General features: G+C 63.5%; 49 protein-coding genes, 1 tRNA gene, 3 pseudogenes and 1 riboswitch (1 of these 54 running past the window's edge). Of the genes and pseudogenes, 32 read left to right on the top strand and 21 right to left on the bottom strand.

Translation table 11 applies throughout. The features are described 5' to 3' along the window. The 7 genes and pseudogenes from M6689_RS15160 to M6689_RS15190 all read left to right on the top strand — a co-directional run. A pseudogene (locus M6689_RS15160) lies at positions 1–232 on the top strand (hypothetical protein); the annotation flags it as partial. 50 nt (positions 233–282) lie between these two features. After that, positions 283–807: a helix-hairpin-helix domain-containing protein gene (locus tag M6689_RS15165; RefSeq protein ID WP_298273316.1), complete on the top strand. Its 525-nt coding sequence runs from the start codon at positions 283–285 to the stop codon at positions 805–807. After that, positions 807–1493, top strand: coding sequence for a thymidylate kinase (locus M6689_RS15170; RefSeq protein ID WP_298273317.1), 687 nt, complete (start codon positions 807–809; stop codon positions 1491–1493). Before M6689_RS15165 ends, M6689_RS15170 begins: the two co-directional genes overlap by 1 nt. A 16-nt stretch (positions 1494–1509) precedes the next feature. Next, positions 1510–2190 carry a thymidylate kinase gene (locus M6689_RS15175; protein WP_298273319.1) on the top strand — a complete coding sequence of 227 codons (681 nt, stop codon included), beginning with the start codon at positions 1510–1512 and terminating at the stop codon, positions 2188–2190. Then, on the top strand, positions 2191–2577 hold the full coding sequence (locus M6689_RS15180) for a hypothetical protein (protein WP_298273320.1): 387 nt from the start codon (positions 2191–2193) through the stop codon (positions 2575–2577). Positions 2578–2580: 3 nt separating this feature from the next. Then, positions 2581–3471, top strand: coding sequence for a CHAD domain-containing protein (locus M6689_RS15185; RefSeq protein ID WP_298273321.1), 891 nt, complete (start codon positions 2581–2583; stop codon positions 3469–3471). After that, positions 3468–5012, top strand: a complete 1545-nt coding sequence (locus M6689_RS15190; protein WP_298273323.1) for a Ppx/GppA phosphatase family protein — start codon at positions 3468–3470, stop codon at positions 5010–5012. Before M6689_RS15185 ends, M6689_RS15190 begins: the two co-directional genes overlap by 4 nt. A 35-nt stretch (positions 5013–5047) precedes the next feature. On the opposite strand, the gene M6689_RS15195 is transcribed toward M6689_RS15190, so the two are convergent. The 3 genes and pseudogenes from M6689_RS15195 to M6689_RS15205 form a co-directional block, all read right to left on the bottom strand. Beyond that, entirely contained in the window at positions 5048–6100 is a 1053-nt protein-coding gene (locus M6689_RS15195) for a prolipoprotein diacylglyceryl transferase family protein (RefSeq protein WP_298273325.1), read from the bottom strand. A 42-nt stretch (positions 6101–6142) separates the two neighbouring features. Continuing rightward, a pseudogene (locus tag M6689_RS15200) lies at positions 6143–7138 on the bottom strand (phosphatidylserine decarboxylase). 4 nt (positions 7139–7142) lie between these two features. After that, positions 7143–9569 carry a hypothetical protein gene (locus M6689_RS15205; protein ID WP_298273327.1) on the bottom strand — a complete coding sequence of 809 codons (2427 nt, stop codon included), beginning with the start codon at positions 9567–9569 and terminating at the stop codon, positions 7143–7145. Between the two features lie 231 nt (positions 9570–9800). On the opposite strand from M6689_RS15205, the gene M6689_RS15210 reads away from it, so the two are divergent. From M6689_RS15210 to M6689_RS15240, 7 genes are all read left to right on the top strand, one after another. Then, positions 9801–10163 (top strand): DUF5132 domain-containing protein, encoded by a 363-nt coding sequence (locus M6689_RS15210; RefSeq protein WP_298273329.1) that lies wholly within the window; start codon positions 9801–9803, stop codon positions 10161–10163. Further along, entirely contained in the window at positions 10160–10633 is a 474-nt protein-coding gene (locus M6689_RS15215; protein WP_298273330.1) for an HMA2 domain-containing protein, read from the top strand. Before M6689_RS15210 ends, M6689_RS15215 begins: the two co-directional genes overlap by 4 nt. A 26-nt stretch (positions 10634–10659) precedes the next feature. After that, positions 10660–11472: a hypothetical protein gene (locus tag M6689_RS15220; protein ID WP_298273332.1), complete on the top strand. Its 813-nt coding sequence runs from the start codon at positions 10660–10662 to the stop codon at positions 11470–11472. 85 nt (positions 11473–11557) lie between these two features. Beyond that, positions 11558–14656, top strand: coding sequence for an HAD-IC family P-type ATPase (locus tag M6689_RS15225; RefSeq protein ID WP_298273334.1), 3099 nt, complete (start codon positions 11558–11560; stop codon positions 14654–14656). Beyond that, positions 14653–15861 (top strand): methionine adenosyltransferase, encoded by a 1209-nt coding sequence (metK, locus tag M6689_RS15230; RefSeq protein ID WP_298273336.1) that lies wholly within the window; start codon positions 14653–14655, stop codon positions 15859–15861. Before M6689_RS15225 ends, metK begins: the two co-directional genes overlap by 4 nt. 34 nt (positions 15862–15895) lie before the next feature. Further along, positions 15896–16495 (top strand): hypothetical protein, encoded by a 600-nt coding sequence (locus tag M6689_RS15235; RefSeq protein WP_298273338.1) that lies wholly within the window; start codon positions 15896–15898, stop codon positions 16493–16495. Further along, positions 16485–17111, top strand: a complete 627-nt coding sequence (locus M6689_RS15240; RefSeq protein ID WP_298273339.1) for a manganese efflux pump — start codon at positions 16485–16487, stop codon at positions 17109–17111. Before M6689_RS15235 ends, M6689_RS15240 begins: the two co-directional genes overlap by 11 nt. A gap of 19 nt (positions 17112–17130) precedes the next feature. On the opposite strand, the gene M6689_RS15245 is transcribed toward M6689_RS15240, so the two are convergent. From M6689_RS15245 to M6689_RS16340, 8 genes and pseudogenes are all read right to left on the bottom strand, one after another. Then, on the bottom strand, positions 17131–17499 hold the full coding sequence (locus M6689_RS15245; RefSeq protein ID WP_298273341.1) for an HMA2 domain-containing protein: 369 nt from the start codon (positions 17497–17499) through the stop codon (positions 17131–17133). A gap of 384 nt (positions 17500–17883) precedes the next feature. Next, positions 17884–19443 (bottom strand): GH3 auxin-responsive promoter family protein, encoded by a 1560-nt coding sequence (locus M6689_RS15250; protein ID WP_298273342.1) that lies wholly within the window; start codon positions 19441–19443, stop codon positions 17884–17886. Further along, a complete protein-coding gene (locus M6689_RS15255; protein ID WP_298273343.1) occupies positions 19440–20522 on the bottom strand; it encodes an alpha/beta hydrolase in 1083 nt (360 codons plus the stop codon). Before M6689_RS15255 ends, M6689_RS15250 begins: the two co-directional genes overlap by 4 nt. 259 nt (positions 20523–20781) lie before the next feature. Beyond that, positions 20782–20928: a hypothetical protein gene (locus tag M6689_RS15260; RefSeq protein WP_298273344.1), complete on the bottom strand. Its 147-nt coding sequence runs from the start codon at positions 20926–20928 to the stop codon at positions 20782–20784. 29 nt (positions 20929–20957) lie between these two features. Beyond that, complete coding sequence (locus M6689_RS15265; RefSeq protein WP_298273345.1) at positions 20958–21269, bottom strand: STAS domain-containing protein; 312 nt, start codon at positions 21267–21269, stop codon at positions 20958–20960. A 63-nt stretch (positions 21270–21332) separates the two neighbouring features. Next, the gene (locus M6689_RS15270) at positions 21333–22307 is read right to left on the bottom strand and encodes an ATP-binding protein (RefSeq protein ID WP_298273346.1); all 975 of its coding nucleotides are present in this window, start codon (positions 22305–22307) and stop codon (positions 21333–21335) included. Then, positions 22304–23521 (bottom strand): SpoIIE family protein phosphatase, encoded by a 1218-nt coding sequence (locus M6689_RS15275; RefSeq protein WP_298273347.1) that lies wholly within the window; start codon positions 23519–23521, stop codon positions 22304–22306. Before M6689_RS15275 ends, M6689_RS15270 begins: the two co-directional genes overlap by 4 nt. A gap of 210 nt (positions 23522–23731) precedes the next feature. Next, a pseudogene (locus tag M6689_RS16340) lies at positions 23732–24001 on the bottom strand (peptidase S8); the annotation flags it as partial. A 134-nt stretch (positions 24002–24135) separates the two neighbouring features. Between M6689_RS16340 and mutS the strand changes: the two are divergent. The 5 genes from mutS to M6689_RS15300 all read left to right on the top strand — a co-directional run bounded on the left by mutS (position 24136) and on the right by M6689_RS15300 (position 32985). Continuing rightward, the gene (gene mutS, locus M6689_RS15280) at positions 24136–26754 is read left to right on the top strand and encodes a DNA mismatch repair protein MutS (RefSeq protein ID WP_298273348.1); all 2619 of its coding nucleotides are present in this window, start codon (positions 24136–24138) and stop codon (positions 26752–26754) included. A gap of 2 nt (positions 26755–26756) precedes the next feature. After that, positions 26757–28097 carry an N-acetylmuramoyl-L-alanine amidase gene (locus tag M6689_RS15285; protein WP_298273349.1) on the top strand — a complete coding sequence of 447 codons (1341 nt, stop codon included), beginning with the start codon at positions 26757–26759 and terminating at the stop codon, positions 28095–28097. Positions 28098–28109: 12 nt separating this feature from the next. Beyond that, positions 28110–30809, top strand: a complete 2700-nt coding sequence (gene glnD / locus M6689_RS15290; protein ID WP_298273350.1) for a [protein-PII] uridylyltransferase — start codon at positions 28110–28112, stop codon at positions 30807–30809. A gap of 25 nt (positions 30810–30834) precedes the next feature. Continuing rightward, the gene (gene xerD, locus M6689_RS15295) at positions 30835–31722 is read left to right on the top strand and encodes a site-specific tyrosine recombinase XerD (RefSeq protein ID WP_298273351.1); all 888 of its coding nucleotides are present in this window, start codon (positions 30835–30837) and stop codon (positions 31720–31722) included. Positions 31723–31785: 63 nt separating this feature from the next. Continuing rightward, positions 31786–32985, top strand: coding sequence for a cofactor-independent phosphoglycerate mutase (locus M6689_RS15300; protein ID WP_298273352.1), 1200 nt, complete (start codon positions 31786–31788; stop codon positions 32983–32985). A gap of 69 nt (positions 32986–33054) precedes the next feature. Here the strand turns inward: M6689_RS15300 and M6689_RS15305 are convergent, their stop codons facing one another. Then, positions 33055–33618 (bottom strand): Slp family lipoprotein, encoded by a 564-nt coding sequence (locus M6689_RS15305; protein WP_298273354.1) that lies wholly within the window; start codon positions 33616–33618, stop codon positions 33055–33057. Between the two features lie 175 nt (positions 33619–33793). Between M6689_RS15305 and M6689_RS15310 the strand changes: the two genes are divergently transcribed. The 13 genes from M6689_RS15310 to M6689_RS15370 all read left to right on the top strand — a co-directional run bounded on the left by M6689_RS15310 (position 33794) and on the right by M6689_RS15370 (position 50590). Further along, entirely contained in the window at positions 33794–35149 is a 1356-nt protein-coding gene (locus M6689_RS15310) for a UDP-glucose/GDP-mannose dehydrogenase family protein (RefSeq protein WP_298273355.1), read from the top strand. Positions 35150–35159: 10 nt separating this feature from the next. After that, positions 35160–36095, top strand: coding sequence for a UDP-glucuronic acid decarboxylase family protein (locus M6689_RS15315; protein ID WP_298273357.1), 936 nt, complete (start codon positions 35160–35162; stop codon positions 36093–36095). Between the two features lie 16 nt (positions 36096–36111). Beyond that, positions 36112–36438: a septum formation initiator family protein gene (locus tag M6689_RS15320; protein ID WP_298273358.1), complete on the top strand. Its 327-nt coding sequence runs from the start codon at positions 36112–36114 to the stop codon at positions 36436–36438. 55 nt (positions 36439–36493) lie between these two features. After that, positions 36494–36637 carry a hypothetical protein gene (locus tag M6689_RS15325; protein WP_298273359.1) on the top strand — a complete coding sequence of 48 codons (144 nt, stop codon included), beginning with the start codon at positions 36494–36496 and terminating at the stop codon, positions 36635–36637. 17 nt (positions 36638–36654) lie between these two features. Then, complete coding sequence (gene argS / locus M6689_RS15330; RefSeq protein WP_298273361.1) at positions 36655–38340, top strand: arginine--tRNA ligase; 1686 nt, start codon at positions 36655–36657, stop codon at positions 38338–38340. Next, positions 38337–39140, top strand: a complete 804-nt coding sequence (locus M6689_RS15335) for an SPOR domain-containing protein (RefSeq protein WP_298273362.1) — start codon at positions 38337–38339, stop codon at positions 39138–39140. Before argS ends, M6689_RS15335 begins: the two co-directional genes overlap by 4 nt. Positions 39141–39201: 61 nt before the next feature. Beyond that, positions 39202–39278: transfer RNA gene (locus M6689_RS15340), tRNA-Met, on the top strand. A gap of 400 nt (positions 39279–39678) precedes the next feature. Then, complete coding sequence (locus M6689_RS15345) at positions 39679–40017, top strand: helix-turn-helix transcriptional regulator (RefSeq protein ID WP_366949754.1); 339 nt, start codon at positions 39679–39681, stop codon at positions 40015–40017. Then, positions 40007–41299: a type II toxin-antitoxin system HipA family toxin gene (locus tag M6689_RS15350; protein WP_298273365.1), complete on the top strand. Its 1293-nt coding sequence runs from the start codon at positions 40007–40009 to the stop codon at positions 41297–41299. Before M6689_RS15345 ends, M6689_RS15350 begins: the two co-directional genes overlap by 11 nt. Before the next feature lie 337 nt (positions 41300–41636). Continuing rightward, a complete protein-coding gene (locus M6689_RS15355) occupies positions 41637–42869 on the top strand; it encodes an efflux RND transporter periplasmic adaptor subunit (RefSeq protein WP_298273367.1) in 1233 nt (410 codons plus the stop codon). 6 nt (positions 42870–42875) lie between these two features. Continuing rightward, positions 42876–46004: an efflux RND transporter permease subunit gene (locus tag M6689_RS15360; protein WP_298273369.1), complete on the top strand. Its 3129-nt coding sequence runs from the start codon at positions 42876–42878 to the stop codon at positions 46002–46004. Between the two features lie 29 nt (positions 46005–46033). Beyond that, positions 46034–47449, top strand: a complete 1416-nt coding sequence (locus M6689_RS15365) for an efflux transporter outer membrane subunit (protein WP_366949755.1) — start codon at positions 46034–46036, stop codon at positions 47447–47449. Positions 47450–47569: 120 nt separating this feature from the next. Then, positions 47570–50590 (top strand): ATP-binding protein, encoded by a 3021-nt coding sequence (locus tag M6689_RS15370; protein WP_298273372.1) that lies wholly within the window; start codon positions 47570–47572, stop codon positions 50588–50590. A 13-nt stretch (positions 50591–50603) separates the two neighbouring features. Here the strand turns inward: M6689_RS15370 and M6689_RS15375 are convergent, their stop codons facing one another. From M6689_RS15375 to M6689_RS15415, 9 genes are all read right to left on the bottom strand, one after another. Next, entirely contained in the window at positions 50604–51422 is an 819-nt protein-coding gene (locus M6689_RS15375; RefSeq protein ID WP_298273373.1) for a HesA/MoeB/ThiF family protein, read from the bottom strand. A gap of 1 nt (position 51423) precedes the next feature. Beyond that, positions 51424–51648 carry a MoaD/ThiS family protein gene (locus tag M6689_RS15380; RefSeq protein ID WP_298273374.1) on the bottom strand — a complete coding sequence of 75 codons (225 nt, stop codon included), beginning with the start codon at positions 51646–51648 and terminating at the stop codon, positions 51424–51426. 4 nt (positions 51649–51652) lie between these two features. Further along, positions 51653–52258 (bottom strand): hypothetical protein, encoded by a 606-nt coding sequence (locus M6689_RS15385; protein ID WP_298273375.1) that lies wholly within the window; start codon positions 52256–52258, stop codon positions 51653–51655. An 11-nt stretch (positions 52259–52269) separates the two neighbouring features. Next, a complete protein-coding gene (locus M6689_RS15390; protein ID WP_298273376.1) occupies positions 52270–52488 on the bottom strand; it encodes a hypothetical protein in 219 nt (72 codons plus the stop codon). 108 nt (positions 52489–52596) lie between these two features. Continuing rightward, positions 52597–54333 (bottom strand): aldehyde ferredoxin oxidoreductase family protein, encoded by a 1737-nt coding sequence (locus M6689_RS15395; RefSeq protein WP_298273377.1) that lies wholly within the window; start codon positions 54331–54333, stop codon positions 52597–52599. A 38-nt stretch (positions 54334–54371) separates the two neighbouring features. Beyond that, positions 54372–54493: riboswitch (molybdenum cofactor riboswitch) on the bottom strand. 124 nt (positions 54494–54617) lie between these two features. Next, positions 54618–56048 carry a mycofactocin biosynthesis glycosyltransferase MftF gene (gene mftF / locus M6689_RS15400; protein ID WP_298273378.1) on the bottom strand — a complete coding sequence of 477 codons (1431 nt, stop codon included), beginning with the start codon at positions 56046–56048 and terminating at the stop codon, positions 54618–54620. Next, positions 56045–56926 (bottom strand): electron transfer flavoprotein subunit beta, encoded by an 882-nt coding sequence (locus M6689_RS15405; protein ID WP_298273379.1) that lies wholly within the window; start codon positions 56924–56926, stop codon positions 56045–56047. The genes mftF and M6689_RS15405 overlap by 4 nt, the downstream gene beginning before the upstream one ends. Positions 56927–57040: 114 nt before the next feature. After that, positions 57041–57319, bottom strand: a complete 279-nt coding sequence (locus tag M6689_RS15410) for a 4Fe-4S dicluster domain-containing protein (RefSeq protein WP_298273380.1) — start codon at positions 57317–57319, stop codon at positions 57041–57043. Further along, positions 57316–57671: the final stretch of an FAD-dependent oxidoreductase gene (locus M6689_RS15415; RefSeq protein ID WP_298273381.1), read on the bottom strand. It continues 943 nt past the right edge of the window; the window shows 356 of its 1299 coding nt (coding positions 944–1299); its start codon lies beyond the right edge, outside the window — the gene reads right to left on this strand; its stop codon occupies positions 57316–57318. Before M6689_RS15415 ends, M6689_RS15410 begins: the two co-directional genes overlap by 4 nt.

Below are 57671 nucleotides of genomic sequence, written 5' to 3' on the forward strand. Positions count from 1 at the left end.
CCTGACCCAGTGCGGCTCTGTTCGGAAAATTGCTCTGGTGGGCCACGAGCCCGACCTGGGGGATGTGGTGTCGTCGCTCCTTGGCCTCGACGTCCCGTTCAGGATGAAGAAGGGAGCCGTGGTCGCCCTGGAGGTGGAGCCGGCGGACCGGGGAGTTCCAGCCCGGTTCCGGTGGCTGGTCCACGGCGGAAAGAAGCCGGTCAGGACGTGGGAAGAAGCGGTCGCTGGATGAACTGGTGGAACGCAACTTTGAAGGCCGGTGGCGCCGGAGAGAGGATCCCCATGAAAAAACAGATGAAGGAGCTGCAGCGGATAAATGGGGTCGGGGATGTCCTGGCCCGGCGTTTGGTGGAGGCGGGGCTCGGGACCTTCGACAAGATCGTCGCGGCCGGTGAGGAGGGGCTCAAAAAGATCAAGGGGATTCCTCCCCGGGGCCTGCAGGGGATCCTCGACCAGGCCGCCGCGCTTGCCGACGAAGAAACGGGGGGGCGCGCGGTACGGGTGGCGAAGCTGAGGGGCGCTGTTTCGACCCTGAAGGGAGAGGTGGAGGGGATCGCTAAGAGCGTTCGGGACCGTTTCGGCGAGGAGCTCGCGGGGAAGAGCGGCAGAAAGATCGAGAAGGATATCCTCAAACTCCTCTCCTCTCTGGAGAAGGTGGAAGGGAAGCTTGAGACGCGGGTGAAGCGTGCCGGCAAGGGGCTGGCCAAGGCGGAGAAGCGGCTCGCGGGGCTGGCGGACGCGGGGCTCAAGGGTGTCGGCAAGGGGCTGAGGAAGAGCCGCAAGGCGCTGAAGCGGGTGATCTCCTGATGAAACGGGACCTCCATACGGAACTCCCCGGCAGGCTTATCGCGGTGGAAGGTCTGGACGGTTCGGGGAAATCGACCCAGATCTACCTCCTGAAGCGGTGGCTCGAGATGCGGGGGCTCAAGGTCTACTTCACCGAATGGAACTCGTCGGTCATCGTCAAGAAGGCGACGAGCAAGGGAAAGAAGCGGCAGCTCCTGACGCCGACCACCTTCAGCCTGATCCATTGTACCGATTTCGCCGACCGCTACGAACGACAGATCCTGCCGCTCCTCAAGGCGGGGTACCTCGTGCTCTGCGACCGTTACATCTACACCGCTTTCGCCCGGGATGCGGTGCGCGGCTGCTCCCGCCCATGGCTGCGAAGGCTCTACGGCTTTGCCCGGCAGCCCGACCTGGCCCTCTTCTTCAATACCCCCCTCTCCGTCGCCCTGAACCGGATCCTCTCGGGGAGGCCGCAGCTGAAGTACCACGAGGCGGGGATGGATCTCGGACTCTCCTCCGATCCCTACGAGAGCTTCCGCCTCTTCCAGGAGCGGATCTACAACGAGTATCTCGCCATGAAGGATGAATTTTCCTTTGAAACCGTTGACGGTTCGGCGCCCATCGAGGAGCAGCAGGAGAAGGTCCGGGAGATGGTCGCCGCCACCTTCGATCTTCCCCGTTTCCGGTGGAAAGCCCTGAGATAACCGAGGTCAAAAGTCCATGCAATATTATGGTGAAGGGATTCCGGGGGTTGACCTCGAGGAACTAATCGGCAGGCTGATCGTCATCGAAGGGGCCGACGGGTCGGGACGCTCGACCCAGATGGACCTGCTCCGTGACCACCTGGAGAACAAGGGGCACGCCACCCTGAACGTGGGGCTGCGCCGCTCCACCCTCGTCTCCGATGAGCTGAACGAGGCGAAGCAGGGAAACGTCCTCGGGGAGATCACCCGCAGCCTCTTCTACGCCACCGACTTCGCGGATCAGCTGGAAAACCGGATCATCCCTGCCCTGAAGGCGGGGTTCATCGTCCTCGCCGACCGCTACATCTACACCCTCATGGCGCGGGACGTGGTCCGGGGCGCCGACCCCGAGTGGGTCCGCTCCCTCTACGGCATCGCCCTGGTTCCCCACCTGGTCATCTACCTGCGCGTCAGCCCGGGTCAGCTCGTGGAGCGGAACTTCCGCAAGAACGCCACCCTCGACTACTGGGAGTCGGGGATGGATCTGGGGCTCTCCCGGGACATCTTCGACAGCTTCATGCAGTATCAGCGCCTGATCCAGAAACAGTTCAGCCGGATGCAGACCGAATACGGTTTCCACGTGGTGAACGGCAACCGCTCGGTCCGTTCGGTTGCCGGTGAAATCTCCTCGCGGGTTGAGGCGGTACTGGAGCTCTAAATGACAAGTGGCAGCAAGACGAAGCAGTCGGGGGCCAACGGCGAGGACCTGCTCCGGGAATTAGAGCAGGAACTGAAGCACCTGCGCGCCGTGGTGCGCGAGGCGGGAGAGAACTTCATCCTCCGGCGCGAGGGGGAGATCGAGACCATCATTTCCTATCTCGCGTCCCTTCCACGCAAGAGCGTGCGGGAAGAGGTGCCGGAGTGGCTCCGGGAGCTGCACCGGCTCAAGCTGAAGCCGGCCAAGGGGCGCCTCAGGGATCTGAAGGAAATCGACCGGATCATCGAGTGCCTGACGGACGGAGTCATCGACGCCCAGAAAACGCCGGGCAAAGCGACACAGCCTCCCCGCACCGCTCCCCAGCCACTGGCGGAAACCGTGGAGTAGCCCGTGGAGGTGACGGGAGAGATGCCGCTCTGGGTTGCCGCCCGGGCGCTCCTGGCGGCCCGCGGGGACGATTTTTTCCGGCGCTGGAAAAAGGTCCGGGAGACCTTCGATCCGGAGGCAATTCACGACCTTCGGGTCTCGTCGCGCCGTCTTCGGGAAGGACTCCTTCTCTTCAACCCTGTCTATCCCCCCGACACTATCGCCCGGGTCGCGAAAAGGGTCCGGATGGTCACGCGGATTTTGGGGGAGATGCGCAACACGGACGAGGCGCTTCTCTTTTTCCGGGAACTGGCCGGCGAGCCGGAAACACCCTGCCGCGAACCGCTCGATCTGCTCATCTCCCGCTTTGAAAACCTGAGGGAAAAGGAACGGCAGAAGCTTCAGGAGGGTCTCTCGGCACTGGACCCGAAGGAGATTGCCCGCCTCTTCGCCCGGACCGTCGGCGGTCCCTGTCTGTTTTCCCCGCCACCGGCCGGCATCGACCCCTTTTCCAACCTCGCCTCCTTTGCCCGGGAGCGGATGGAGGAGCGTCTGGCCGACCTCTTGGCCCTGGTAGCGGCGGCCCGGCACGAACAGAACATCGCTGCCCACCATCAACTGAGGATTGCCGTGAAACATTACCGCTACCGGCTGGAGATCTTCTCACCTCTCATCGTGAAGGGGTATGAAGAGCTGCACACTGCGGTGAAGGGGTATCAGGAGACCCTGGGAAAGATGCACGATCTGGACGTCTTCGCGGGGATCGTGCAGGAAGCGGGACTTCCTCCCGCCGCGGAGGCTTCTCTCATGGATGCCATCGCGGCGCGGCGCGGTCGCTTCTTCGCCCGCTTTTCGGAGATGCTGGAACGGACCCCCCCGGAAGCGATCGGCGCACGGGTCAGGAGCTCATGGTGAAGCAGAACAGACTGGCTGCCATCGATATCGGGACCAACTCGATCCGCTGCATCGTGGTCGAAGTGACGAAAAACGGGAAGTTCAGGGTCCTTGACGACGAAAAGGCAACGGTGCGCCTGGGGGAAGGGCTCGCGACCAGCGGAAAGATATCGCCCGAGGCGTGGGAGCGGGCCTTGGTCGCCCTCTCCCGGATGAGAAAGATCGTCGACGGCTACGGAGTCTGTGCTGTCGAGGCCGTAGCCACGAGCGCCGTCCGCGAAGCGGCCAATGGTGCGGCTTTCATCGAGGCGATCCGCGCGGAGGTGGGGATCGAGGTGGCGGTGATCAGCGGGGAAGAGGAGGCTGAGCTCGCCTCCCTGTCGGTGCGCAACCACTTCGACATGGAAGGGGTCCGCTACGCCATGGTCGACATCGGCGGCGGGAGCCTGGAGGTGGTGACGGCCCGCGGCGCCCATATCGAGGAAATCTTCTCCCTCGACCTGGGGGCGGTCTTCCTGACGGAAAAGTATCTCGCGGGCGATCCGGTGAAGGGAAGCGAGCTCCAGAAGCTGCGCCGCCATATCCGCAGCCGGCTCAAAGAGACCTTTGCCGGCGAGCCGCCGGCCGTCCAGTGCCTCGTCGGCTCCGGCTGCACCATCACCTCCCTTGCCGCCATGGTCATGGCCCTTCGCAGCGAGGAGTATGGTTCGATCCACCGCTACGAGGTCCTCCGCTCGGAGGTGGTGCACCTTCTGGCTATGCTTGCCAGAATGAGCCTGAGGGAGCGGCGGGAGCTTCCCGGCCTCAACCCGGACCGGGCGGACATCATCATCGCCGGCATCACGGTGGTGGACGAGCTGATGCGTATGTTCGACGCCAACCTGCTGCGGGTAAACGAGCGGGGGATCCGGGAGGGGCTCATCCTCAAGAGCCTCCGCAAACACGAGCTCGTGGCCGCGGAGGCGGGGAGGCGCACCTGGCGCGACGCGGTGCTCGAATTCGCCCGCTCCTGCCATGTCGAGGAGGAACACGCCCTCCATGTGGCGCAGCTCTCGCTCCAGATCTTCGACGCGGTCGATCCCCTCTACCACCTCGGCGACGGGGCGCGGAGGATGCTGGAAGCCGCCGCCATCCTCCACGATGTGGGCTATTTCATCAACTACTCCAGCCACCACAAGCATTCCTACCACCTGATCCGCCATGCCGACCTGTTCGGGTTCGCCCCCCGGGAGCGGGAGCTGATCGCCAACATTGCCCGATACCACCGCAAGGCGCTTCCGAAAAAGAAGCACGAGGCATACCTGCGACTGGCGGGGGCCGACCGGCTCCTGGTCTCGCGCCTCGGCGGCATCGTGCGCCTGGCCGACGGCCTCGACCGCAGGAGAAGCAGCGTCGTGCAGTCGGTCACCTGCACCCCCTCCGACGGTAGCTTCATCATCACCCTCCAGAGCCGGGACGAGATCTCGGTGGAACTCTTCGGCGGCAAGCTGAAGGGGGATCTCTTCGCAGACGCCTTCGGGAAGAAGCTGGTCCTCGTGGCGGAACCCGCCCCCGCCGGATAACGCCGCAGAAGCAGTGCGGACTCTCTTTCGTGGGGTCAGATCCGCTCCCGGCGGACGTGAAAGGTGAGGGTCGCACCGGTCACGGTGCTCCGGCCGGTGTAGAAAAAGATCGCCAGCCAGAGTGCCTGAAGGAAGAGAATCATCGCGGGGTCCCAAAGGGCGGCGAGGGCGACGCCCAGGTTGGTACCGCGGGAAGCCTCACCTCTCAGAAAGAACGCGCTCCCCATGGCGTACAGCACCCCAAGAATGCCCATGATCTGGTATGGTGAGACGCGCCCCTCGCCTCGGTAATCCGCCCGGAGGGTCTCGGACAGAAACCGCCAGATTTGGGTCACGGCCGTTGCCACGATGAAGGCGGCGGCACTCTCCCCCTCCAGAAAGAGCCCCGAGGCGCAGAGCCCGCAGACCGTGTAGAGGACTGCGGTTACCGCCTGGACCGGCAATACCTTGACCCCTTCCAGCCCGTGGGCATAGGCGATCTTTTTCGTTCCCCCCGAGAAAATGAAGCAGCTGCCGGCGAAAATCCGGCGCAGCAGAGACGGTGCATCCCGCAGCGGTTTGCCGTAGCAGCAACCGAAACTGATGCATGCCATGCGGCCGAGTCCCTCGCCGAAGGAGTACGCGATGGCGATGGCGGCGAGCGTCGCCAGAGGGGGGAGGTAGAACCCGAGCGCCGCCCCCGCGGTGCGGTTCACCAGCGGGATGAGCCAGGGTGCGATGATGATCCCGACAAAGACCGCCCCGCCGACCGTGAAGGTGTGGGCCTTCTTCTCCACGATCCGCGCCACGAGCCGCGAGGCGGGAACGCAGACGAGGAGGAGGGGGACGGCCAGGGTGGCGACCCCGGCCGGAGGAATCCTGATCGCCCCGAGAAGGAGCATGAGCATGGCGACGGCAGCCGCATAGGCGTTGGCGGTGAGGAGGCCGTACCAGGTAAGGTTGACGCCGCGCCACGCGTCGGGCGACGCTTTCTCCACGGGAACCGTGGCCAGGAACTGCCAGCGTTCACCGGGGAGAACGGTGAACCCCCACCAGAAGTAGAGGATAGTCCCAATGCTTGCGACTGCGAGAAAACCAAGTATGGTCATTACGAATCTCCATGGCGGTGGTTACTCATCGGGCCGCGTCCGCTAGTCGGCGGCGTGGGCGAGAAGGGAGCGGACCTTGACGTCGGTCTCCACGAGGGGGCGCTCGAACCCTCGGGTAAACCGGCTTGCGGCCGTCGGGTGCTCCATGTTGCGGAGCAGGTCTTCGGCGAACCGCACCCGTCCCTTCTGGAACATCAGGACATCGGTGCTGCTCCCCGGGCGAAAGAGGCTCTTGGGCTGCCCCTTTTCCACGAACATCCCCGGCTCCAGCGGTTGGGGCGCTTCATAGCGGTGGGCGCTGTAACACGAGGCGATTTCGCCGATCATGAGCGCCACCACTTCCACCATAGCAACGAGGCCGACGCCGGTGCCGCGGGGTACATCGGTGTCGATGATGGTCACCACCCGCTTGTTCTTCGAATAGGGGGTGGCGACCGTCACCACCGCCGCCGGGTTGCAGGAGTGATAACCGCCGTCGATCTCGTAGAAGTCCGCCACCCGTCCGGAAACGGGGAGATGGTTGTAATGGTACTAGTCGGGGGTGAGGCGGAAGACGGCGAAGTCTCCCCCGGCAAAGGCCCGGAGCCATTCCCGCCGGTTGCCGAGGAGCTCGTCGAAGCTAAAGAATTTCTCTTTCAGAAAGAGGGTCGAGGTCTCGGCGAAGGAGCCGACCAGTACCCGGGAATCGGCCGGGCAGACCACGGTGCGGTGGTCATCCGGGAGGGGACGGCATTCCCAGTAGCGGATCTTGCGCTCGAACACCTTGCGGGGGGTGTCTAGGGTCTCGGGAGGGTCGAGACACTCCGCCGGATCGATGCCGCACCGGGTGATGAAACTCCGCGCCGAGCGGAGCGGGAGGTCGAAATTGAGGTAGCCGAGGAGGCTCGACGACCACGCACTCGTCAGGAGCCGGAAAAAGATCGGCGCGTTCTCCCGGGTTCCGGCGTAGAGAAGCCTCACCATCCGGTCGCCGAGCAACTGTTCGGTGCGGACCGCGCCGCTCTCCCGGTCGATGTACTGGTGTTCGATCGTGAGCATCTGATCAGTTTCCTCCCGGAGGTGCGCCGCTTGGCCCCGCATCGGCGTGGACGGTGGCGAGAACCAGTCCGATGACCGTTCTGAGCGCTGGCGCCGTGAGCTTTTCGTCGAGGAGATCCCTTCGGATGCGCCTGACGTACTCCCCTCCGCTTTTCCCCGCCATCAGGGCATCGACGAGGAGCGCGCCGCGCTTCTCCGTCCGCAGACGGTCGAGGCGCTCCAGGTCTTCCTCCAGGAACTGGAGCGCCTCGTTCATCTGCCGGAGCCGCAGGGTCCCCCGGTAATAGGTTTCGGCCCCCCGGTTGAAGGTGTCGGGTGACGCATTGAGGGGGGAAGCGGCTCCGATTTCGGCGAGGATCCCGCGGGTGAGCCGCCCGGCGACGCCGTTTCGGTCGGGATTTTCGACCCGTGCCCGGAGATCGTCCATGGTCTGCTCCATCCCCAGAAGCTCCACCAGGTCGGCCCCATCCTCCGCGATGACCCGCACCAGGGCGCGGCGGTAGTCGTCGAGCGTCACCCGGAGGTAGCCCGGGTACCGGTTGCTTGCGCGCACGTTTTCGGTCCGCGCCAGGATCGATCGCAGAAAGCGGTTGCGGGTGGTGCGGCGGACGAAAAAGGTCGGAATGCCGATGGCCGTGGCGAAAAAGGCCTGGCGCCGCTCACTCTCGATGACCGGAGAGTCGGGAATGTCCCGGTGGGTCAGCGTCCCCGACGCCAGGTACTTGTAGGTGAGGGCCATGATCAGGCACTGGAGGTCGGCGGCGTATCCCAGGTCCTCCTCGATGCTCTCGAAGAGGCTGTAGTGGCGACCCTCGAAGCCAGAGAAGCCCATGACGCCGCATTCCCGCGGCTTGCAAAGGAGATAGACCGACATCTGGGTATCGAAGATCCCGAGGTCGGCCAAGTCCCTGCGGAGCTTGCCGGTGTTCCCAAGACGGCCGTCGAGGGCCGGGCTCCGGGGGGTGGAGAGGAGGGAGACGAGGTAGTCGATGAGGCGGAAATCGGGGACCCAGTCCCCCTTGAAACCGCAGATCCCGCTCACGAGCCGGTCGAGCCACTGGGGGCCGAAGGGGGTGACCGCCTGGCCGAAGACCGAGAGGCGCGCCTTCTTCCGCCAGCGCCGCCAGATCATCCGCAGGTGGGTGTAGTCGAGTTCGTGGGGGAGGAATCCGAGCGCCCGCTCCGGGTGGAAGTCGGAGAAGCCGAGCCGGTACGGTGCAGCTGAATAGATGCCGGCGAAGAGCGGGAGAAAATGTTCGAAGGCCTTGATGGCCAGGTCCCCCAGGTATTTCTCGTGGACGGCGGTGAACCCGGACGAGGGGTCCGTCAGGGCCGCGGTCAGGCGCCGGCTCCCGAGGCTCAGGTGGGTGCCGTTGTTGGCGAGACTCACGTCCGACACGCTCGGGAGCACCACCAGGTTGTTGAGGATGATCCCGGCGTCCCGCAGCTTCGCCACCGTGTTGAGGCGGCTGCGGGAGAGGACCTGGTGGCAGAGGTGCATGTAACGGTGCTTTTCCTCCCCCTGGTCCCACCCCGAGAGACAGGGGCTCATGAAGAGCTCACGGTAGAAGGCATCAGAGATGAGGCTGTTGAGCTCTTTCTGGCGCACCGGCGGATGGGGGGCGAAGTAGACCATGGCCCGCTGGCCGCTCTCGGCCAGACCGAAGGCGGCGTTGGCGTACATGGCGAGAAGTTGCGTCAGAAGGTAGCGCTTGGCGGTCTCCCGGGCGATGGCGCGTCCCATGCCGGTTTCCGGGGTGAGTGGCATTACCGTGAACGAGTAGGTCTCAGGGGAGGTGTTGTCGTTGAGGAAGTGCCCCATGAGTCGCTCTCCGGTGGCGCGGATGATGGGATGGAATTCCGGCGCCGTGCTGACGGCGTCGGCCAGGGCCAGTTTGATGAGGTAGCTGATCGGGAGGCGGAGATGCTCCTCGCCGTCGCGGTAGACGATAAACCGGTCCGCGTCGCTGCGGAGTCCCGACCCCGGATTCCTCTTGTCGGCGCGGAGATCCCGGTCGAAGACCTCCCGGGCGAAGGGGGAGAGCGCCCGGCGCGGAAAGCGGACCCAGCTGTTTTCCCAGACTCCTTCGCGGTTGTCGGTGATGAAGCGTTCCAGTTCCGATACCGCCCTGCGGGAGGTCTCCCCGGCGGCGGCCCGGCGGGTAATGTTGGCGAGGTAATCCGACTGTTCGATGGTCAGGGGGAGGTCGACGGCATCGCGCCGTCCGGCCACGGCCGCCTGGAGCTCGTTCTCCGTACCGGCGGTCGTGTCGCCGAGGGAAAAGGGGAGGGTCGCGGCGAACCGCCGGGAGCCGGCCGGTGCGACCCCTAGCCGGGCAAGGATGGCCGGTATCGGTTCGACCTGGGGCTTATGGGGGCCCTCGGTGCCGATCGTGTGAAGATCGGCGTTTACCCTAGGCAGCGATGACAATCAAAAGCTCCTTATCCTGTGGATTGCCGCCTCGATTGTAATTCCTCAATGCCGCGCTAGTGTTAAGAACAGGTTATGATTGTGCAACAAAACGCAGCCCTTCTCCCAGTCGAACGATACCGGCCAGTAGCGTTTTATCGCAATAATAACAAAATGTTACAAGTGTGTGACGGCTGTTGACAGGGGGGCGCCCCGTGCAACAATTACAGTGAAGAACGGGAGGTAACAGCCATGGGACTGTGGGACGACATCAAGAAGGACGGAATGTTCGGTCTGGCGGTCGGGATCGGCGCAGCCATCCTGGCGCCGGTGGTGCTGCCGGTTCTGGCGAGTATCGCGAAGCCCCTCGCCAAAGGTGCCATCAAGGGGGGCCTCATGCTCTATGAGAAGGGGAAGGAGGCCGTGGCCGAGGCTGGCGAGATGATGGAGGATCTGGTGGCGGAGGCGAAATACGAGATGGCCGAAGAGCAGGCGGTCCAGGGAGGTGCCGCGGCAGCCGCCGCTGCCGCGGCGGCAAGCGTCATGCAGGGGAGCGTTTCGGCGGAAGAACCTGTCGTGCCGCCTGAGCACCCTCAAGGGGAGGGTCGGGGGTGACCCTTCCCGAGGCCCTGTGCACCCACCTGACCCCTACGAGGATGCGGCTCCGTTTCCCGCACCTCAAGGGGCACGAAGCCTACTTCGGGTTCGTGACCGGGCGCCTGGCCGGATGCGGTGCCATCGAGCGGGTGGAGCCCAGCCCTGCCAGCGGAAGTCTCCTCCTTTTCCACCGCAACGGCGCGAAAGAGATCGTCCGGTTTGCCGCCGAAAGCGGCCTCTTCCACGTGAAGATGCCGCATGCCGGTTCCCTGGCCGGCACCACCATCGCCCTGTACCGGGAGGTGGACAGTCGCCTGCAGAAGGCTACCGGCGGAGCCCTCAACGCTGCCGATGCCTCGTTCCTGGCGCTGGCGGGCTCCGGAATCTACCAGATCGCCCGGGGAAATTTCGCTGCGCCGGCCTGGTACACGGCGTTCTGGTATGCCCTTAATATCTTTCTCAAGGCCCACAAGGGGAGGGGAGAATAGATCCGTAACCGAAAGGAGTGAGATTCATGGAAGAAACCCACGATATCCGTAAGGAACGGAAGCGGAAGAAGGAGTTTCACGCCGCGGACGAGGTCACCGGAGCGGAGGGGAGCGAAGAACCCTCCCCCATCGCGAAGGTTGAAGCGAGTGAAGAAGCCACCACCATCACGGAGGAAACGGCCATGAAAGAAGAAGTCAAAGAAGAGATCAAAGAGCCTGCGGCTGAAGAAATGACTGGAGCCACTCTCGGCAAGGCCGGCACGACGGTCAAGGAGGGAATCGTTGGAAGCCTCAAGGGGCTCAACGAGATCGAAGCCGAAATCGTGAGCCTCGTCCGCAACACCGTTTCGTCGACCCTCCAGGCCACCGGTTCGGTGGCGACCGAGGGGGTTACCGTCACCAAGGACGTTCTCAAGGGGGCGATCGCCGCCGCCGAGGATGTCGGATCCGGCCTCACCATGAGCACCAAGAGCGTGGCCAAGGGAATCATCATGGGGGTCGGCGACGTGGGGGGCGACCTCATGAGCGTCGCCGGCATGACCATCAGCGGGGCCGTCAAGGGGGCCTCCGAGGTCGGTTCCGACGTGGCGATCGTGGCGCGGCGGGCCGCCGACGGCATTCTGGAGGCGACCCGGGAGATCGGCGGCAACGTCGAGCAGGTGGCCGCCGCGGTCGTCACCGGCGCCGTGGAGGCGGTCGGCGCCGTCGGGAACACCGCCGTCAAGACCGTGAAGGAGATGCTGGTCGGCGTCGTCGAAGGGGTGAAAGAGGTGGCAGGCGCCGCCCTCCCGAAGGCAAGCGCTGCTTCCGGCCCGATCGGGGAAGAGCATCCGGCGTAGGTCCCGACCGTGATTCCCCTGTCCCATGTATCAGACCGCCACACAGCCATTCTGGAAAGACCCCGCCGACCCGGAGGGCCCTGTCGTGCAGGTCGTCCACGCCGCCGTGGCCGGCAGGGTTCGTTTCCAGGTGCGGGGGCTCTACCGGTCGCCGGCCCTCCTGCGGCATCTGGAGAACGGCCTTGCCGCAGGGGCGGGAATCCGTTCCGTCTCCGGCAGCACCCTGACCGGGACGGTTCTGGTCCTCTTCGGACCGGAGGGGTCGTCCGCCGCAATTTCCTCTCTCCTTGAACGGATCGTGGCGGCCTGCGCCGGCGATTCGCCGGATCAGCCCGCGACGCCGACTCCGGCTCCTTGGCGCGCGGACCCGGCCTCCTACACCAAACGCGGCAACCGCATCGTCCGCCGGAAACTTCGCAAACTCGTCGTCCACGCGGAGGAACAGGAGGAGAGCCCCTGGCACCTCATGGCCGCCCCCGAGGCCGTCGCCCACTTCGGCACCCTGCCAGAGACCGGACTTCCTTCCGCCCGCGTTGCGGAACTCTTCCGCACTTACGGCCCCAATCTCCTCCCCGAGGCGGTTCCCCGTTCGGGGCTCGCCATCTTCCTCGATCAGTTGAAGTCGCTTCCGGTGGCGCTTCTCAGCGTCTCGGCGCTCCTCTCCATCGTCACCGGCGGGATCGCCGACGCCGCGGTGATCATGGCGGTGGTGGCGATCAACGCCGCCATCGGGTACGTCACCGAGAGCCAGGCGGAGATGACGATCCACTCTCTCAAGCGCCTTGTCCATCCCACCGCACTTCTGGTCAGGGATGGCAAGATGGTCGAGGTGCGGGGCGAGGAAGTGGTGCCGGGAGACATCCTCATCCTGCGCCCCGGCAGCTACGTAGCCGCCGACTGCCGGATCGTCGAAGCCCGCCATCTCTCCGTCGACGAGTCGGCCCTGACCGGCGAGAGCTTCCCCGTGGTGAAAAATACGGAGCCTCTTACGAAGAGCGATATCCCGCTCGGCGACCGGATCAACATGGCGTATATGGGAACCCTCGTTACCGGCGGACAAGGGGTCGCCGTGGCGGTCGGTACCGGCCGCTTCACCGAACTCGGCCGCATCCAGACTCTGGTGGGTGAGGCGGAATCGCCGAAGACCCCGATGGAAAAACAGCTCGACGCCATCGGCAACAAGCTGGTGTATGTCTCCGGTGCCGTATGCGGCGTCGTGTTCGGGGTGGGACTCCTGCGTGGATACGGTTTTCTGCCGATGCTCCGCAGCTCCATATCCCTTGCCGTGGCTGCCATCCCGGAGGGGCTCCCGACAGTGGCGACCACGATACTTGCCCTCGGTATCCGGACCATGCGGCGCCACAATGTCCTCATCCGTCGCCTCGACGCGGTGGAGACCCTCGGGTCGGTCCAGACCATCTGTCTTGACAAGACGGGCACCCTCACCTTCAACCGGATGGCGGTGGTGGCGGTGAATGCCGGCCTCCGGGACCTGACGGTCGCCGCCGGCCGCTTCAGCGCCGGGGAGGAGTTGGTCGATCCCGCCGGAAGCGAGGAACTGGTGCGGCTCATCCAGGTCTGCGCCCTCTGCAGCGAGAGCGAGATTGTCCAGGAAGGGGGGGTGACGGTGCTCCGGGGAAGTTCCACCGAGAACGCCCTCGTGCGCCTGGCCCTCGACATCGGGACCGACGTGGCGGGGCTTCGGGAGGCGCTGCCGCTGGAGCGGATCGTCCACCGCTCCGAGAGCCGCAACTACATGAAGAGCGTCCACGTCATCGGCACCGACACCCGGGTCGGTCCTTTCCGGGCCGATGAGGAAAAGGAAATCCGCCCAGACCGGCTCGTGGCCCTCAAGGGGAGCCCCCTGGAGGTGCTTGCCCTCTGCGACCGCCAGATGCGGGACGGGCGGATCGTGCCGCTTACCGATGACGACCGCCTCGCCATCGAGCTCGCCAACGAGCGGATGGCAGGGGGGTCGCTCCGGGTCCTCGCCGCGGCGTACGCTTTCGTCCACGACGGCGAGCGGGCCGAGGGACGGGACGGCAGCTTCGTCTGGCTCGGCCTTGTCGGTATGGCCGATCCGGTCCGTCCCGGGGTTAAGGAGCTGATCGGGCGTTTCCACCGGGCAGGGGTCGATACCCTCATGATCACCGGCGACCAGGTGCCGACCGCCTACGCCATCGGTCATGAACTGGCGCTCTCCAGGGGGGTGCCCCTGGAGATCTTCGACTCCACCCGGCTCCAGGAGATGGACCCGGAGCTCCTCGCCACCTTCGCCCGCACCGTCCACGTCTTTGCCCGGGTGAGCCCGGCCCAGAAGCTCCAGATCGTCCGGGCCCTCCAGCGGAGCGGCCGGGTGGTTGCCATGACCGGCGACGGGATCAACGACAGTCCGGCTCTGAAGGCGGCCGACATCGGCATCGCCATGGGGACCGCCGGCACCGACGTGGCCCGCGAGGTGGCCGACGTGATCCTGGAGGACGACAACCTGGAGACCATGATCATCGCCGTGGCCCACGGCCGCACCATCTACGGCAACATCCGCAAGTCGGTGAACTTCCTCCTCGCTACGAACCTCTCCGAGATCATGGTGATGTTTTCCGCCATCGCCCTCGGTCTGGGGCAGCCGCTGAACGCCATGCAGCTTCTCTGGATCAACCTCATTTCCGACATCTTTCCGGGGCTCGCCCTGGCCCTGGAGGAACCGGAGCCCGACGTCCTCGACCGTCCGCCCCGCAGCCCCGAGGAGGAGATCATCGGCAGCGCCGATTTCGGCCGCATCGCCCGGGAGGGGGGGGTCATCACCGCCGGCGCCATGGGGGCATACGGCTGGGGGATGCTCCGCTACGGTCTTGGGCCACGGGCCGGAAGCCTCGCCTTCATGACGCTGACGTGCGGGCAGCTCCTCCACGCCCTCGCGTGCCGTTCGGAACGGGCCGGTCTCTTTTCCCGCGGGAGCCTCCCCCCCAACCCGTACTTGAGCTGGGCGCTGGGGGGCTCCTTTCTCCTCCAGTTCGGAGCCCTCACGGTGCCGGGCCTCCGGGGATTCCTGGGACTCGCCCCGATAACGCTTGCGGACGGTCTCGTGGCGGGGGCCGGGGCGGTGCTCCCCCTCGTGGTCAACGAGGCGATCAAAGAGGGGCAGCAGGCAACGCAACCGCAACTACAGGGAGCACAGCCATGAAACGCGACTTCATGTTCACCTCCGAGTCGGTGACCGAGGGACACCCCGACAAGCTCTGCGACCAGATCAGCGATGCCGTGGTCGACCGCTTCCTCCAGCACGACCCTTACGCGCGGGTTGTCGCCGAGTGCGCGGTCTCCACCTCCATTGTCTTCATCGCCGCCCGTTTCGCCGCCGACGTGACCCTTGACTTTCCCACCATCGCCCGTCAGGTGATCGGGATGGTCGGATACGAGCAGCAGGCTTTTAACGCCAAGAGCTGTAGCATCGTCACGAGCCTCTCGGAACTGCCGGCCGGCGGAAAGCGCATTTTCCAGGAGGAAGAACTCGGCGAGGAGGAGATCGACGCGATCCCGGTCCGAAATCAGGCGACCGTGTTCGGTTTCGCCTGCAACCAGACCCCGGCCTTCATGCCGCTTCCGATCTGGCTCGCCCACCGGCTCGCGCGCCGTCTTACGTCGGTGCGTCTCCAGAAGATCCTCCCCTATCTCTCGCCGGACGGGAAGACCCAGGTGGGGGTGGAGTACCGGGACGGGCGTCCTGCCCGGATCCACAGCATTACGGTGGTCGCGAGCCAGAACCGGGAAGGGGAGCCCGACCCCGCTCGCTTCGCCGTCGACATCCGCGAGGCGGTGATCGACCAGGTCTTTGTCGACGAGCCGGTGAAGCCCGACGACCGGACCCGGATCTTCGTCAATCCGGACGGGGCGCTCATCCTTGGAGGGCCGGCGGTTCACGCTGGGCTTACGGGACGCAAGAACGCCATCGACACCTACGGCGAGTATGCCCGTCACAGCGGCGCGGCCCTGTCGGGGAAGGATCCTCTGCGGATCGACCGGATCGGGGCCTACGCGGCGCGCCACGCCGCCAAGAACGTGGTGGCGGCGGGGCTCGCCGCCGAGTGCGAGATACAGCTCTCTTACTCCATCGGCTTAGCCCGGCCGGTGAGTGTCCAGGCGGAGACCTTCGGCACCGGCCGGATACCCGACGGAGAGATCGCCCGGCTCGTGGAGAGTCACTTCGACTTCCGCCTGGCGGGGATAGTCCGGCAGTTCAACCTGCGGCGGCTCCCCTCCCAGCTCAAGGGGGGGTTCTACAGAAAGCTCGCCGCGTACGGCCACGTGGGAAGGATGGACATCGGGCTGCCGTGGGAAGTGATCGACCGGGCGGCGTTGCTGAGGGACGACGCGGCGCGGAGCGGATGACCGGGAAGCGACTCAATCAATGAAGGAGCGTGTCATGACAGCGCAAACGCATGAAACCGGTGGGGCTGCCGGTGCGAAGGTGAAGGAGGGGATCTGTTCCATCATAACCGGCACCCATCGCGTTGAACGTGAGGTGGTCGAACTGGTTCGCCGCACGGTCTGCGACACCCTCAGGGGAGGGGGAGAATTGACCGGGGAGGGGATCAGGGTGAGCCGGGACGTGTTGACCGGGGCCATCTCTGCGGCCGAGGAGATCGGTATCGGCGTGGCATCGACAACCCACAAGGCGGCCAAGGGGATTATCCTCGGGGTTCACGACGTGGGAGGCGACATCGGCATTGCCGCCCTGGAGACCGTCAAGGCGGGGGTTCACGGCGCCGACAGGGTGGGGGCCGACGTCGCCATGGTCGCCAAGGGATGTGCCGACGGCATTCTCGAAGCGACCAGGGAGATCGGCGGCAACGTGTTTGAAGTGGCCCGGATCGTGACCGAGGGGGCTGTGAAATCGGCGGAGAGTGTGGGGATGACCGCCATTCAGACCGTTACCGCCATCGTGGAGGGGATAGCCGGGAGCGCTCGGGAGATCGTCGGCGCGCCCCCTGCCGCAAAGGAGCCGACGGCCGGTGAAAGGTAAAGCGATGCACCATCTCTTATATACGTTGTTGATTGTCCTGACGAACAACTCTGACAGTCTCGCGGTGAGAATCGCCTACTGTCTTCAGGGAATAAGAGTAAGTATCCTCATGAACCTGTGGATTTCTGTAATTGCCTTCGCAGTTACGTTTCTTGTTTCTTTTTACGGGTCACTGATAGCTGGGTCCTTGGGAGCGAAACTGTCTTCCGTGATAGCCATGGTGATTCTTGTCGCCATTGGCTCCTGGATGATTCTGGAACCATATTTGAAAAAAAGGCGTCTTTATAAGACCCACCGTGGAAATTCCACGAGCCTCTGGGATATCTTGCAGAAGCCGGAAAATGCGGATATGGATCACTCGAAGCATATTGATTTTAAGGAAGCAACGCTTCTCGGCACTGCACTGGCGTTGCAAAATATCGGGGGAAGTTTGAGCGGAGGGATGATCGGCCTGGACCCAATGCTGATAGCTGTTTTGTCTGCAGTGGTCAGCTTTGTTATCTTTTGGGGGGGTAATTACCTTTCCGGATTCTTTGTCAGGCGGAATCTTGCTGGCAAAGCGGCAGTTGCAGGAGGCATATTGCTGATTTTGATCGGTCTGTCGCAGCTTCCTTAAGTAGGGACGGTTGGCGGAATTACAGGAGTGCCGCGATGAGCGATATGGCCGACCCTTCGAAGGCCCGTTCGATCATGGTGGTTAATATAGCCTTGCCGACCGACTCACCGGCCCGGGAGAGCTTCGCATCCATGTACCGGTCGGTGGTCTGGGCCTTGGCCCGGTCGAAGTAGCCGTGCTCTTTCAGGATGCCGAGGACTTGGTCGGTGGCGATTCGGTGGTGATCGTATTCGATGACGACGCTTCCCGTCGTGGTGTTCACAGTGGTTCGGTGAATCCCTTCGTGCCGGTCGAAAATCTCCCGGATCGCCGCGGCAGCACGATCTCTTCCCTTTACCGCCGGTGTCTTTATTCTGAGTCTGCCGGGAACGTGATGGTAGTAGTACATCGCGTGCTCCTTTGATGTTTCTGTTTGGAGCCGATTATCCCGTATGCTTATGACACTATTGTAACCCTTGTGTTAAATCTGCGTGACAGCTTGGAGGAGAGGCACGGTGGGACGCGTCCTTGCCGGCGTCGAGGTTCGAATCGACAATCCGAACGGGGAAGGGGTGGGGGAGATCCTCGTCCGGGGGCCAAACGTCATGGGAAGATCATGCGCTCCTCCTCCGAACTGCAGCGGATCGCGGACGAGCTTTCCCGCATGGCCGCCTGGTTCAAGGTAAACGAAAGCCGAGCGGCGTAACGCCGGGGAGGTGAACTTCTTATCCCCAGTGGGTCGGCTTGATGGGATGGTTCGGGTGAATGTGACAGGGCGCTTTTGCCCGGCCGGTCATGGGCCCTCGGCAAAGGATGCGAGGCTGCGGATCAGCTCTCCGTCCGCCGTCGGGTCGATGTGGGGAATCTTGCTCTGGCCGCCGAGCTTGCCGCGGGCCTCTTTCGACCAGTGATAGATGCGTGCCTCGTCGACGCAGATGACCCGCGGTCCGGCGATCCTCCCCTGCTCGCGGAAGGTGGCGTAGTCCGCGTTGAGCGAGCGCAGGGACGCGTCGAGATGCCTCTCCAGCTCCGCGTTTTCCCGCTCGTGCAGTTCCCCGACGGACAGGACCCAGAGATGACGCCGTTCGGCGATGTCGGGGCCCACCATGAACTCCCGGATCTCGATCCCGTCCTGCTGGTTGAGCCGGGCGATCGCCTCCTCCACCTCCCCCTGGGTCACCTTTTCCTCGAAGCGGTCGAGAAACTTGTCCCTGCCGGTAAATTCGATGAAAAGGAGAGAACGGTCGGTGAAGCGGATGGTGTCGCCGATGTGGTAGCGCCAGAGCCCGGCGCAGGTGGAGAGAATCACTGCATAGCGCTTCCCGGTTTCGGTCTCCTCAAGCGGCACCGCCGGCGCATCCGGAGCCGGCACCCCCCGGTCGTCGAGCGCCTCGAAGGGGACGAATTCGAAGAAGACGCCGTAGTGGGGGACGAGCCGCATCCGCTCTTCCCCCAGGAGCTGGAACGCCATGAATCCCTCGGAGGAGGGGAGGACTTCGAGAAAATGGGGGCGTCTCTCCGCGAAGAGGAGGTCGAATTCGCGCCGGTAGGGCTTCATGCTCGTGCCGCCGTGAATGATGAGCTCCAGATTCGGAACGAGACTGCCGAGGGGGCGGTGCCCCATCTCCTCGACCCGCTGCAGAAGGAGGATGATCCAGGGGGGGACGCCGGATATCCCCCTGACGGAGCGGTCGGTGAGCAGGAGGGAGGCGAGGGAGACGACCTTCTCCTCCCAGGGGAGGGCCGAGACCGCCATCCCCGGCGCCACGAACGGTTTGAGATAGAAGGGGCGGTGGCGCAGGGTGATGGCGCTCATGTCGCCGCTGCTCACCCCCGGCCCCAGGTCCGAGAGATTGGTGTTCCCCGCCATGTAGAGGAGCTTGCCCTGGAAGAGGCGGCTTTTGGGGTTGCGGTGGAGGTAGCAGGCGGTCATGTCGAGGGCCGCCCGCTTGTTGGCGGCGAACATCGCGCGGGAGAAGGGGATGAATTTGGTCGGCGCGGTGGTACCCGAGGTCTCGCAGAAGAAGGGGATCTTTCCCGGCCAGGTGATGTCTTCGAGGAGCAGGCGCCGGGTGCCGTTCTCCTCACGGAGTCCGGCGCTGAAGTAGTCCCGCCAGAAATCGGCGTAGGTCCTGATCGGAACGCGCCTCCGGAACCCGGCGTAGAGGCGTTCGAACGGCTCACCGGCTAGCTCCGCTAACCCGTGCTCCCGGCCGAAGCGGGTCGTGGCGGCAGCGGCGACGAGGGTGGCCAGGAGCTCCCGCTGTGCGGCAATCGGGTCGCGGCTTTCGAAGTTCCGGGCCATGGCGGCCGCCCCCGCTTTCAGCATCAGGTCGATTCCCGCCTTGATCATGAAACCACCGCCAGTCGGACCGCGGAGACGAGTTTGTCGTACCACCCCTCGATGACCGGATTGTAGCAGTGGTGGTGAAAAATGAGGGACGCATGGGCGACCGGGTCACCACTTGTGGTGGAGGCCACGGTGCGGACCTTCCCGCGGGGGAAGAGCCGCCCCCTGAGGGTGGAGTCGCGCAGCGCCGCCAGGGTAGGAGAAGAGGGGACGAGGGTGCTCTCCTCGTCTTCGGCGACCATGACCAGCGCCGGTCCGCAGAAGATGGGTACCGTCTCGTCGAAGCAGACGTCGTTGAGGGCGAGGGTTCGCTGATACCCCCCGGTAAACGGCGTCGAGCGGATGACCTCCATGATCTTTCTTCGAATGGAGAGATGGCGGTGCGACAGCGTCCGGTTTTCCGCCCCCGCCTCGAAGAGCGCCTGGAAACAGCGCCGGGCCCGTTCGATCTGCCGCTCGATGTCGCCGACGTTCCCCGACTCCGCCAGGAGGATTCGCCGCAGGCTGCTTTCCAGCATCCTGATCCCTCCTTTCTTTTCCCGCTCCGGACGGACGAGATCGGCGGTGCAGAGGACCGGACTCACGAAAACGGTACCGCCGATGGCAAGCGCCTCGTGGACATGGGTCTGGAGAAACCGCCTGACGAGGGAGCAGCCGAAGCTGATGGAGAAGATGACCGGCCGTTCCCCCCGGCGGTTCAACTCCTCGATGAGGTCGGCCAACTGGGCGAAGAACATGGCGCTGCTGAACCCGTTTCGTGCGAAGTTGAGGTAATAGACGCTGCCGTAGCGGCGGAAGAGTTCCCGCTGGAACTCCACCGCCTCCGTGGCGTCGGGGACGAAACCGCCGACGACGATGGTCGGCGTGGTACCTGCACCCTTCTCCCTGAAGATATGGTTTCGGACCGCGTGGAAGCTCGACAGGCGCTCCCTGAGGGCGAACTCCCGCCGCCGTTTCTTCGGGGTGAACGGTTTGATGGCCATCTGGCGGATGATGCCGGTGGCGGCGGTTGCCATACCCATCATGGTTGGATTGCCTCGAACGACCTTCTGGGCCAGGGGGAGCACGGCGCTGTTGATCATGGGAACTCTCCGTTGTTTTTTGGATAGTTATGGCATGGGATGGTTACAGCGCTGTTTCGGGGATGAAAAAAGTGGGTTGTCGCCCGATTGCTCGCTAGCGCATGGTCGATTCCCCTCAAAGGGGGTGGCCATGGAGGGACAGGGGGTGGTGGATGGTTTTGCCAGAAGGTATCCCTGGCCCAGGGTGACGCCGGCCTGGACGAGATGATCGAGTTCTTCAGGAATGGCAATGTCGAGATCGTCCACGATAATCGACCGGTCAGCTGTTCAGCATCTCGGCAAGTTCCTTGCCGAAATAGGCTGTGTTTGCTTCGTGATAGGAATCCCTGAGGTTGCGAAATTTTTCGATCTGCCGATCCAGTTCGGACAGGCCGTTCATGTGGAGCATGCGTTGCAGGAACTTCATCGGGAACCTCCTGGCATGTACCGACCGGTTCATTGCTCGGGAGTGGCGAGCAGGTAGATGCCCGTCATCTTGAAGAGCATCGCGTTCATCTGGTTCAGACCGCAGAGGGAGACCCGGACGTTTTTCCTGTCCCGAAGAGACTTGAGAAACCTCAGGAGGAAGGCAATCCCCATGGAATTGATCCTGCCCGTGCCGCTGAAATCGCACCGAACATCCGGTCCCCTCACTTGCCCTGATAAGCCGTTCATGATCTGCTCGGCCTTGGCGTCGATTGTCCCGCAAAAATAGATGACGTCTGCGATACCGTCGCGCACCACCTCGACTCTGAAATCGGTTTCCATGGAAGTATCTCCTTTCGTTTTGTGTGCCTCCCTCCTCCCTGAGCGCTGCACGACGGCTGGTGTTCAGGCGCAGGCGCGCCATGTGGTGATGTGGAATCCCGGTGCGTCCGACAGATCCTCGGGTGTCCTGAGCCTCACGTGCCCGCTGACGACTGTCTCTCTGCCGGGGGATATGGAGATATGGAGATGGTCGATGAAGCGCCAGATGAGGAACAGCCCCAGTCCTCCTTCCGTTGGAGGGAGCCCCTCCCGCTCCCGGTTCCTGCTGAAATGGTCGACAACCTCCACCGGGTGGAGGCTTCCCCAACCGTCGGCCAACTCCATGGCGAGGTTTTCGCCATCGAAGCCGAATCGGAACATAATCCTTTCGCCGGGGAGGATTGTGCGGGGCTCTCCCTTGCGGAAAAGCTGGCTTCCCCTCTGGTCGCGCGGGGCGCCGTAGAGGGCGTTCTCGATCATTTCGTCCGCAATCAGGGCGGCCCGCTGGCGGAGGAACTCCGCCTCGGCCGTGCTCCCGCCCACGGCCTCCACAAGGTGCGCTATGAGCGTCTCCTTCTGATCGCTCGACTCAAGAAGGAACTCGCGGGCCACGGTCCCTGGCCTGAGGCAGGTCGATATCCGCTCGCGCGCGTCGTCCGCAAGGGATGAAATGGCGATACTGAGGGGAGACTTCCGGCGCCTTTCTTCGTCCGAGGGGGAAAGTGCAGGAACGACAATAAGATTCCTGATGCCGTCCTTGAGGATAGGGCTGACGGCGGGAAAGGGAGCGGCTGCCGGCGAAACTAGAAGAATTTCCGCGGCGGGGTGCAGCTTCCTGATCACCTCGAGAACGACCGGTGCTTCAGCCGGGTAAAACCGGCCCGACAGGAGGATGAAACGGGACATCGGGACGGCTGCGCATGCCCTTTGGACCGACGGGGGAGACGGGTCGCTTATCACCACGGTGACGATACCGGGAATGGCAGCCAGGTCGTTTTGCCAGATGTTCAGATCCGCTTCGTCTCTGAGAAGGGCGAGGATGGTCGGGTTCGTGGTCATGACTGCTCCTGTGGACCGTTGTTGAATGAGGCAATGAGGAGAGTGACGTCGTCTTCGAGGTTTTCGGTGTCGGTAAAGTGCCGAATGGCCGAGAAGAGCTGACGCCGCAGAATTTCGGCGGGAACATCCCCGTGCTCGCGTAGAAATGTCTCGAACCGGTCGTATCCGAAATCGTTTCCCGCCTGGTCGGTAGCCTCGATGATCCCGTCGGTGTAAAGGAATAACCGGTCTCCCTCGCCGAAGGGAATGATCCACTCTCCGTAGGCTGCATCGGACTCGAACCCAAGGGGAAATCCGGAAGCATTCTCAATGCGTTCAAGGAGCCGTGGCGAGTGCCGGTGGAGGTACGGAAAGGAATGTCCGGCGTTGGCGATGGTGGCGATCCGCCGCTCTTGATTGATGCTGATGGCGATGCAGGTCATGAGGAGCCTTTGCTGTGCCGTGGCCAGAATGGCGTTGTTCATGCCCGCCAGCAGCCTCGCGGGAGTGGTGGTGCCCGCCGCAATAAGGGTATGGAGGCTCGCCTTGGCCGCCGTGGTGACCATTCCGGCCTGCACTCCGTGGCCGCTCACATCTCCCATGACGATACAGACCGTGCCGTCTGCGAGTTGGACGTAATCGTAAAAATCGCCTCCGATTTCCGTAGAGGTGACCATCTCCGCGCTGATGGCGATATTGCCGAACCGGCCGGCAGGAAGCGGCAGGAGATCCTGCTGAATCCGGCTTGCCGTGTCGACCTCCTCCCTGATGCGGGCCGTGAGGCGGTTCAGGGTTTCCAGCAGTCTCGCCTGGGTGCGGGCGATGCTCATCATCAGGAGCGCCACTGAAGCGATGCCGAGGCAGCGCGTACCTTCCATCACCGGAAACGAGTCGATCTCCAGGGATGGATCGGCTGTAACGAGCCGTTCCATGGCGCTGTTCACGTCGAGGCCGGCATCCAGAGCAAAGGGATGCTCTTCAAGTAACAGCCTGATTGGCTTCTTCCCGAAGAGCTCCATGGTGAAGGGGCGCCCGAGGTGCCGGAAGAAAAGCACTTTCCGGCTTATGATCCCGAGAAACTCTCCACCGTCTATTATCGGCAGGGCAAGAAGCGTTTCGTCGCGTTGGAATATGCCGACCACTTCGCGCACGGTGAGTTCCGGTGAGATTCCCGCGTTGGGAACCGTGATCTCCCGCAGCAACGGCACTTCATGCAAACTGCAACTTTCGGTCATGTCAGGATACTCACTCTGGCGATCTGCTTTGTTACGGTACATCCGGCAATTTTGCCGTCGAGATCATCTTCTCATTAAGCAGTATCGGCCAGAAACGTTACCGATATGTCACAACGGGATGAAATCTTTTGGAATTATTGGAAGAGGGAATCTTACCTTGCGCGCTTACGTAAGAGTGCAACAAGCAATGCGAGGAGAGGGACCGCCTGAACCGGTAGCCCGGGAACGGTTCTGGTCGAGGGTCTCCGCCGGAAACGCCGCGCGCAGGGCCGCGACTGCGCCAGCAACAACGGGAGATGCCTGGGAGGTGCCGGCATAACTGCTGCCGGCGGCGGTAATGATTGCTCCGGGGGCGAGCATGGTGAGAAATGAAGTGCTGTTGGAAAAGCAGGTAACCTTGTCGGCCGCTGTGACCGAGTCAGCGCAGGGGGACCAGCTCTGGCTCCCGAGGTTTGCGTCGTAGACCGCTCCGACGGAAACAATCTAACCGCTGCGGTCAGCTTTTTTTGTATCAACTCCAGTGGTGCGTGCGAATCTGACCGGTTTGGGTCTTACAATGGGCGCTCTTTTCTGGTACGATACCTTCCCAATCAAGTAACTGCAAGGTTTTATCGATGTCCGAACTTACCCCGATGATGCGCCAGTACCTGGAGATCAAGGCGGACTATCCCGACGCGATTCTCTTCTTCAGGCTCGGCGATTTCTACGAAATGTTTCTCGACGACGCGGTCAAGGCGTCGCGCATCCTCGACATTACCCTTACCTCGCGCGGCAAGGGGGGCGACGGCAACGACGTTCCCCTCTGCGGCGTCCCGTACCATTCGTCCGCACCCTATATCGCCCGGCTGATCGAGGCGGGCGAAAAGGTCGCCATCTGCGAGCAGGTGGAGGATCCGAAAAGCGCCAAGGGGATCGTTCGCCGCGAGGTGGTGAAGGTGGTTACCCCGGGGCTCGTGGTGGAGTCCGAGAGCCTCTCCCCCAAGGAAAACAACTACCTCCTATCCCTCTTCGGCGGTGATGGTCCCCGCTGGGGGGTCGCCTATCTGGACCTTTCCACCGGCGATTTCCGTGTCACGGAGACAGACGGGGAAGATGCGGTCTGGAGCGAGGTGGCCTGCGTCGACCCGCGGGAGATCCTGGTGCCGGCCACCCTGCGGGAGAACGGCCGGCTGGGAGAGCGGGCGGACCTGGCCGCGGGGAGGATGATCTCGGTCATCGACGACTGGGTCTACGACCGGGATTACGTGGAGCGGCTCATCCGCAACCATTTTGGGGTCGCCTCCTCCGACGCCCTCGGCTGCGGCGGGCTGGCCGAGGGGCTGCAGGCGGCGGCTGCGGTTCTCCACTATCTACAGCAGACCCAGAAGGGGAGGGTGGACCATATCCGGGACCTTCGGGTCTACCGCACCCGGGAGTTCCTCGTCCTCGACGAGTCAACCCGCCGCAACCTGGAGCTGACGGCCACCCTGTCGGAGGGAAAACGGCGGGGGTCGCTCCTGGGGCTCCTCGACCGGACGGCCACCGCCATGGGGGGGAGAAAGCTCAGGCAGTGGATCAACTACCCCCTTGTAAATGTCGAAAAGATAACGAAAAGACAGGACGCGACAGCGGAGCTGGTCTCCGCCGCCGGGCTGCGGACCGCGCTGCGGGAAGTGCTCGACGGGATCTATGACCTGGAACGCCTGAATGGCCGGATCAGCCTGGCGAGCGCCGGGGCCAAGGATCTCGTGGCGCTGCGGGCATCGCTGGAGAAGATTCCCCCCCTCTTCGATCTTCTCGAAGACGCCGGCGCATCGCTTCTGCGCGAGATCAGATCGGGCATCGACCCCCTGGAGGACGTGAAGGAGCTCGTTGCCCGGGGGATCGTGGCGGATCCTCCCTTCGTCCTGCGCGAGGGGGGAATCATCGCCGACGGCTACCACGCCGAACTGGACGAGCTGCGCGTCATTAGTCGCGAGGGGAAGGGGTTCATCGCCCGTCTTGAGGCGAAGGAGAAAGGGCGGACCGGCATCGCCTCCCTCAAGATCCGTTACAACAAGGTCTTCGGCTACTACATCGAGGTGACCAAGTCGAACCTTTCGTCGATCCCCGACGACTACATCCGCCGCCAGACCTTGGCCAACGCCGAGCGCTTCATTACCCCCGAGCTGAAGGAGTACGAGGAGAAGGTGCTGGGGGCCGAGGAGCGGATCGTCGAGCTGGAGTACGGGCTCTTCCAGGAGATCAGGCAGCAGGTGGCAGCCCAGGGGGAGCGGATCGCCCGGACCGCGGACCGACTCGCCACCCTCGATGTCCTCGTCGCCCTGGCCGAGGTGGCCCACGAGCGGGGGTACTGCCGGCCGCTCGTGGACGAGGGGGATGTCTTTTCCGTGACCGAAGGGCGTCACCCGGTGGTGGAGGCCCTCAATGTCTCCGAACGCTTCGTGTCGAACGATCTGCTGCTCGACAACGCCGGGAACCAGCTCGTCATCATCACCGGACCGAACATGGCCGGCAAGTCCACCTTCATGCGGCAGGTGGCCCTCATCGCCCTCATGGCCCAGATGGGGAGCTTCGTCCCGGCCACCGAGGCCCGCATCGGGATCGTCGACCGGATCTTCACCCGGGTCGGGGCCTCTGACAACCTGGCCCGCGGGCAGTCGACCTTCATGGTGGAGATGATGGAGACCGCCGCGATCCTGCGTAACGCGACCCCCCGCAGCCTCATCGTTCTCGACGAGATCGGCCGGGGCACCTCCACCTTCGACGGCGTCTCCATCGCTTGGGCCGTGGCCGAGTATCTCCACGACACGGAGCGCTGTGCGGCCAAGACCCTCTTCGCCACCCACTACCATGAGCTGACCGAGCTGGCGGTGACCCGCGGGCGGATCAAGAACTGCAACGTCGCCGTGAAAGAATGGAACGATCAGGTGATCTTTCTGCGCAAGATCGTTCCGGGGGGGGCGTCCCACTCCTACGGCATCCAGGTGGCGCGGCTGGCGGGACTTCCCGTGGAGGTGATCGAGCGGGCCAAAGAGATCCTCCAGAACCTGGAGAAGGGGGAGTACGCCGAGGGGGGGGTGCCGCGTATCGCCAAGGGGAAGAAGGGGGGAGTGCCGAAGGAGTCCCCCCAGCTCTCTCTTTTCGATCAAGGCGCCGATCTGCTGCGCGCCCGGATCGCTGGTTTGAATATTGCAGCTTTGACACCTCTTGAGGCGCTCAATATTCTCGACGAGTTGAAAAGGATGGTCTGAACGTGACGAAGCTTTGCCGGACAAGTCTTGTTGCCACCGTGTCGCTGTTGCTCGCGCTGTTCGTCCTCGGCACCGTTGCCCCGGCAGCGGAGGGGGGGGCCTCTCGCGACGGGAAAAGGACGGTGGCGGCCACAAAGAAGAAGGGTGTCAAGAGGCCGTCGGCCGCCTCCGGCGCTTCCGCTGCGAAGGGGACGGGGGAGAGCATCGTCGGCGCCAAGGCGGTGGTAAAGGATATCCGATACTGGTCGAACCCCGACTATACCCGGGTTTCCATCGCCGTTGACCGGGAGACCCGTTTCGAGGCGCACCAGATCAAGCAGCACCCGGCCGATCCCTATCCCTCCCGCATCTACATCGATCTTGAGGGGGCTCGCCTTGCTCCGGGGCTGAAGGACATCCCCATCGGTGACGGCTTCCTGAAGACCGTCCGCTCCGCCCAGTACAGAGCCGATGTGGTGCGGGTGGTGCTCGATCTGGAGAAGATCAAGGATTACAAGGTCTTTTCCCTTGCCGATCCGACCAGGATCATTGTCGACGTGAAGGGGGAGCGCCCCCTGGAGATTTCGCGGCTCACCGAGCATATCCAGGCTGCCCCCGCCGCGGCGGCCGAGGTGAAAAGGCCTGAACCCCGCGAGGAGAAGCCCATCCCCATCGCCAAACTGAAGCCGGGGAAAATACGCCGGATCGTGGTCGACCCCGGCCACGGCGGCCATGACCCGGGGGCCATCGGTGCCAATGGAACACAGGAGAAGGATGTGGTCCTCGCCATCGGCCTCAAGCTCGCCGAAAAACTCCGGTCGGAGCTCGGCGTTGACGTGGTCATGACCCGTTCCACCGATGTCTTCATCCCCCTCGAAGAGCGGACCGCCATCGCCAACAAGGTGAACGCCGACCTCTTCGTGTCGGTCCACGCCAACGCCTCGCTCAACCGGGGGGCGGCGGGGATCGAGACCTACTACCTGAACCTGGCCAAGACCGAGAAGGCGGCCCAGGTGGCTGCCCGGGAGAACAACACCTCCCTCGAAAAGGTAAGTCTGCTGCAGGCGATCCTCTTCGACCTGATGGCCAATTACAAGATCAACGACTCGGCCCACCTGGCCGATGAGGTCCAGAAGGCGGTCTACAGGAAGATCCACGGCAGTTATCCGGGCTCCAGGAACCTCGGGGTGAAGCAGGGGCCGTTTTACGTGCTGGTGGGGGCCACCATGCCGAGCATTCTCGTGGAGAGTGCCTTCATCAGCAACGAGGCCGAAGAGGCACGGCTCAAGAACCCCGAATTTCAGGAGCGGGCCGCCGATGGGATCGTGGAAGGAATCAAGGGGTATATCAACAGCCTGAGGTAGCCGAAAGGGGCCATGGAATTCAACATCGACCGATACTTCCCCGACATCTCCCAGGAGGCCGGCGACGCAGGGCGCGCCTCCTTCGAGGAGAAGCGTCCCCTCTACCTGGCCGCCAGCAAGCATTTCCTCACCCACTACAGGGGGGAGATCATGGCCCTCCACCGCGCCGGCGCCCGGGGAGATTCCGTGGTCCGCGAGATCACGGCCATGACCGACACCCTCATCCGCAAGCTCTTCCGGAGCATCACCAGAGACCTTTCCCAGCACGGCAAGGGGAAGAACCATCTCACCCTCATGGCGATCGGCGGCTATGGCCGAGGCGAGCTCAACCCCTTCTCGGACATCGATCTAATGTTCCTGTACAGCGGGAAGGATCAGGCCCGCGTCGAGGACATCGCCCAGAAGCTCCTCTACTTTCTCTGGGACATGAAACTCGACGTGGGGTATTCGGTGCGCAACCTCCAGGATTGCGTGGAGATGGCAGCCTCCGACAGCACGGTCCGCACCGCCCTCCTCGATGCCCGCGTCCTGGCGGGGAGCCGCATCCTCGCCAAGGAGTTCGAAAAGGTGATGGTGACCCAGATCCTCGCCAGGCGCAGCGACTCGTTCATCAGGGAAAAGGTCGATGAACTGCGGAAGCGGCGGGAAAAGTACGGCTCCTCGGTCTACCTGTTGGAGCCGAACGTCAAGGAGAGCGAAGGAGGGCTGCGGGATCTCCATACCGCCCTCTGGGTGGCGAAGATCAAGTACAAGGTGAGTGACCCGAAGGAGCTGATCGTCAAGGGGGTGCTGAGCGAGGAGGAGCTGGCGGGATATCGCGAGGCGCTCGCGTATCTCTGGCGGATCCGCAACGAGCTCCACTTTTCCGCGGGGCGCAAGAGCGACCAGCTCACCTTCGATGCCCAGACCCGGCTCGCCGCCTTCTTCGGGTACGAAGATTCGGGAAGGACCCTGGCGGTGGAGGAGTTCATGCGGGATTACTACCTCCATGCCACGAAGGTCGAGCATATCGCGTCGTCGCTCATCGCCACCTGTTCCCGCCGCGACGAGGGGGCGTTCCGGATCCTCGGATACTTCATCCGCCGGCCTGTCGGCGATGGGTTCTACATCCTCAAGGGGGAGCTCGTGGTCCCCGACGAGTCGGTGTTCGAGAAGGAACCGGCCCGGCTCATGAAGATCTTCGAGTACGCCCAGAAACATGGCGTTGCCATCAGTGTCGCCGCCAAGGCCCTCATCCGCAAAAGCCTCCACCTCGTGAACGACAAGTTCCGCCGGAACAAGGAGGTGAACCAGTCGTTCTTCGCCATCCTGCGCAGCGACAAGGGGGTCTCCGAGACCCTGCGGCTGATGCACCACCTGGAGTTCTTCAACCGCTTCATCCCCGAGTTCGGCCACATTTTCTGCAAGGTGCAGCACGACCTCTACCACATATACACGGTCGACATGCACTCGCTGTTCGCCGTCGAAGAGATCATCCGGCTCCTCCGCGGCGAGCGCGAGGAAGAGCTGCCGCTCCTGACCCAGCTGGCCCGGCAGGTGGACAAGCGTGAGCTTCTTCTGCTGGCGGTCCTCTTCCACGACATCGGGAAGGGAGAAGGGGGGGGGCACGCCGAGAAGGGATCGGCGATGATGCCGACCATCGCGCGCCGCATGGGGCTCTCCCGGGAGGACAGCGAACGGCTGGAGTTCCTCGTCGGTACCCACCTCCTCATGGCCCACATCGCCCAGCGTCGCGATCTCCACGACGAGAAGATGATCATCCAGTTCGCCCGGCAGATGGAGAAGAGCGAGAACCTGAAGATGCTCTACCTCCTGACCTATGCCGACATCCGGGCCGTGGGGGTTGACGTCTGGACCGAGTGGAAGGCGATGCTTCTCCAGGAGCTCTACGAGAAGGCGTTCAACGTCCTGGAGCGGGGAGACTTCCGGCTCGAAGCCCGGAGCGAGCGGGTCAAGAACGTCAAGCGGAAGGTGCTGGAGATCATCGGCATCGACTTCCCCCCCGCGGTGGTGAAAGAGGAGCTGAAGGCGATGACGATCCGCCATCTCCTCTCCAACCCGCCGGAGGTAATCGCCGAGCATGTGAAGCATCTGCTCCAGCTTGAGCACGAGAAGATCGTCACCCGCGTTTCCCACGAACCGGAGGGGGGGTATTCGAACTTCACGATCTGCATCCTGGATGTCCCCGGGCTCTTCTCCATGATCACCGGCGTCATGGCGGCCAACGGGATCAACATCCTCGGCGCCCAGATCCACACCAGCTCCAACGGCAAGGCTCTCGACATCCTCCAGGTCAATTCCCCCCAGGGATTCGTCATCACCGACGAGAGCCGCTGGAAGCGGGTCGAGGATGACCTGCGGCAGGTCCTCACCGGCAAGATCCAGGTGGGGGCGCTGGTGGCGAAGCGGCAGCGGCCGACGCTTCTCACCGAGCGGGTGAAGCCCCGTTTCCCCTCCCGGGTGGAGATCGACAACGAGGTGTCGTCCGACTATACCGTCATCGACATCTACACCCATGACAAGGTGGGGCTTCTCTACCTGATCACGAGCACCCTCACGGAGCTGGGGCTCTACATCGGCATTTCGAAGATCTCCACCAAGGTCGACCAGGTGGCCGACGTCTTCTATGTGAGGGATATCTTCGGCCACAAGATCACGAGCCCGGAGCGGCTGGAAGAAATCAGGGAGCGGCTGCTCAAGGCGATCGAATGACGGCGCGCGACGCAGCGGAAAGGCCATGAACCAGTACCTCGATCTCTTTCTCAGCTTTCTGCTGGTCGAGAAGGGGCTCTCCCGGAACACCCTTGATGCCTACGGCCGCGACATGGCAAAATATCTGGATTTCCTCGAGTGCCGCGGCTGTAATGAGCCATCCGCCGTCACCGCCGCCGTGGTGGTCGATTTCCTGGCCGCACTCAAGGAGAGCGGCCTCGGAGCCCGGAGCCGGGCCCGGGCGCTGTCGGCGATCCGGATGTTCCACCGCTTTCTCCTGGTGGAAGGGTACGCCGAGGTGAATCCCACCGCCATCATCGAGGCGCCCAGGACCGTCGGGAAACTCCCCCAGGTATTGACCGCCCTGGAGGTGGAGGCGCTCTTGGCGGCGCCGGCGGGGGAGGGGCACCTCGAAGGGCGCGACCGGGCCATGCTGGAGCTTCTCTACGCCACGGGGCTGCGGGTCTCGGAGCTCGTTGCCCTGAAGCTTCGGGATGTGAACGTCGCGGCGGGATACCTCATGGCGTTCGGCAAGGGGGGGAAGGAGCGGCTCGTCCCCATGGGGGAGTCGGCCTGCGGGGCGGTGGCGCGTTACGTAAGCGGGATGCGGCCGGCCATGGACCGGGGAGGGGACAACCCCTACCTTTTCCTGACGCGGCTGGGCGACCGGATGACGCGCCAGTCGTTCTGGAATATAATCAAAAAACGGGCACGGGAGGCGAGGATCAGGAAGCCGATTTCGCCCCACACGCTGCGCCACTCGTTTGCGACCCATCTCCTGGAAAACGGGGCGGACCTGCGGAGCGTGCAGACCATGCTCGGTCATGCGGATCTCTCCACGACCCAGATCTACACCCACGTCACCCGCGAGCGGCTCAAGCGGCTCCACGAGCAGTTTCACCCGCGGGGGTAAAAGCCGGGACTCGGGACTGGGGACTAGTGATTGGGAAAGACACTCCAGCGAAAGGAAATGTTGATGAAGTACATTGTGCTGCTCGGCGACGGGATGTCGGACGAGCCGTTGAAGGAACTGGACAATCGGACTCCGCTCATGGCGGCGAGGACGGAAAATCTCGACTACATGGCCCGTCACGGGCAGATCGGCCTGGCGCGCACCGTCCCGAAGGGGCTCCCGCCGGGGAGCGACGTGGCGAACCTCTCGGTCTTCGGTTACGACCCGCGCACCTGCTACACTGGCCGCTCTCCGCTGGAGGCGGCGAGCATGGGGGTGGAGCTCGGCCCCGACGACGTGGCGTTCCGGGTTAACCTCGTGAACCTGCAGCCGGCGCGCGGCACCCTCATCATGAACGACTACTCCGCGGGCCACATCTCCACCGAGGAGGGTCGCGAGCTGATCGAGGCGCTCCAGCGCGACATGGGGGACGACGAGTTCCGCTTCTATCCCGGTGTCGGCTACCGCCACCTGATGGTCTGGCGCAACGGCAAGCATGCCCTCACGGCGACCCCCCCCCACGACATCTCGGGGCAGAGCATCATCGACCATCTCCCGAAGGGGGAGGGGGCGGACCGACTCATCTACCTGATGAACACCTCGCAGATGATCCTCAACAACCACCCCCAGTACCGTCGCCGGCTTGAGGCGGACAAGGTCCCCGCCAACTCCATCTGGCTCTGGGGGCATGGCAAGGCGCCGCGGATAGAGCCGTTCCGTGACCGCTTCGGCCTCACTGGAGCGGTCATTTCGGCGGTGGATCTCGTGCGTGGGATCGGTGTCTGTGCCGGCCTGGACGTGATCCGAGTCGAGGGGGCCACCGGCTACATCGACACGAACTACGCGGGGAAGGTGGCCGCGGCCCTCGCTGCCCTGGAGACCCACGATTACGTCTACCTGCACGTGGAGGCGCCGGACGAGGCATCCCACTCCGGGAACCTGGAGCACAAGCTGAAGGCGATCGAGGACTTCGATGCCCGGGTCGTGGGGCCGATCATGGAGGGGATGAGGAAATTCGGCGCGTACCGCATCCTCTGCACCCCCGACCACCCGACGCCGCTCCGGATCAAGACCCACACCGACGATCCGGTGCCGTTCATCCTCTATGGCGGCGAGGGGAAGGAGCGGGAAGGGGTGCGGGGGTACGACGAGGAGTCGGCCCGGGGCTCGGGGCTCTTCCTCGATGAGGGATTCCGGCTCATGGAGATGATGCTCGGGCGGTAACTGTCGGAATGCGCGAAGGGGGCGGGATGAATTCCGCCCCCTTCGCGCGTCGTGGAAAGGCTCAACCGGTTACCATCTTCGGTAGACGGGGCCGAGGGGGCGGTACCAGTAGGGGCCGGGCCAGTAGCCGTAGTAGTAAGGGTCGTAGTAGTAGTACGGGGCAGGGGTCGGGTAGGGATACCCCGTTTCGTAATCGTAGCTCTTCCAGACGTGAATCTCCCTGATGGCAACGAGAGGGTAGGTATAGTCCACCTCGTCGAGGGGGATGGTTTTCTTCCCCTTGATCTCGCCCACGAGGGTAACGAGTCTTCCCGGCTTGAAGATCATGCTGTCGAGGAACTTGTCGGTGGTGGCGAGGAATCTCCCCTCCGTACGGAACGTATCCTCCGGCATCCCCGAGTCATCGAGCTTTACCTGCATCACTTCGAGCTGGCTTCCCTCCTTGGTGTTCTTGATCCCGGCGATCACGCCCCCCAGCATGACGTACTTGCCGATGTAGCTGTCGGGCTTCTCCTTGAGCATGCCGAAGGTGAGTGTCGGGTCGACAAGCCTGCGGGACTCGTCGCTGATCACGTGGGCGCATCCGGCGAGCGCCGTGAGCGCCAGAAGCAGCATTGCGAAGAGTTTCTTCATGGCGGACCTCCTAAAATTTCCCATCTGTTTCTTATAGTATCCCTCCCGAATTCAAAGTCAAACCTTTGATGGAAGCTCCACCGCCGGCAGGAAAGGAGGGAGGAAAAAGTCTGGAACTGGCGCCGGTATCCGTGCTATAACCACCCATTGACTTGATGATCCGGAGGAATGTCCCGTGAAGATATGTGTTATCGGAACCGGGTATGTCGGCCTCGTTGCCGGTACCTGTTTTGCCGAGAGCGGCAACACCGTAATCTGTGTCGATGTGAACAGGGAGAAGATCGAGGGGCTCAAGGAGGGGATCATCCCGATCTACGAGCCGGGGCTCAAGGAGCTCGTCCTGCGTAACAGCGCCGAGGGGCGTCTCTCCTTCACCACCGACCTGGCTGCCGCCGTCAGGGCGTCGCTCGTGAACTTCATCGCCGTCGGGACCCCTCCGGGGGAAGACGGTTCCGCCGACCTTCAGCATGTCCTTGGCGTGGCCCGCGAGATCGGCCGGCACATGGAAGGGTTCAAGATCGTCGTGGACAAGTCGACGGTCCCGGTCGGCACCGCGGACAAGGTGCGTCAGGCGGTGCAGGGGGAACTCGACGCTCGGGGGGTGCATATCGAGTTCGACGTGGTCTCCAATCCGGAGTTTCTCAAGGAAGGGGCCGCCATCGACGATTTCATGAAGCCCGACCGGGTCGTCATCGGCGCCGACAACGTCCGGACCGCCGAGATCATGAAGGAGCTCTATTCCCCCTTCATGCGCAAGACCAACCGAATGATCGTCATGGATGTCCGCAGCGCCGAGATGACCAAGTATGCCGCCAATGCCATGCTGGCGACCCGGATCTCGTTCATGAACCAGATCGCCAATCTCTGCGAGAGGATGGATGCCGATGTGGCCGCCGTTCGCGAGGGGATCGGCTCCGATTCCCGCATCGGCTACGACTTTCTCTTTCCCGGCGTCGGCTATGGCGGTTCCTGTTTCCCCAAGGACGTGAAGGCGCTCATCAAGACCGCCGAGGAGTGCGACTACGATTTCGCCCTGCTCAAGGCCGTCGAGGAGGTGAACGAGCGTCAGAAGGGGGTCCTGACCGAGAAGCTGGTCGCTTATTTCTCCCGCGACAACGCGGCCGCACCGCTGGCCGGCAGGACCATCGCCCTCTGGGGGCTCTCCTTCAAGCCCCGCACCGATGACATGCGCGAGGCGCCGTCGGTCGTCATCATCAACCGGCTTCTGGAGATGGGGGCAACGGTGCGCGCCCACGACCCCGAGGCGGTAAAAGAGGCGCGGAAGATTTTCGGCGACCGGATCGCCTACAGCGGCTCCAGCCAGTACGATATTCTCTCCGGGGCCGATGCCCTTGCCATCGTCACGGAGTGGAACGAGTACCGCAATCCCGACTTCGACCGGATCCGGGAACTCCTGACGCGGCCAGTGATTTTCGACGGGCGCAACCTGTATAACGTGCGCCGGATGAGGGAGATCGGTTTCGAATACTTCTCCATCGGCCGCAACGTCGCGGGATTCACAGAGAAATAGGGGAAGGGCGATGCGGATTCTTGTCACCGGCGGTGCCGGATTCATCGGCTCCCATCTTTGCGAACGGCTCCTCGGCGAGGGGCACGACGTCCTCTGTCTCGACAATTTTTTCACCGGCAGCAAACAGAACATCGCCCGCCACCTGGGCAATCCCCGATTCGAACTGATCCGCCACGACATCACCGAGCCGATCCTGCTGGAGGTAGACCGGATTTACAACCTTGCCTGTCCGGCCTCACCGGTCCACTATCAGTACAATCCGGTGAAGACCATCAAGACGAACGTCATGGGAACCATCAATATGCTCGGCCTTGCCAAGCGGGTGAAGGCGCGGATTCTGCAGGCGTCGACCTCGGAGGTCTACGGCGACCCCCTCGTCCATCCACAGCCCGAGTCGTACTGGGGGAACGTGAACCCAATCGGGATCAGGAGCTGCTATGACGAAGGGAAACGGGTGGCCGAGACCCTCATGATGGACTATCACCGCCAGAACGGCGTCGACATCCGGATCGTGAGAATCTTCAATACCTATGGGCCGCGGATGGCGGTCCACGACGGTCGGGTGGTCTCCAACTTCATCGTGCAGGCCCTTCGGGGAGAGGATATCACCCTCTTCGGCGACGGGAGTCAGACCCGATCCTTCTGCTACGTCGACGACCTGGTGGATGGAATGGTCCGGATGATGGAGTGCGAGGGCTTCATCGGGCCGGTCAACCTCGGGAACCCGGTCGAAAACACGATCAGGGAGTTTGCCGAACGGATCCTGGCGCTGACCGGCTCGGACTCGAAGATCGTTGCCATGCCCCTGCCGAGCGACGATCCGAAGCAGCGGCAGCCGGACATTTCGCTTGCGCGCGAGCGGCTCGGCTGGCAACCGACCGTGGCACTCGACTCGGGTCTCAGAAGGACCATAGACTATTTCGCCGGCATTTCCGCCACGACGTAGCATCACCGGAGGACGCATGCGGAAACGTATGTATGCCATCCCAGCAGCGTGCATATTGTTTATCCTCTACTTCACCGTTTTCGGTGAGCGGGGGCTTTTGCGGATATATCACCTGAACCGCGAACGGGAGCAGATCCGGGAGCGGTTCGGCGAGATCAACGCGGAGAACGACAAGCTCAAGCGCGAGATCGAGGCGCTGAAGACCGACCGGCGCTACCTGGAAAGCATAGCGCGGAAGGATTTCGGGCTGGTGCGCCCCAACGAAACAGTCTACCAGTTTCCGTCGGCGGATAAGCAGGCGGCCGGGCAGCCCCGCAAGCCGGCGGCGGCGGATAACAAATAGTTTGAAGAGCGACGGCTGTTCGTTCTTCGGCGGTTATACAGCAGGAGAAAAGAGAATGAGCGGTACCCGGAGACAATCGTGCGCAATCTGCGCCTGGCGCGAAACCTGCGCCAAAAAGTTCTGCGTCACCGATGGCGGGGCGCACTGCCCCGACTTCACCCGGGACATCTCCATCAAGGTCCCGGAGGATTCCGAATGAACATGGCGGAGAGATCGATGAAGGAAAGCGTGCGCATCCTGGTGGGGGAGGGACTCGAACGGTGCTTTGCCGACGGCTCCCTCTCCTCGGGGGTGATGCCCCCCGTGGTCATAGAGAAGCCGGCCCACGAAGAGCACGGCGATTTCGCCTGCAACGTCGCCATGGCCATGGCCAAGGCGGAGCGTAAGGCCCCCCGCCAGATTGCCGAGACGCTGGTGAAGTATATGGAGGACCGTGACGGAATCATCGAGAGTATCGAGATTGCCGGCCCCGGTTTTATCAATTTCAGGATTGCAAATGCCGCATGGTGCCGCACCCTCGGCGCCATCGAGGCGGCAGGGGCCGACTACGGCACGAGCCGTGCCGGCGGAGGGAGTAAGGTGCAGGTGGAGTTCGTCAGCGCCAATCCCACCGGGCCGCTGCACATCGGCCATGGGCGCGGAGCGGCCATCGGCGATACCATCTGCCGCCTCCTTGCCGCCACGGGGTGGGACGTGACCCGCGAATTCTATTACAACGACGCCGGCGCGCAGATCGCCAACCTGGCGCTTTCGGTCCAGGCGCGCTGCCTCGGTATAGAGCCGGGCGACCCCCGCTGGCCGGCCGACGGCTACCAGGGCGAGTATATCAAGGATGTCGCCCGTTCCTACCTTGACCGCGAGACCGTGGATGCCGGCGACCAGCATGTCGCCGGCGCCGGCGACCCGAACGACCTCGACGCGATCCGCCGTTTCGCCGTGGCCTACCTGCGCCGGGAGCAGGACCAGGACCTCCTGACCTTCGACGTCCACTTCGACGTCTACTTCCTCGAATCGAGCCTCTACACCGAGGGACGCGTCGAAGCGGCGGTCAACCGCCTCATCGAGAATGGCCACACCTACGAGCAGGACGACGCCCTCTGGCTTCGCACCACGGACTTCGGCGACGACAAGGACCGCGTCATGCGCAAGTCCGATGGGAGCTACACCTATTTCGTTCCCGACGTGGCTTACCACCTGGCGAAATGGGAGCGGGGCTTCGTCCGCGTAATAAACGAGCAGGGGGCCGACCACCACAGCACCATCACCCGGGTGCGGGCCGGCCTGCAGGCCCTGAACGCCGGCATCCCGCAGGGGTGGCCGGAATATGTGCTCCACCAGATGGTGACGGTCATGCGCGGAGGCGAAGAGGTCAAGATCTCCAAGCGCGCCGGAAGCTACGTCACCCTCAGGGACCTGATCGACGAGGTGGGCCGCGACGCCACCCGCTTCTTCTTCCTGATGCGCAAGCCCGATTCCCAGCTCGTCTTCGACATCGATCTGGCCAAGCAGCAGTCGCTGGAAAATCCGGTCTATTACGTCCAGTACGCCCACGCCCGCATCTGCAGCATCTTCGAAAATGCCGCGGAGAAAGGGATCGCGGTGCCGTCATTCGCGTCGGCGGCGATGGAGCGGCTCGGAACGGCGGAAGAGATGGCAATTGTCAAACTCCTCGCCTCCTTCCCCGAGGTGGTCGAGGGTGCTGCCCAAGCCTTCGAACCTCACCGGATCACCTACTACCTCCAGGAGCTTGCCGGCTCGTTCCACTCCTTCTACAACAAGAACCGGGTCATAACGGAAGACATGGAACTGGCCGGTGCCCGTCTTTTCCTGCTCGCCTGCGTGGTGCGCACCCTGAAGAACGGCCTTGCCCTCCTGGGCGTATCCGCCCCGGAGAAAATGTGACGGACCGACGAAACATGGTTGTCGATTATCGCGAACGCAGGCAGGTAAGCAAGAACCGGCCGAAGTCAAAGCCGCTGGGAGCGCTGGTTTTCGGTTTCGTCATGGTGGCGGCGGGTTCTTTCGCCCTGGGGGTGGCGGCTGACCGGCTGCTGCTGAAGCTTCATCCGCCGAAGGCGCCAGCCGCTCCTTCTCCCCAAGCTGCAATCTCCTCGCGAACTGCCCAGCCGGCGACCAATGCGGCAGCTCCGGGTGCGTCGCCGGCACCACCACCACCCGCCGAACCTTCCCTTACCTTTTACAACACCCTGCCGAAGGGAGGACAGGCGATCCTGGGAAGCGGCATCAACCCCCGCAACGAGGAACCCCGGGGCGTTTCGTCAGCAAAGCATTCCCCGTCGGCAACTCTTTCGCCCAAAGAGCAGGCTCCTTCGAGGCCGTCTGCCGACAAGGGGGAGCCCGTTACCAAGCCGGCCGAGCCGTCGGAAAAGAAGACAACTGAAAAGAGTGGACTAACATCAACTAAGACAGCCAAGGACGCCGGCAGAGAGTCCGGAGCAAAGAAATCGGTTAACCCAAAAGGGAAATTTTCGGTCCAAGCCGCCTCGACCAAGGATCGAAAAGATGCCGAAGCCATCAAGGCAAAGCTCGCAGAGAAGGGATTCGCCGCCTATATCGTCGAATCGTCCGTCCCGGGCAAAGGCTCCTGGTATCGGGTACGGGTGGGAAAACAGATGGAACAGCCGGCGGCAAGCGAAATGGCTTCCATGGTCGGCGGCGGAGCGATCATCGTCCCGGAATAAGATGATGAATTTTATTATTGACTCGCCTCCGCAGGTGTGGTACTAATTGGTTCTCTTGTGACGCGGGGTGGAGCAGTCTGGTAGCTCGTCGGGCTCATAACCCGAAGGTCAGAGGTTCAAATCCTCTCCCCGCAACCAAATGATTTCAGGGACTTAGGCTAAATGCTTAAGTCCCTTTTTTAATGCTCTGACGCAGGTATTGACGCAGGTGACTTACATGAGCCCGAGAGCTACCAGAGCTTAACAGCTCCTCTAACCCCACCTGAGCTTGACCTGTTGGCGGTAGGTCCCATGTCCGGTTTCGGCCACCATACCCGTGAAATCCGGCAATGGCGCAATCCGAGGCATTGGCTCGCGAATACCGCACTATTTATCGAAATGATGTTACGAAGGAAGAGGAGCTGATCGCCCGATATTAAAATGAGAGGGACTTGAGTCGGGAGTTAGTCTGAGAAATATATTGACGCTTTTTGCTGGAATGGATACTATCGCACCCATAAAGCTATTTTATGAATACAATAATATCCATTGGTGATGAATGGCGTCTCCACAGAAGCGAACATATCTCCGCCCGACCCGAGATGCAGCCGAGCTCATGGGCAAGCTCATCCGCCTGGCGAGAAGAGAACGCAAGATGACCGAGGAAGATCTGGCGGGACGAGCAGGTATTTCCAGAAGGACATTGCAGAAAATCGAGCGCGGTGACCTGAAGTGTGAGGTTGGCCTGGTGTTCGAGGTTGCCAACCTTGTAGGCGTAAAGCTTTTCGGGGATGAAGATTCTGCGAATCTCTCCAGACATATAGGCCGTGTTGACGATAAACTGGCCCTGCTGCCCAAGCGGGTTCGCCGTGTCGTGAAGGTTGATGATGAATTCTGAGTACTCCGAAGTTTATGTCTGGGTTTGGCTCCCTGGAGAGACAGCGCCGGTGGTGGCCGGTAAACTTACGGCCATGGGGCCGACGTATGTCTTCAACTACGGTAAGAGCTACCTTCAACGCGACAATGCTATTGCGATATACGACGCCGAACTACCCCTTCGCCCGGGTCTGATCCCTCTGCTTCCCGGCCTTAGCATTCCGGGGTGTTTGCGGGATGCTGCTCCTGATGCATGGGGGCGGCGGGTGATATTGAACAAGAAGTTCGGGAGCAAAGCTTCCGTGATCGACCCGGCGGCACTTGATGAACTCAGCTATCTTATTGAGTCCGGGTCCGACCGGATTGGTGCCCTCGATTTTCAACGTTCGCCGACACAGTATGAGCCAAGATATGCATCCGCTGCATCCCTTGAAGAACTGATTGCGGCCACTGAGCGAGTCGAAAAGGGTATCCCCCTGACTCCGGAACTTGCTCAAGCACTTCAGCATGGTACCTCCATCGGAGGAGCACGACCCAAGGCCCTCATCGAAAGTGACACCCGGAAATTCATCGCGAAATTTTCCACCTCCACCGACCTTTACTCTGTCGTCAAAGCAGAGTTTATCGCCATGAGGCTGGCGTCCATGGCAGGCCTGGATGTGGCGCCGGTCTCGCTGAGAAGTGCCGCCGGCAAGGATGTGCTACTGGTGGAACGTTTTGACCGGACGGCGACGGCCAACGGATGGGAGCGCAAGGGCCTTGTTTCGGCACTGACACTGCTGGCTCTGGATGAAATGATGGCCCGCTATGCAAGCTACGAGAGCTTGGCCGAACTTATCAGGACCAAATTCAGAAATGCTCCTGGAACACTGCGGGAGTTATTTTCCCGGATCGTTTTCAACATCCTGGTCGGCAATACCGACGACCACGCTCGCAATCATGCGGCCTTCTGGGATGGGCTTATGTTGATGCTGACCCCGGCCTATGACATCTGTCCACAGGGGCGCCATGGTCACACCGCCACACAGGCAATGCTGATAACGGGAGATGACCGTTCAAGCCGGCTCGTCACCTGCGTTGAAGCCGCCCCACACTTCCTCCTTTCCGAGGAGGAGGCCATGCAAATTATCGAAAAGCAGATAACGTGCATTGAGCAAAACTGGTTGAAGGCCTGCGACGAGGCATCGTTGAGCGAGGTAGACCGGAATCTGCTGTGGGGAAATCAAATATTGAACCCGTATGTTTTCGAGGGGGCGGAAACAGGGGCACTGAAAGACCTCGCCAAACGGTACGAACGAGGATGAAATTCCTCACAAGAAAGGCAAGCAATAGAAGCCATGAAGATAGATTACGGGTCACAGATTACAGCTAAAGGTTCACGGGCTTTACCCTCCCCAACATCCTCAAAACAGTGGAGGAGGGGAGCCTCGTGGTGAAGTGTCTCGGATGATCCACGTCTTGCGAAAATTTTACCCATCCCTTCTTTTCGAGAATCACCCCATTTACCGCCACGTTAGCCCGTAGACGCCAGTAATCGCCTGATTGCGCTCCTGATTGACTTACCGGAAAATTGTTGTATGTGAGCTTTATCGTTTAATGCCTCCAAGGGACGAGTCTGCCGGCAAGTGAGAGGAACGGGCGATGGCGCATCCGGTAATGGTTGGGGTAAGGCCCGGGATTGTCGTGATCATGCGTGGCGCACTCTGCGTCTTCGCCTGCCTCTCCGCCCTCTCTTCGGTTGCGTGCCGGAAGGAAAAACCGCCTCCGGAACGGGCGCCGGAGGTGGAGGTCGTGCCGGTTGTCAGCAGAGATATCCCGATCGTGCACGAGTGGGTCGGCACCGCCGACGGCCTGGTCAACGCCACCATCCGGGCGCAGGTTACGGGGTACCTGATCAGGCAGGACTACAGGGAAGGGGACGTTGTCAGGAAAGGGCAGGTTTTGTTCGAAATCGATCCGCGCCCTTTCAAGGCCGCCCTGGACCAGGCGAAGGGGGAACTCGCCCGGCAGGAGGCGCAGCATGCGAACGCCAAGGCCAATCTGGACCGGATCAAGCCCCTTGTCGCCCAGAACGCGGTGAGCAAGAAGGACCTCGACGATGCCATCGGCGCCGAGCAGTCGACCCTGGCCGCGGTGATCGCCGCCCGGGCCGCGGTAGAGAACGCCCGGCTCAACCTCGGCTTCACGCGGATCACCTCCCTCATCAACGGCGTGGCCGGCCTCGCCCGGGCGCAGGTGGGGGACCTGGTCGGCCCGGCGGCCCAGGGGGGGGAGCTGACGACTGTCTCCACCATCAACCCGATCAAGGTTCGGTACACGGTCAACGAGCAGGCGTATATCGACTTCATGAGGCGGTTTTCCTCTGAGGCCGCCGGGCTGGAGGAAGCGAGGAAGCTGGAGATCGAGCTCTTCCTGGCCGACGGGTCGCGCTATCCGTTCACGGGGACATTCTACGCCATCGACCGGCAGGTGGACGTGCGGACCGGGACCCTGCGGGTCGAAGCGCTCTTTCCGAACCCGCGCCATCTTCTCCGTCCCGGCCAGTTCGTGCGGGTCCACGTCCACATCGGGACCAAAAAGGGAGCGCTCCTCGTTCCCCAGCGGGCGGTGACCGAGCTCCAGGGAAGCTACCAGGTGGCGGTGGTGGGGCACGACAACCGGGTGGAGATCCGGACGGTCAAGGGGGGCGAACGGGTCGGCTCTCTCTGGGTGATAGAAGAGGGGGTTAGGCCGGGAGAACGGGTTGTCGTGGAAGGGGTGCAGAAAGTCAGGCAGGGGCTGGCCGTGACCCCGAAGCCGTTCGCCCCGGTATCCACGCCCGTGCGCGAGCCCCCTGCGAGGTCCGAAAGCCGGCCGAGGGCCGCGGGGAGATAGCCCGCCATGTACCGGTTCTTCATCAGACGCCCCATCGTGGCGATCGTCATCGCCGTCATCACCGTCATCATCGGACTGGTCTCCATGGCGGGGCTTCCGGTGGCGCAGTATCCCAACATCGTCCCCCCCGAGATCCTCATCCAGGCCACCTACGTGGGGGCCGACGCGCTGGCGATCGAACAGGCGGTCGCCACGCCGCTGGAGCAGCAGATGAGCGGCGTGGACAACATGAACTACATGTTCTCCCTTAATCCGAACAACGGCCTGATGCGGATGACGGTGAACTTCGACGTGAAGACCGACCCGAACACCGACCAGGTCCTCGCCCAGCTGCGGGAGTCCCAGGCGGAGAGGCAACTCCCCCTCGACGTGCGCAACTACGGCGTGACGGTCCAGAAGGCCCTCTCCGCCCCCCTCGCGATCATCGCCCTCTACTCGCCCAAGGGGACCTACGACGCCACCTTCCTCGCCAACTACGCCTACATCAACATCGTCGACCAGTTGACCCGTGTGAGGGGGATCGCCAGCGTGGCGGTCTTCGGCGCGGGGCAGTACGCCATGCGCTGCTGGGTGCGGCCGGACATGCTGGCCAAGCTCAACATTACCATTCCCGAGATCGTCGACGCGCTGCAGAAACAGAACACGGTGAACCCCGCCGGCCAGGTGGGGGGCGAGCCGAGCCCCCCCGGCCAGGAGTTCACCTATGCAATCCGCGCCCAGGGACGGCTCGTAACAACCGGGGATTTCGGCCAGATCGTCCTGCGCGCCAACCCGGACGGTTCTCTCGTCCGCCTGAAAGACGTGGCGCGCCTGGAGCTGGGGTCCCAGGACTACAACATCCAGGGGCGCTTCAACGGCAGGCCGTCGGGGATCCTGGCCCTCTACCAGCTCCCGGGGACCAACGCCCTGGAAGCGGTGGAAGGGGCCAGGAAGGTGATGGCCACCCTCAAGGGCTCCTTCCCGGCCGATCTCGACTACGGGATCGCCCTTGACACCACCAGGTCGGTCACCGCCGGGCTTCACGAGATCGCCATAACCCTGGTCATCGCGGTAATCCTGGTGATCATCGTGGTCTTCGTCTTTCTTCAGGGGTGGCGGGCGACCCTCATCCCGATCGTTGCCGTGCCGGTGTCGCTGATCGGCACCTTCGCCTTTTTCCCCCTGCTCGGCTTTTCCATCAACCCCATCGCCCTGATGGGGATGGTGGTGGCCATCGGCCTCGTGGTGGACGACGCCATCGTGGTGGTGGAGGCGGTGGAGCGCCACATCGAGGAGGGCCTGGCGCCGCGGGAGGCGTCGCTCCAGGCGATGAGCGAGGTCGCCGGCCCGGTCGTGGCCATCGCCCTGGTCCTCGCCTCCGTCTTTCTCCCGACCGTCTTCATCCCGGGGATCACCGGCCGGCTCTACACCCAGTTCGCCGTCACCATCGCCATCTCGGTCCTTCTCTCCGCCTTCAACGCCCTGACCCTCTCCCCGGCGCTCTGCGCGCTTCTCCTTCGGCCGAAAAAGGAGACGCGCGGCCCCTTGGGGTGGTTTTACCGCAGTTTCAACCGCCTCTTCAGGCAGGGGGCCGATGCCTACGTCGACATCGCCCGCGCCGTCATCCGCAAGGCGGCGCTCGGGTTCGTCGTCCTGGCGGTGATGTCCGGGGCGATTTATATCCTCGGGAGGCAAATACCGGGCGGCTTCCTCCCCGAGGAGGACCAGGGGTACGTCTACGCCGTCATCCAACTCCCCAACGCCGCCTCCCTCCAGCGAACCTCGGAGGCCTGCCGCCGGGCGGAGCGGCTCATCATGGCGACCCCGGGCGTGGAGTACTGCACCACGGTCGTCGGCTTCAACCTCCTGAGCTACGTCCGCAACACCTACAGCGGCTTCTTCTTTATCAGGCTCAAGGATTGGGACGAGCGGCAGCGTCCGGGGGAGAACGCCGCGGGGATCATCGCCCGCCTGAACCGCGAGCTCGGCCGGTTGCCCGAAGGGAACGCCTTCGCCTTTTCCCCCCCCGCCATCCAGGGGGTCGGCACCGCGGGGGGGGTGACCTTCATCCTGGAGGACCGGGCCGGCAAGGATGTCGCTTACCTGGCGGAGAATACCGATAGATTCATCACCGCCGCCCGCAGACGCCCGGAGCTGGCGCGGGTGACCACGACGCTTCTCCCCGGCGTGCCGCAGTATTTCGTGGACGTGGACCGCGACAAGGTCCTGAGCGAGGGGGTGGACCTGGGGCAGGTGTACGGCACGCTCCAGGCGTTCATGGGGGGGCAGTTCGTCAACTACTTCAACCGCTTCGGCAGGCAGTGGCAGGTCTACGTGGAGGCGGAGGGGGACTTCCGCACCGACGTGCGGCAGCTGGGGCAGTTCTACGTGCGCAACGCCCACGGCGATCCCGTGCCGCTGGCGGCGGTGACGCGGGTGGAACGGCGCACCGGCCCCGAGTTCACCATGCGCTACAACCTCTTCCGCTCGGCGCAGATCAACGCCACGGCCGCCCCCGGCTACAGTTCGGCCCAGGCGATGCGGGCGCTGGAGGTGGTCTTTCACGAGACCATGCCGACCGACATGGGGTTCGATTACCTCGGCATGTCGTTCCAGGAACAGAAGGCGCAGCAGGGGGTCCCCCCCGCCGCCATCTTCGCGCTCTCGCTGCTGTTCGTCTTCCTGATCCTCGCCGCGCTCTACGAGAGCTGGTCCCTGCCTTTCAGCGTCCTGCTCAGCACTCCCATCGCCGTCTGCGGCGCGTTTGCGACCCTTCTCCTGCGCGGGATGCCGTTCAACATCTACGCCCAGATCGGCCTCATCGTCCTCATCGGTCTCGCGGCGAAGAACGCGATTCTCATCGTCGAATTCGCCAAGGACGAGCATGAAAGGGGGAGGGGGCTGCAGGAGGCGGCCCTTGCCGGCGCGCGGCTGCGGCTGCGTCCGATCCTGATGACCTCCTTCGCCTTCATCCTCGGCTGCCTGCCGCTTGCCATCGCCAGCGGCGCCGGCTCCATCGCCCGGCAGGTGATGGGAACCGGCGTCATCGGCGGCATGCTCGCGGCGACGGGGATCGCCATATTCCTGATCCCGATGCTGTTTTATGTGATCGAGAGGATTGGCAAGGGGAAGAAACACGTGAGGGGTGTGGAGTGAAGGGTAAGGTGAAAAGATTTATCGCAATTATGCTTCTGTGCCTCATTCTCGGCGGCTGCATGGTCGGTCCCGACTACCGGCGCCCGGCGGTGGAAACCCCCAGGTCCTGGCGCTTCGCGGAAAAGGAGGCGCGGGATGTCGTCAACACCCCCTGGTGGGAGCAGTTCGACGACCCGGTGCTCGTGGAGTTGATCGGGGTCGCGCTTCGGGAAAACAGGGAGCTGCTGATCGCCTCGGCCAGGGTGGAGGAGTTCCGGGGGCGGTATGGCGTGGCCCGCTCGCCCCTTTTCCCCCAACTCGGGGCCGGTGCCAGCGCGGGGAGGAAACGGAGCACCGAGCGGGGGCAGGTCCCCCTTTCCGCCACGGCCAGGAACCCGGCCGATCTGTTCAATGTGTCCCTCTTCGCCAGCTGGGAGATCGACTTCTGGGGGAGGTACCGGAGGGGGGCCGAAGCGGCCCGCGCCGACCTGCTCGGCACCGAGGAGGGGAGAAGGAGCGTCATTGTCTCCCTCGTCACGTCCGTCGCCGGCGCCTACGTAAACCTGCGCGACCTCGACCGGCAGCTGGAGATCGCCCGACGCACCGCCGATACGCGCGAGGAGTCGTACAGGATCTTCACGCTCCGCTTCCAGGGGGGGCTCATCTCCGAGCTGGAGCTGAGCCAGGTGAAGTCGGAGTACGAGCAGGCCCTCGCCACCATTCCCGCCATCGAGAAGGCCATCGCCCAGCAGGAAGATGCCCTGAGCGTGCTGCTGGGCCGCAATCCCGGCCCCATCAGGCGGGGGAACCCCATCGACGGACTGACGCTTCCGGCCGTTCCCGCGGGGCTCCCCTCGGAGCTCCTCGAAAGCCGCCCCGACATCCGTCAGGCGGAGCAGGAGCTCATCTCGGCCAACGCGCAGATCGGCGTCGCCCGCGCCCGGTACTTCCCGCGCATCTCCCTCACGGGGCTGTTCGGCTGGGAGAGCACGAACCTGTCGGGGCTCTTTTCCGGTCCGGCGCGCACCTGGAGCTGGGCCGCCCCCATCACCCAGCCGGTCTTCACCGGCGGTGCCATTGCGGGGCAGGTCGAGACGGCCGAGGCGTTCCGGGAAGAGGCGCTCCTGCGGTACCGCCAGGCGATCCAGAGCGCCTTCCGCGACGTGGAAGACGCCCTCGTCGACCAGAAGCGGACCCGCGAGCAGCTCCAGGCCCAGGCCCGGCAGGTGGAGGCGCTCCGCGCCTACGCCCGTACGGCCCGGCTTCGTTACGACAACGGCTACACGAGCTACATCGAGGTGCTCGACGCCGAGCAGAGCCTCTTCACGGCCGAGCTCGGCTACGTCCAGACGCAGGGGGGGCTGTTCCAGGCGCTCATCAACCTCTACAAGGCGATGGGGGGAGGATGGGTCGTTGCGGCGGAAAAGATGACCTTGCCGGCGGCAGGAGGAGGTGGTAGCCGTTAACAGCGTTTATGGCTAAAGAATTTGCATCGTGCGCCGATAAGTCAACAAAACTCCTACCATTTCGCGGAACTGTATGGCATTATCGCATTTCTAATGAAAGTCGTCGGGAGAACCCCTTGAGTGCCTGAACTTGCCGTTGCAGATTTCAAGCGCAGGATCCGCCTGTTTGTTGCCTTCCTGCTGGCAGCCGTCATCGCCGTTACGGTCTGGAGCCTCGCCACCGAATATCGGAACATCATCGCCGCCGCCGAAAGGCAGACCGCCGGATACGCGCAGGCGCTCAGCGAGCATACCGAGAGCGCTTTTGCCGAATCCGACCGGATCGTCAAGGACGTGATCCAGCGGGTCAGGATGCGGGGTGGCGTTGATCGATTCAGCAAACGGGAGCTGTTCGACCTCCTGCGAGCGCAGGGAGGAGATTCACCCCAGATAGGATCCCTGTTCATGGCCGGCAGGGACGGGGACATGTTCATCAATTCCCTCGAATTTCCCCCAAAGAAGATCAACGTAGCCGACCGCACTTATTTCCGTCATTACCTTTCCACCCCGGGCGCGGATCTGTACATAAGCAGACCGGTCATGAGCCGCCTGGTCAACCGCTGGCGCTTCAATCTGATCAGGCCGCTCAACGGGCCGAACGCCGAATTTGGCGGACTGTTGGTCGTTGCCTTCGAGGTCGAGTATTTCAAGAGGTTCTTCAGCGCCTCAAGCCTCGGCCCCCGCGGGAGGGTCATCCTGGTCCGCACCGACGGCGCGCCCCTGGTCTACGAGCCCTATGTCAGGGGCGCGTATCAAGCCGATTTGCGCAACTCGCAACTGTTCCGGAAGTGGTTACCCGCCTCGCCCTCCGGTACCTATCACACCGATAGCGATCTGCTGGATCACGCCCCCCTGATCGTTTCCTACAAACGGCTCTCCCGGTTTCCGGTAGTGGCGGTGGTTTCGCTGCACCGCGACGACATCCTCAGGCCGTGGACCCGGAAGGCGACCCTCCATGGCGCCGTAACGCTCGGTCTCTGCCTGGTCATCATCCTGTTGTCGCGACTCATGTTCCGTCATCTGGACAGGCTGGAAGGAGCACAAAAAGGCCTGCGCGAGCAGCAGGAGCTGTTAAGGATCAAAGCGGCCCAGATCGATGCGGCCAACGATGCCATCCTGCAGGTCGATTTTGCGGGGAACCTGGTCCATTTCAACCGGGCCCTCTGCCGGATGACCGGTTACGGTCCGGATGAACTGTCAGGCAAGGGGCTCAACGACATCAAGACCCCGGAGTCAGCGGCCCAGACTGGCAGCAACATCGAGCGGATCAGGGAGCAGGGCGAAGCGACCTTCGAGACTTCCTTCCTGGCCAGGAACGGACGCGTGATTTCGGTAGAGGCCCACGCCCGCACGATGGAGAACGACGGGATACCGTTTATTCTCAGCATCGCCCGGGACGTCAGCGAGCGGAAAAGGAGCGAGCTGCGCGAGCGGACCCGTCTGTCGATCCTTGAGGAGATGGCGACGGGTGGCGACCTGAAGGACGTCCTCGCCCACATCGTCACCTTCGTCGAGCAGCAGAGGCCCGAAGCCCTCTGTTCCGTGCTGCTCGCCGACGACTCCGGAAGCCGCCTCCACCACGGAGCCGCGCCTAGCCTGCCGGACGCCTACAATCGGGCTGTGGACGGGCTGCGCATCGCCGAGGGAATGGGGTCGTGCGGGACGGCGGCCCACCGGCGCCAGCGGGTGATCGTCGCAGACATCGTCGGCCATCCGTTCTGGAAAGGATTCAGTCCCGCCCCGGAGGCGGGACTGCGGGCCTGCTGGTCTCAGCCGATTCTTTCTTCCGATGACGAGCTTCTGGGTACCTTTGCCATCTACTATCGCGTGCCGCGGTCACCGGACGAAGAAGAGATCGGCCTGCTGGAGTCGGCAGCCCATCTGGCGAGCATCGCCATCGGACGGGTGCGCGGGGAGCAGCGGCGCAGACACCTGGAAGACCAGCTCCGCCATATGCAGAGGATCGAGGCCATCGGCCAGATGGCGGGGGGGATAGCCCACGACTTCAACAACCTGCTCACCCCGATCCTCGCCTTTGCGGACCTGATCTGCCGGGACCTTCCGCAAGACGCCCCCCAGAGCAAGATGGCGGAAAGCATCCTGAGGGCCGCTCACAAGGCCAAGGACCTCACCCAGAAACTCCTCTCCTTCGGCCGTCGGCAGATGCTGCACACCCAGCCGCTGGATCTGAACGAGGTGATTCACTCTTTCCACGATATCCTGAGGCGCACCATCCGGGAGAATATCGATATCCGGATGGGCCTGGCACCGGGGGGTGCCGCCATCCTGGCAGACCGGGGGCAGATCGAACAGATACTCCTCAACCTGGCCGTCAACGCCCAGGATGCGATAGAGGGGAACGGCAGCATTTCCATCGAAACCGGTCACGTGCTCCTGGATGACGAATGTGTCCGGCTGCACCCCGGCATGAGATCGGGGCCCCATGTCCTGCTGGCCTTTGCCGACAACGGCTGCGGCATGGACGACGAGACCTTGTCGCACATCTTCGAGCCGTTTTTCACCACCAAGCAGGTGGGGCGCGGCACCGGACTGGGACTGGCAACGGTCTATGGCGTGGTCAAGCAGCACGAGGGGTATATCGCCGTCGACAGCCATGTCGGAAGGGGGACAACTTTTACGATCTACCTCCCGGCAAAAGCCAACCCGATACCCTCGTCAAACCCGGAGCCGGCCCAACGCGACCTCCAGGCGGAGCAGACGGGCAGCCGCGGCATGGTTCTCGTCGTTGAGGACAACAAAATGGTGCGTGATCTGGTGGTCGAATTGCTCGAAACGTCGGGTTACGGGGTCCTGGCGGCCGAGACTCCGGCTGAGGCGTATGAGATGGCGCAGGTTCATCCCGATATCATCGATCTGCTGGTTACCGATGTCGTGATGCCGGGGATGAACGGTCAGGAGCTGTACGAGCGGCTGCTGGAAATGAAGTCCCGTCTCCCGGTGCTCTTCATCTCGGGCTATACCAGCGATGTGAATGTCCACAGCGGCAGTCTGGAGGAGGGGGTGAATTTCCTCCAGAAGCCCTTCACCTGTGAGCAGTTCATCGAGAGAGTCCGCCAGACGCTGGCGGAAGCATGGTTGTAACGCACCCGACGGTTCAGAGGGCTATTTCTTCGGTCTCCATGTCAAGGAGATTGATGGTGAGTTTTCGGCTGCTGAGCCTTGTCCCCAGGGCAAGGAGCACCTTGCAGACTTCGGCCACCTCCATGCTCGCCACCACGGCGGGGGTGAACGACGGGTTGCCGAGCTGCTTCTCGACCCCCCGTCCGTCCCGGAGGTCGGCATAGAGCCTCTGCAGGGTCTTCTGGCCGGGGAGCTGGGTGAACACCTGGCCGTACCACCCCCCGATGGCCCCGTGCACGAGGGGTAATCCCATGGCGTCGCAGACCTCCGCCAGCTCCAGGCGCGCGGCGATGGAGTCGAGGGCGTCCACTGCCACCCGGGAGCCGTGGAGGAGCTCCCGGCCGGTGTCCGTCGTGAGCATCTCCTGGCGCGGGATCAGGGTAACGGCGGGATTGATCTCCTCGATCCGTGCCGCCGCCGCTTCCACCTTCGACGCGCCGAGGAGGCGCGGCGACGAGTAGAGCTGGCGGTTCAGGTTGTGCTCCACGAAGATGTCCGGGTCGATGGCGACGATGGTGCCGACCCCCAGACGCGCCAGCTCCTCGATGACGTACCCCCCCAGTCCGCCGCACCCCACGACGGCGACCCGGCTCCGGAAAAGCCGAAGCTGCTGGGCCGTGGTGAGCATGGCGCGGTTTCGCTGGTAGCGGGCCGGCAGAAGCTCCAGCCGCAGTATCGCCTCTTCGGCCTCGGCAATGGTGAGCCCGTAGCGCCTGGCCGCCTCCACCTGGCATTCCCACGGGACCAGATCCGCCTCGGCGTGTTCCTGGATGAAGTCGACGAATAACGGCATCCTAGCCTCCTCCGAGAAGAGGGAAGAGGGAGAGGGTGTCACCCTCCCCCAGCCGGTGATCGAGCTTTACGTGGCGGCTGTTTACCAGCATGATCCCCAGCTCCTTTTCGGAGAGGTTCAGCTCCCTCACCACATCCCCCACCGTAGTCCCCTCGGGGTAGGTGCGTGTTTCGATATCGAAGCGGCCGGTACGAAACGTTGCGAACAGTTTCACGGTTATGTTCATGATGTCACCTGAAGTTGACGGTGAGGCGCACGGTCCCTTCCCGGCAGAACGGCTCTGCCCGGAGGCGCCCCGCGCTCACCTGCATATTGTCGAGGATGCCCCCGTCGCACGACTTCCAGAACGATTCATCCCGCTCCCGGAAAAACGAGGCCAGGTCGTCGCAGCTCACCAGGATTCCCCGTCCGAGAAATGCCGGTCCCAGTTCCGGAAGGAGGATGTTGAAGAGCTTTACCCGCACCGTGCCGATCCGGTCGACGGCGTCGGCCGGGGTCTCGTGGTAGGTCATGGCGCCGCGCATGGCGGCCAGATGCCCGCCACGGCGCATGGTGGCGCCGACCAGCCCCGGCATGGCACCCGAGAGGGCGATGGTCGCCCCGTCCCTCACCACCGCCGTCTCCACGTTGTCGGTCGCCTTTGCGTTCAGGAAGATGGTGGTGATTCTCGTGGCGACGTAGTCTGGGGAGATGTCCCACTGGCGGCAGAGAAGGCGCTGGAGCGTGCACCCCACGTGGGCCGTGACGAAAAAGCCCTGCTGCAGGATCGGAAAGAAGTCGCCGATCAGTGAGGAGGGAAGCGTCAGGGTGAGGCGGGTCTGCCGCGTGGCGTTCATCCCTTCCTCCGTCATGGGTCGTGGGGGAGGTGGATCAGGTTGCAGCCGCGACACTTGCCGTAGCGCGCCGGAAGGTAGACGGCATTGACCGTGAGGCATTTCCTGCACTGCCAGAAGCCGAACCCCGTCACCTCCCGCCCGGCAAGCCGGCTGTAGAACCAGCGGTAGTAAGCGTCCCAGTCGAACTCCCGGGGTTGCGAGGCCTTCTCCACCAGTTGCTCCAGCAGCATGCGCCACCCCCTCCGGTTTGAAAAGGGCGGGGCAAAAGCCCCGCCAATATCAGTGAACTCTCAAGGCGTTCAGATTTGCGTCAGATCGGCGCAAATATGGACGCCGCCCTACCAGTTGAACAGCTGGTCCATCTCCTCATCCGGCACCGAAAACACCTGGTTGTGGGGGGCGATCGGCTCGGTGTAGAAGAAGCGCGGCAGCCGGTCGTGGGCCTTGGTGAAGCCGGCCCGGGCGTTGAAGTCGCGCTCGGCGGAGAGCACCTTCTTGCCCAGCGCCACCACGTCGTCGCCGGTCATGGTGATGCCGTAGAAGGCGCCGAGCATGTCGAGGAGCGCCTGGAAGGTCTCGGGCTGGTCCATGATGGCAAAGGCGATGAAGAGGCACATGCCGGTGGAGTCGATGGCCGCCGTGGCGATCTGCAGGTTGCGCGACAGCTCCACCTGCCCCTCGGTCTTGAGCGGGTCCACGTCGCCGCCGACCTTGAGGATGTTGGTGGCGATGGCGTAGCCGGCGGTGTGGTCGGCCCCCTGGGTGGTGGTGGCGTAGGTGACGCCGATCCCCTGGATGGGGCGCGGGTCGTAGGCCGGCATCGCCTGCCCCTTGACCACCGGTACCTTCTCCACGCCGAAGACCTTGCCGGTGATCTCGGCGCCGCAGCCCAGCACGCGCCCCAGCGGGGTCCCCTTGCCGACCTCGTCCAGCAGCCTGATGGCCCCCTCGCGGTCGCCGAAGGGGATGAGGCCGGCATCCATGGCGACGCCGATGGTCACCCCCATCTCGATGGTGTCGAGGCCGATGTTGTCGTCCATGAAGTCGAGCCGGGCCACGGTGTCCAGGTCGTCGATGCCGCAGTTGCCGCCGTGGGACCAGACCGTCTCGTACTCCGGCTGCTTGGTGATGTAGTGGCCGTCCTTGTCGTTGTAGATCCCCGAGCACTGGATGACGCAGCCGCGGTGGCAGCCGTGGGTGGCGCTCCCCCCCCGCTTGATCTCCAGCTCCGCCTGGGCCTCGCCGCTGAGCTTGGCGGCGCCGGCGAACTGCCCCTGCTTGAAGTTGTAGGTCGGATATCCCCCGGCCTCGTTGAGGACGTTGGTGAGAACGTTGGTGCCGTAGGCGGGGAGACCCTCCCCGGTGACCGGGTGCTTGCGGAGCCCTTCCACGAACTTCCGGTTGGCGTCGCGGAATTTCTCGGGATCCTTCGGCGCCCGCATCTTCATCCCGGCATCGTCGAGGATGATCGCCTTCACCCGCTTGGAGCCCATGACCGCCCCGACGCCCCCCCGTCCGCAGTGGCGGGTGGGGCGCAGTTCCGGATCGGTGCAGGCGATGGAGGCCGCCAGGAGCTGACGCTCGCCCCCCGAGCCGATGGTGATGTAGGCGACCTTGTCGCCGTACTCCTGGCGCAGCTTCTCCACCAGGGGATAGTTGTCCATGAGTTTCAGGCTGTTATCCACCTCAATCTTTATGCCGTCCTTGTTGATGATGATCTTGTAGAGGTCGTCACCCTCCGGCTTCCCCTCCAGGATGACGGCGGCGTAGCCGATCCGCGCCATCACCTGGGCCGCCTGCCCGCCGGCGTTGGACTCTTTGATGGTGCCGGTAAGCGGGCTCTTGCAGCCGACCGAGAGCCGCCCGGTCATGGAGCCGGTGGTGCCGGAGAGCATCCCCGGGGCGATGACCAGCTTGTTTTCATTGCCGAGGGGGTGGCAGAGGGGATGCACTTCCCTGGCGATCAGGAGCGAGGTGAGTGCCCTGCCGCCAAGGCCGGCGTACTCGCCTACTTCCTCGAAGGTGACGGTGGGGCCTCCCGCAGCACCCATGTTGATACGTGCAATCCTGTCCATTCTTTTACTCCTTTCCCTTTTCCTGAATTGTTGTGGCTTCCGGCCACGGTAATTCTCCTTTCCAAAGGGAGGCCTTGCCGTTTCCAGCAAAACCCGGTGGCCTGACGCCATGGGATTTGGGTATCCCTGCAGGAAGGCAGGCTCGGAGAAAGCGTTTTATTTAGTTGTCGATTGCACTCTGACAATCTCTTTCAGATTTTTAACAATGCGGTAAATACAATACATAAAACCTGCGAAAATACAAACCGCTGTTTTGTATTATATCGTGTTTCCTCGCCCGGTCTTTACCCCGCCACCTCCATCTGCCGGAGAATGACCACCCGGTAGGAGGCGAAGCATCTTCGGCTGAGGCACCCCCAGAACGCGCCGGCGCCGTAGGCGACCTGCTCCAGGAAGTAGATGAGCGCAAAGGGTGCGAAGGAAAGCTGCGGTTTCTTCACTGCGTGGTCCACCTTGGCCGCGCAGAGGAGGGCGCCGAGGGGGAGCAGCCAGAAGTGGGGGACCAGCAACGCCACGGCAACAAGGGGAATCGAGTAGTAGCGCACCAGGTGGTAGCAGAGGTAGTAGACGAGGCTCCCGAGGGCGCGGAGCCGGCCGCAGAGGAGCGCGCCCAGCCCCATGGGGAGATTGCGGCGGGCGAGCCTGAACCTCACGGCCGTCGCGTCTGCCACGAGAATCCCCGCCGCCGCCGGGAGCGTCCACCAGCCGGTGAAGGGGGCCAGGGCGCAGAGGGCCAGCAGCAGGGCCAGCAGCGGCGGGATGACCATCCGCTTGCGCCGGTGGGGGTGGAGGATCTGGAGCATCCCCTCGGAGGTGCCGTAGTCGAAGCGGCGGGACATGAACGAGCGCAGGGTGCTGCGGTGCTCGTGGTAGACCCTGCCCGCCGGCAGATAGGCGATGGTCCACCCCTCGTCCCGCAGCCGCCAGGTCAGGTCCACGTCCTCCCCCACGTGCATCGCGTCGTCGAAGCCGTCCGCGCTCCGGAACGCGCTGCGGCGGACCAGGAGGTTGCAGCTGGGGAGGTAGAAGGTGTCATCTCCGCCGCTCCCCGAGCGCTCCCGGGAGCCGAGGGAGAGGCTCGACATGACCGCCTCGTAGCGGTCCACGGCGGATTCGGTGCACATGCCGTCCACCAGCCCCCCCACGGCCGCCGTCCGGGGCTCGGCGAACGCCGGGACCAGCTCCGCCAGCCACTCCTTCGAGGCGGTGCAGTCGGAATCGATGAAGGCGAGGATGTCGCCCCGGGCCGCAGAGGCCCCCACGTTGCGGGCCGCGGCAGGTCCCCGTCCCGTACCGCCCGAAGGGACAACCTGCGCGCCGTACCCTCTGGCAACCGCCGCGGAGCCGTCGCTGCTCCCGTCGTCCACCACGATCACCTGGAGGAGCTCCCGCGGGTAGGTCAGTCCATCCAGGGACGCGAGACAGCGTCCGAGTTCCTCCGCCCGGTCCTTCACCGGGATGACGATACTGACGGCGGGAAGCTCCTTCTGTTCTTCGCCGCTGCGCAGCCGCTCCATGAACCCCTTTGCCGCCAGCTGCTCCAGCACGGCGGCCTCCGCCGGTGTGACGGGGGAGATTGCCACTTCCCTCGCACGTCTGACGAGCTTCATCAGCGAAGCGTTCAGGCGCACGACGCAGAGGGGAGCCTTTGCTACGAGGAACTGTTCCCCACCGCGTTCCACCAGCTCCACATGCTGCGCCAGGCGATAGTTCATTGCGCCAGCCCCTCCTCGCGGAAGATCTCCCAGAGCTTCGCCGCCGTTTCCTCGGCGCCGAGATGATGGGTTTTCCCCTCCCGGGCCTTGATCCCTCCCGAGAGAAGAGAGAGGATTCGCTCGAAGGCGGGAAGCATCGGGTCCGGGGTTACCACCCGCACCGGATCGGGGCGGGGGAGGCCGAATTCGGCCGTCGCGAGCCGGGCACCGATGGCCCCCACCTCCCGGAAGGGAAGCCCCAGGTCCGCCAGTTCCCATTCCTCGATGGGGGCGGTGAGGGAGCGGGTGACCGCCTCGATGGAGGGGTAACGTGGTATCTGACCCTCGTCGAAGAGGACCGTGCATGGGTATGGCGCCTCCACCTTCTGGCGGGCCCCCCGGTCCGACTTGCGCAGCGCCTCGACCCCCTGCTGCTTCAGGGTGAGCGACACGGCGGCGGTGATGCACGGGATGCCGGCGGTGGCGGCAGCCAGGGCCGGCACCGGATCATCCCCCCGGTCCTGCATCCGGTGGCCGGTGAAGATGAGGGTAGGGGAGAGGATGGCCACGATGCGGGAGAGGGAACGGGCATCGGCCACGGCGTCCCCCCCTTCCACCCCGTGGTCCCAGAAGCGGATCCCCCGGTCCGCTCCCAGGGAGAAGGCGAGGCGCAGGGTGTCGTCGAGACGCCCGGGACCCACCGCCAGCGCCGTCACGGTGGCGCCTAGGGAATCCTTGAACCGCAGGGCCTCCTCCAGGGCGACGAGGTCGGCCGGATTCGGCACGCGTCGCAGCCCCCGGTCGCTGATGCCGGCTCCCCGCGTCGTTACCCGGGCGGGGGGGCGGGGGTCGTTGATCTCCCGGAGGAGGACGAGGATGTGAAGATTTTTGTAGGGCATGGTTTGCTCCACTTTTGGTTGTCGAAGTCCCCCTTTGAAAAAGGGGGATTTAGGGGGATTTGGCGTCGGTAAAATCCCCCCCAGCCCCCCTTTGTCAAAGGGGGGAGCGAGAGTCTAAGTCATCCGATACGCCACCCCGAACCCTCCCCGGGGGTAGCGCCAGCGGGTGAAGGCGTTGCGGTGGCAGACCACGTAGCAGGTGCCGCATTCGAGACAGCCGTCATGGACGAAGGTCATCTTCTGCTCCTCCTCCGACCAGGTGTAGCAGCGGGCGGGGCAGGAGTTGGTGCAGCCGCGGTTGTCGCACCCCACGCAGACCTGGGTGTCGAGGACGATGTGGGGCTCCCGGTCGATGGTGAAGCTCGTATAGTCGAAGATCTCGTCGATGTTCATAGTGCTCTCCATGCGCTGAAGGCGTCGGCCGCCAGGTTCTTCAGTCCCACCTTCTCCTTGGCCGTCTTCAGGAACAGCTTGGACAGGTTTTCCTTGGGGGCCCCATCGATCCGGTAGATGTACTCCATCATGCCGCAGACCAGTTCCGGGTACTCGTTGTAGATCCGGTCGTTATGGAGCATGTGGGGCGCCTTGCGGTAGAGCTTCAGGTCCTTGATGACGTAGCTGTCGTCCAGGAGCTGGCGGTACGCCTGGAGCCCGCGCCGGCTGAAGTCCCCCGCCTGGTGGGCGGCGACGACCGCCCGGCCCGCCAGGACACCGGAGTGGGAGGCGAGGTTGATCCCCTCCAGGT

Source organism: Geobacter sp., from assembly GCF_027327745.1.
Taxonomy (GTDB): Bacteria; Desulfobacterota; Desulfuromonadia; order Geobacterales; family Geobacteraceae; genus Geobacter.

Coding starts and splice junctions, on each gene's coding strand:
- M6689_RS15165 (WP_298273316.1), top strand. CDS start 283: ATGAAAAAACAGATGAAGGAGCTGCAGCGGATAAATGGGGTCGGGGAT.
- M6689_RS15170 (WP_298273317.1), top strand. CDS start 807: ATGAAACGGGACCTCCATACGGAACTCCCCGGCAGGCTTATCGCGGTG.
- M6689_RS15175 (WP_298273319.1), top strand. CDS start 1,510: ATGCAATATTATGGTGAAGGGATTCCGGGGGTTGACCTCGAGGAACTA.
- M6689_RS15180 (WP_298273320.1), top strand. CDS start 2,191: ATGACAAGTGGCAGCAAGACGAAGCAGTCGGGGGCCAACGGCGAGGAC.
- M6689_RS15195 (WP_298273325.1), bottom strand. CDS start 6,100: ATGACCATACTTGGTTTTCTCGCAGTCGCAAGCATTGGGACTATCCTC.
- M6689_RS15210 (WP_298273329.1), top strand. CDS start 9,801: ATGGGACTGTGGGACGACATCAAGAAGGACGGAATGTTCGGTCTGGCG.
- M6689_RS15220 (WP_298273332.1), top strand. CDS start 10,660: ATGGAAGAAACCCACGATATCCGTAAGGAACGGAAGCGGAAGAAGGAG.
- metK (WP_298273336.1), top strand. CDS start 14,653: ATGAAACGCGACTTCATGTTCACCTCCGAGTCGGTGACCGAGGGACAC.
- M6689_RS15235 (WP_298273338.1), top strand. CDS start 15,896: ATGACAGCGCAAACGCATGAAACCGGTGGGGCTGCCGGTGCGAAGGTG.
- M6689_RS15245 (WP_298273341.1), bottom strand. CDS start 17,499: ATGTACTACTACCATCACGTTCCCGGCAGACTCAGAATAAAGACACCG.
- M6689_RS15250 (WP_298273342.1), bottom strand. CDS start 19,443: ATGATCAAGGCGGGAATCGACCTGATGCTGAAAGCGGGGGCGGCCGCC.
- M6689_RS15255 (WP_298273343.1), bottom strand. CDS start 20,522: ATGATCAACAGCGCCGTGCTCCCCCTGGCCCAGAAGGTCGTTCGAGGC.
- M6689_RS15260 (WP_298273344.1), bottom strand. CDS start 20,928: ATGAAGTTCCTGCAACGCATGCTCCACATGAACGGCCTGTCCGAACTG.
- M6689_RS15265 (WP_298273345.1), bottom strand. CDS start 21,269: ATGGAAACCGATTTCAGAGTCGAGGTGGTGCGCGACGGTATCGCAGAC.
- M6689_RS15270 (WP_298273346.1), bottom strand. CDS start 22,307: ATGACCACGAACCCGACCATCCTCGCCCTTCTCAGAGACGAAGCGGAT.
- M6689_RS15275 (WP_298273347.1), bottom strand. CDS start 23,521: ATGACCGAAAGTTGCAGTTTGCATGAAGTGCCGTTGCTGCGGGAGATC.
- mutS (WP_298273348.1), top strand. CDS start 24,136: ATGTCCGAACTTACCCCGATGATGCGCCAGTACCTGGAGATCAAGGCG.
- glnD (WP_298273350.1), top strand. CDS start 28,110: ATGGAATTCAACATCGACCGATACTTCCCCGACATCTCCCAGGAGGCC.
- xerD (WP_298273351.1), top strand. CDS start 30,835: ATGAACCAGTACCTCGATCTCTTTCTCAGCTTTCTGCTGGTCGAGAAG.
- M6689_RS15300 (WP_298273352.1), top strand. CDS start 31,786: ATGAAGTACATTGTGCTGCTCGGCGACGGGATGTCGGACGAGCCGTTG.
- M6689_RS15305 (WP_298273354.1), bottom strand. CDS start 33,618: ATGAAGAAACTCTTCGCAATGCTGCTTCTGGCGCTCACGGCGCTCGCC.
- M6689_RS15315 (WP_298273357.1), top strand. CDS start 35,160: ATGCGGATTCTTGTCACCGGCGGTGCCGGATTCATCGGCTCCCATCTT.
- M6689_RS15320 (WP_298273358.1), top strand. CDS start 36,112: ATGCGGAAACGTATGTATGCCATCCCAGCAGCGTGCATATTGTTTATC.
- M6689_RS15325 (WP_298273359.1), top strand. CDS start 36,494: ATGAGCGGTACCCGGAGACAATCGTGCGCAATCTGCGCCTGGCGCGAA.
- argS (WP_298273361.1), top strand. CDS start 36,655: ATGAAGGAAAGCGTGCGCATCCTGGTGGGGGAGGGACTCGAACGGTGC.
- M6689_RS15345 (WP_366949754.1), top strand. CDS start 39,679: ATGGCGTCTCCACAGAAGCGAACATATCTCCGCCCGACCCGAGATGCA.
- M6689_RS15350 (WP_298273365.1), top strand. CDS start 40,007: ATGAATTCTGAGTACTCCGAAGTTTATGTCTGGGTTTGGCTCCCTGGA.
- M6689_RS15355 (WP_298273367.1), top strand. CDS start 41,637: ATGGCGCATCCGGTAATGGTTGGGGTAAGGCCCGGGATTGTCGTGATC.
- M6689_RS15360 (WP_298273369.1), top strand. CDS start 42,876: ATGTACCGGTTCTTCATCAGACGCCCCATCGTGGCGATCGTCATCGCC.
- M6689_RS15365 (WP_366949755.1), top strand. CDS start 46,034: ATGCTTCTGTGCCTCATTCTCGGCGGCTGCATGGTCGGTCCCGACTAC.
- M6689_RS15375 (WP_298273373.1), bottom strand. CDS start 51,422: ATGCCGTTATTCGTCGACTTCATCCAGGAACACGCCGAGGCGGATCTG.
- M6689_RS15380 (WP_298273374.1), bottom strand. CDS start 51,648: ATGAACATAACCGTGAAACTGTTCGCAACGTTTCGTACCGGCCGCTTC.
- M6689_RS15385 (WP_298273375.1), bottom strand. CDS start 52,258: ATGAACGCCACGCGGCAGACCCGCCTCACCCTGACGCTTCCCTCCTCA.
- M6689_RS15390 (WP_298273376.1), bottom strand. CDS start 52,488: ATGCTGCTGGAGCAACTGGTGGAGAAGGCCTCGCAACCCCGGGAGTTC.
- M6689_RS15395 (WP_298273377.1), bottom strand. CDS start 54,333: ATGGACAGGATTGCACGTATCAACATGGGTGCTGCGGGAGGCCCCACC.
- mftF (WP_298273378.1), bottom strand. CDS start 56,048: ATGAACTATCGCCTGGCGCAGCATGTGGAGCTGGTGGAACGCGGTGGG.
- M6689_RS15405 (WP_298273379.1), bottom strand. CDS start 56,926: ATGCCCTACAAAAATCTTCACATCCTCGTCCTCCTCCGGGAGATCAAC.
- M6689_RS15410 (WP_298273380.1), bottom strand. CDS start 57,319: ATGAACATCGACGAGATCTTCGACTATACGAGCTTCACCATCGACCGG.